44 protein-coding genes are annotated in these 57,671 nt (G+C 62.8%); 33 read left to right on the forward strand and 11 right to left on the reverse strand.

Annotation, left to right across the window (positions count from 1 at the left end; translation table 11 throughout):
• Nucleotides 1–138 precede the first annotated feature (138 nt).
• Nucleotides 139–3,090 carry a bifunctional [glutamate--ammonia ligase]-adenylyl-L-tyrosine phosphorylase/[glutamate--ammonia-ligase] adenylyltransferase gene (gene glnE / locus BLP82_RS23400; RefSeq protein ID WP_092173470.1) on the reverse strand — a complete coding sequence of 984 codons (2,952 nt, stop codon included), beginning with the start codon at nt 3,088–3,090 and terminating at the stop codon, nt 139–141.
• 382 nt (nt 3,091–3,472) lie between these two features.
• On the opposite strand from glnE, the gene aceE reads away from it, so the two are divergent.
• The 5 genes from aceE (at nt 3,473) to msrA (ending at nt 13,181) form a co-directional block, all read left to right on the forward strand.
• Entirely contained in the window at nt 3,473–6,118 is a 2,646-nt protein-coding gene (aceE, locus tag BLP82_RS23405) for a pyruvate dehydrogenase (acetyl-transferring), homodimeric type (protein ID WP_060739476.1), read from the forward strand.
• 11 nt (nt 6,119–6,129) lie between these two features.
• Nucleotides 6,130–7,776, forward strand: a complete 1,647-nt coding sequence (gene aceF / locus BLP82_RS23410) for a dihydrolipoyllysine-residue acetyltransferase (RefSeq protein ID WP_092173475.1) — start codon at nt 6,130–6,132, stop codon at nt 7,774–7,776.
• Nucleotides 7,777–8,157: 381 nt separating this feature from the next.
• Nucleotides 8,158–9,549 carry an alkaline phosphatase D family protein gene (locus tag BLP82_RS23415; protein WP_092173479.1) on the forward strand — a complete coding sequence of 464 codons (1,392 nt, stop codon included), beginning with the start codon at nt 8,158–8,160 and terminating at the stop codon, nt 9,547–9,549.
• A gap of 182 nt (nt 9,550–9,731) precedes the next feature.
• Nucleotides 9,732–12,425 carry a putative bifunctional diguanylate cyclase/phosphodiesterase gene (locus tag BLP82_RS23420; protein WP_092173483.1) on the forward strand — a complete coding sequence of 898 codons (2,694 nt, stop codon included), beginning with the start codon at nt 9,732–9,734 and terminating at the stop codon, nt 12,423–12,425.
• A gap of 108 nt (nt 12,426–12,533) precedes the next feature.
• The gene (gene msrA / locus BLP82_RS23425) at nt 12,534–13,181 is read left to right on the forward strand and encodes a peptide-methionine (S)-S-oxide reductase MsrA (RefSeq protein WP_092173488.1); all 648 of its coding nucleotides are present in this window, start codon (nt 12,534–12,536) and stop codon (nt 13,179–13,181) included.
• Nucleotides 13,182–13,330: 149 nt separating this feature from the next.
• On the opposite strand, the gene BLP82_RS23430 is transcribed toward msrA, so the two are convergent.
• The 4 genes from BLP82_RS23430 to putP all read right to left on the reverse strand — a co-directional run bounded on the left by BLP82_RS23430 (nt 13,331) and on the right by putP (nt 18,938).
• On the reverse strand, nt 13,331–14,170 hold the full coding sequence (locus BLP82_RS23430) for a 23S rRNA (adenine(2030)-N(6))-methyltransferase RlmJ (protein WP_092173492.1): 840 nt from the start codon (nt 14,168–14,170) through the stop codon (nt 13,331–13,333).
• A gap of 81 nt (nt 14,171–14,251) precedes the next feature.
• Complete coding sequence (locus tag BLP82_RS23435; RefSeq protein WP_170842366.1) at nt 14,252–14,983, reverse strand: DUF4123 domain-containing protein; 732 nt, start codon at nt 14,981–14,983, stop codon at nt 14,252–14,254.
• Nucleotides 14,980–17,037 carry a type VI secretion system Vgr family protein gene (locus BLP82_RS23440; RefSeq protein WP_092173497.1) on the reverse strand — a complete coding sequence of 686 codons (2,058 nt, stop codon included), beginning with the start codon at nt 17,035–17,037 and terminating at the stop codon, nt 14,980–14,982. The genes BLP82_RS23435 and BLP82_RS23440 overlap by 4 nt, the downstream gene beginning before the upstream one ends.
• 416 nt (nt 17,038–17,453) lie before the next feature.
• Nucleotides 17,454–18,938, reverse strand: a complete 1,485-nt coding sequence (gene putP, locus BLP82_RS23445; RefSeq protein ID WP_092173502.1) for a sodium/proline symporter PutP — start codon at nt 18,936–18,938, stop codon at nt 17,454–17,456.
• A gap of 462 nt (nt 18,939–19,400) precedes the next feature.
• Here putP and putA point away from each other — a divergent pair, with 462 nt between their 5' ends.
• Complete coding sequence (gene putA, locus BLP82_RS23450; RefSeq protein WP_092173507.1) at nt 19,401–23,354, forward strand: trifunctional transcriptional regulator/proline dehydrogenase/L-glutamate gamma-semialdehyde dehydrogenase; 3,954 nt, start codon at nt 19,401–19,403, stop codon at nt 23,352–23,354.
• A gap of 245 nt (nt 23,355–23,599) precedes the next feature.
• A complete protein-coding gene (locus BLP82_RS23455; protein WP_092173512.1) occupies nt 23,600–25,402 on the forward strand; it encodes an acyl-CoA dehydrogenase in 1,803 nt (600 codons plus the stop codon).
• 219 nt (nt 25,403–25,621) lie between these two features.
• Here the strand turns inward: BLP82_RS23455 and BLP82_RS23460 are convergent, their stop codons facing one another.
• Both BLP82_RS23460 and BLP82_RS23465 read right to left on the reverse strand, forming a co-directional pair.
• Nucleotides 25,622–25,924, reverse strand: coding sequence for a cell division protein ZapA (locus BLP82_RS23460; protein ID WP_092173516.1), 303 nt, complete (start codon nt 25,922–25,924; stop codon nt 25,622–25,624).
• Nucleotides 25,921–26,151 carry a hypothetical protein gene (locus BLP82_RS23465; protein ID WP_053117769.1) on the reverse strand — a complete coding sequence of 77 codons (231 nt, stop codon included), beginning with the start codon at nt 26,149–26,151 and terminating at the stop codon, nt 25,921–25,923. Before BLP82_RS23465 ends, BLP82_RS23460 begins: the two co-directional genes overlap by 4 nt.
• A 262-nt stretch (nt 26,152–26,413) precedes the next feature.
• Here BLP82_RS23465 and BLP82_RS23470 point away from each other — a divergent pair, with 262 nt between their 5' ends.
• From BLP82_RS23470 to selO, 4 genes are all read left to right on the forward strand, one after another.
• The gene (locus tag BLP82_RS23470) at nt 26,414–28,039 is read left to right on the forward strand and encodes a methyl-accepting chemotaxis protein (RefSeq protein ID WP_092173520.1); all 1,626 of its coding nucleotides are present in this window, start codon (nt 26,414–26,416) and stop codon (nt 28,037–28,039) included.
• Between the two features lie 308 nt (nt 28,040–28,347).
• Nucleotides 28,348–30,090: a potassium/proton antiporter gene (locus tag BLP82_RS23475; protein WP_092173525.1), complete on the forward strand. Its 1,743-nt coding sequence runs from the start codon at nt 28,348–28,350 to the stop codon at nt 30,088–30,090.
• Nucleotides 30,091–30,124: 34 nt separating this feature from the next.
• Entirely contained in the window at nt 30,125–33,487 is a 3,363-nt protein-coding gene (gene mscK, locus BLP82_RS23480) for a mechanosensitive channel MscK (RefSeq protein WP_092173530.1), read from the forward strand.
• A 37-nt stretch (nt 33,488–33,524) separates the two neighbouring features.
• Nucleotides 33,525–34,988: a protein adenylyltransferase SelO gene (selO, locus tag BLP82_RS23485; protein ID WP_092173533.1), complete on the forward strand. Its 1,464-nt coding sequence runs from the start codon at nt 33,525–33,527 to the stop codon at nt 34,986–34,988.
• A 238-nt stretch (nt 34,989–35,226) separates the two neighbouring features.
• On the opposite strand, the gene BLP82_RS23490 is transcribed toward selO, so the two are convergent.
• The 3 genes from BLP82_RS23490 to BLP82_RS23500 all read right to left on the reverse strand — a co-directional run bounded on the left by BLP82_RS23490 (nt 35,227) and on the right by BLP82_RS23500 (nt 37,269).
• The gene (locus tag BLP82_RS23490) at nt 35,227–35,628 is read right to left on the reverse strand and encodes a helix-turn-helix domain-containing protein (RefSeq protein ID WP_092173537.1); all 402 of its coding nucleotides are present in this window, start codon (nt 35,626–35,628) and stop codon (nt 35,227–35,229) included.
• A 209-nt stretch (nt 35,629–35,837) separates the two neighbouring features.
• The gene (locus BLP82_RS23495) at nt 35,838–36,116 is read right to left on the reverse strand and encodes a hypothetical protein (RefSeq protein ID WP_092173542.1); all 279 of its coding nucleotides are present in this window, start codon (nt 36,114–36,116) and stop codon (nt 35,838–35,840) included.
• 247 nt (nt 36,117–36,363) lie between these two features.
• Complete coding sequence (locus tag BLP82_RS23500; protein ID WP_218189436.1) at nt 36,364–37,269, reverse strand: LysR family transcriptional regulator; 906 nt, start codon at nt 37,267–37,269, stop codon at nt 36,364–36,366.
• 206 nt (nt 37,270–37,475) lie between these two features.
• On the opposite strand from BLP82_RS23500, the gene ycaC reads away from it, so the two are divergent.
• Both ycaC and trxC read left to right on the forward strand, forming a co-directional pair.
• The gene (gene ycaC / locus BLP82_RS23505; RefSeq protein WP_025211469.1) at nt 37,476–38,102 is read left to right on the forward strand and encodes an isochorismate family cysteine hydrolase YcaC; all 627 of its coding nucleotides are present in this window, start codon (nt 37,476–37,478) and stop codon (nt 38,100–38,102) included.
• A gap of 173 nt (nt 38,103–38,275) precedes the next feature.
• A complete protein-coding gene (trxC, locus tag BLP82_RS23510; protein WP_092173550.1) occupies nt 38,276–38,698 on the forward strand; it encodes a thioredoxin TrxC in 423 nt (140 codons plus the stop codon).
• A 125-nt stretch (nt 38,699–38,823) separates the two neighbouring features.
• Here trxC and BLP82_RS23515 read toward each other — a convergent pair whose 3' ends face one another.
• On the reverse strand, nt 38,824–39,594 hold the full coding sequence (locus BLP82_RS23515; RefSeq protein ID WP_092173555.1) for a ParA family protein: 771 nt from the start codon (nt 39,592–39,594) through the stop codon (nt 38,824–38,826).
• Nucleotides 39,595–39,953: 359 nt separating this feature from the next.
• Between BLP82_RS23515 and BLP82_RS23520 the strand changes: the two genes are divergently transcribed.
• Genes BLP82_RS23520 through BLP82_RS23615 form a run of 20 tightly spaced genes read left to right on the forward strand, consistent with a single transcriptional unit; the run spans nt 39,954 to nt 57,349 of the window.
• Nucleotides 39,954–40,673, forward strand: coding sequence for a beta-ketoacyl synthase chain length factor (locus tag BLP82_RS23520; protein ID WP_092173560.1), 720 nt, complete (start codon nt 39,954–39,956; stop codon nt 40,671–40,673).
• Entirely contained in the window at nt 40,649–41,458 is an 810-nt protein-coding gene (locus tag BLP82_RS23525; RefSeq protein ID WP_060739510.1) for a lysophospholipid acyltransferase family protein, read from the forward strand. Before BLP82_RS23520 ends, BLP82_RS23525 begins: the two co-directional genes overlap by 25 nt.
• Nucleotides 41,439–41,696 (forward strand): phosphopantetheine-binding protein, encoded by a 258-nt coding sequence (locus tag BLP82_RS23530; RefSeq protein ID WP_060739511.1) that lies wholly within the window; start codon nt 41,439–41,441, stop codon nt 41,694–41,696. Before BLP82_RS23525 ends, BLP82_RS23530 begins: the two co-directional genes overlap by 20 nt.
• A gap of 9 nt (nt 41,697–41,705) precedes the next feature.
• Entirely contained in the window at nt 41,706–41,960 is a 255-nt protein-coding gene (locus tag BLP82_RS23535; RefSeq protein ID WP_030140951.1) for an acyl carrier protein, read from the forward strand.
• Entirely contained in the window at nt 41,957–42,502 is a 546-nt protein-coding gene (locus tag BLP82_RS23540; RefSeq protein ID WP_072407257.1) for a COG4648 family protein, read from the forward strand. Before BLP82_RS23535 ends, BLP82_RS23540 begins: the two co-directional genes overlap by 4 nt.
• Nucleotides 42,499–44,178: an ApeI family dehydratase gene (locus BLP82_RS23545; protein ID WP_092173565.1), complete on the forward strand. Its 1,680-nt coding sequence runs from the start codon at nt 42,499–42,501 to the stop codon at nt 44,176–44,178. Before BLP82_RS23540 ends, BLP82_RS23545 begins: the two co-directional genes overlap by 4 nt.
• Before the next feature lie 55 nt (nt 44,179–44,233).
• Complete coding sequence (locus BLP82_RS23550; protein ID WP_092173568.1) at nt 44,234–44,968, forward strand: glycosyltransferase family 2 protein; 735 nt, start codon at nt 44,234–44,236, stop codon at nt 44,966–44,968.
• Complete coding sequence (locus BLP82_RS23555) at nt 44,965–45,909, forward strand: LpxL/LpxP family acyltransferase (RefSeq protein ID WP_092173571.1); 945 nt, start codon at nt 44,965–44,967, stop codon at nt 45,907–45,909. The genes BLP82_RS23550 and BLP82_RS23555 overlap by 4 nt, the downstream gene beginning before the upstream one ends.
• Nucleotides 45,890–47,434 carry an HAL/PAL/TAL family ammonia-lyase gene (hutH, locus tag BLP82_RS23560; protein ID WP_092173575.1) on the forward strand — a complete coding sequence of 515 codons (1,545 nt, stop codon included), beginning with the start codon at nt 45,890–45,892 and terminating at the stop codon, nt 47,432–47,434. The genes BLP82_RS23555 and hutH overlap by 20 nt, the downstream gene beginning before the upstream one ends.
• On the forward strand, nt 47,427–47,852 hold the full coding sequence (locus BLP82_RS23565) for an acyl-CoA thioesterase (RefSeq protein WP_092173580.1): 426 nt from the start codon (nt 47,427–47,429) through the stop codon (nt 47,850–47,852). The genes hutH and BLP82_RS23565 overlap by 8 nt, the downstream gene beginning before the upstream one ends.
• Nucleotides 47,849–48,442 carry an outer membrane lipoprotein carrier protein LolA gene (locus tag BLP82_RS23570; RefSeq protein ID WP_092173584.1) on the forward strand — a complete coding sequence of 198 codons (594 nt, stop codon included), beginning with the start codon at nt 47,849–47,851 and terminating at the stop codon, nt 48,440–48,442. Before BLP82_RS23565 ends, BLP82_RS23570 begins: the two co-directional genes overlap by 4 nt.
• Nucleotides 48,426–50,765 (forward strand): MMPL family transporter, encoded by a 2,340-nt coding sequence (locus BLP82_RS23575; protein ID WP_092173587.1) that lies wholly within the window; start codon nt 48,426–48,428, stop codon nt 50,763–50,765. Before BLP82_RS23570 ends, BLP82_RS23575 begins: the two co-directional genes overlap by 17 nt.
• A gap of 23 nt (nt 50,766–50,788) precedes the next feature.
• Nucleotides 50,789–52,048, forward strand: coding sequence for an NAD(P)/FAD-dependent oxidoreductase (locus tag BLP82_RS23580; RefSeq protein WP_092173592.1), 1,260 nt, complete (start codon nt 50,789–50,791; stop codon nt 52,046–52,048).
• Nucleotides 52,045–52,773 carry a class I SAM-dependent methyltransferase gene (locus BLP82_RS23585; RefSeq protein WP_092173596.1) on the forward strand — a complete coding sequence of 243 codons (729 nt, stop codon included), beginning with the start codon at nt 52,045–52,047 and terminating at the stop codon, nt 52,771–52,773. Before BLP82_RS23580 ends, BLP82_RS23585 begins: the two co-directional genes overlap by 4 nt.
• Nucleotides 52,770–53,252: a DUF3261 domain-containing protein gene (locus BLP82_RS23590; protein WP_092173600.1), complete on the forward strand. Its 483-nt coding sequence runs from the start codon at nt 52,770–52,772 to the stop codon at nt 53,250–53,252. The genes BLP82_RS23585 and BLP82_RS23590 overlap by 4 nt, the downstream gene beginning before the upstream one ends.
• Nucleotides 53,249–54,445 (forward strand): beta-ketoacyl-[acyl-carrier-protein] synthase family protein, encoded by a 1,197-nt coding sequence (locus BLP82_RS23595; protein WP_092173604.1) that lies wholly within the window; start codon nt 53,249–53,251, stop codon nt 54,443–54,445. The genes BLP82_RS23590 and BLP82_RS23595 overlap by 4 nt, the downstream gene beginning before the upstream one ends.
• Nucleotides 54,442–54,909, forward strand: coding sequence for a hotdog family protein (locus BLP82_RS23600; RefSeq protein WP_092173609.1), 468 nt, complete (start codon nt 54,442–54,444; stop codon nt 54,907–54,909). Before BLP82_RS23595 ends, BLP82_RS23600 begins: the two co-directional genes overlap by 4 nt.
• On the forward strand, nt 54,906–55,634 hold the full coding sequence (locus tag BLP82_RS23605) for a 3-ketoacyl-ACP reductase FabG2 (RefSeq protein ID WP_092173613.1): 729 nt from the start codon (nt 54,906–54,908) through the stop codon (nt 55,632–55,634). The genes BLP82_RS23600 and BLP82_RS23605 overlap by 4 nt, the downstream gene beginning before the upstream one ends.
• The gene (locus BLP82_RS23610; protein WP_092173616.1) at nt 55,634–56,860 is read left to right on the forward strand and encodes a beta-ketoacyl-ACP synthase; all 1,227 of its coding nucleotides are present in this window, start codon (nt 55,634–55,636) and stop codon (nt 56,858–56,860) included. The genes BLP82_RS23605 and BLP82_RS23610 overlap by 1 nt, the downstream gene beginning before the upstream one ends.
• A gap of 42 nt (nt 56,861–56,902) precedes the next feature.
• Complete coding sequence (locus BLP82_RS23615; RefSeq protein ID WP_003197008.1) at nt 56,903–57,349, forward strand: hypothetical protein; 447 nt, start codon at nt 56,903–56,905, stop codon at nt 57,347–57,349.
• Nucleotides 57,350–57,671 lie beyond the last annotated feature (322 nt).

Here is a 57,671-nt window from a genome sequence, read left to right on the forward strand (position 1 = left end):
ATAGGTTTCAAGTACCGTGCAGCACCACAAATCCACTGTGGGAGCGAGCTTGCTCGCGATCAGGCCTGCCCATTCAACATCCATGTCGCCTGACACTCCGCTATCGCGAGCAAGCTCGCTCCCACATTACTTGAAGCTTCAGCTCAGCCCCAGTTCCCGCCAGATCCTCAATACCTGCCGACGCTCATCCACGAACTGGTCGCCTGCAATCACCCCGGCATCTTTCTGCAAGGCCTGGCGGTGGGCGGCGGAGCGGTAGGCTTTGTAGGCTTCGCGCAACAGCGTGGCATCTTCGGCCGGCATCAACCCGAGCTCTTGCAACCCGTCCAGGATGCGGATGTTATCGGTGTAGCGCACCAGCGATGGATGCTCTTGGGACCACGCCAGGGCCGCGTATTGCACCATAAATTCAATATCGACGATACCTCCGGCATCCTGCTTGAGGTCGAAGGGCGCCGTGGCCTCGAAGGCATTCGCCGCAGTCCCGGCGGCGGTGGTCTTGCTGCCAAGGTTGTCGCGCATCTTGGCGCGCATCTCACTGACTTCCTGGCGTAGCGTCGGCAAGTCACGCTTGCGTCCCAGTATCTGGACCCGGACCTCCTCGAACGCTTGGCCCACATCCTGGCTGCCCACCAGCACACGGGCTCGCACCAGCGCCTGATGCTCCCAGGTCCAGGCTTCGCTCTCCTGATAACGGGCAAACGCCCCAAGGGAGCTGACCAGCAGCCCCGACGCCCCGGAAGGCCGCAGACGCATGTCCACTTCATATAGCTGCCCGGAGTTGGTCTGGGCCGTCAGCAGGTGAATGATCCGCTGACCGAGCCGGGTAAAGAACTGCGCGCCGTCGATGGGTTTCGGGCCGTCGGTTTCCGCCTGCGGGTCGCCATCGTGGATGAACACCAGGTCCAGGTCGGAACCATGCCCCAATTCCAGGCCACCGACTTTCCCATAACCGACAATAATGAAGCCCGGATTGCACAGGCTGCCGTCGGTGCGCAGTGGCACGCCGTGCTTGGCGGCCGTCTGGCGCCAGGCCAGGGCCAGCACTTGCTCGAGAATCGCCTCGGCCAGCCAGGTCAGGTAATCGCTGACCTTCATCAGCGGCAGGCTGCCGGCGATTTCCGAAGCCGCCACCCGCAGGCGGTGCGCCAGCTTGAAATGCCGCAACGCCTCCATTTGCTGCTCCAGGTCATCCTCGGGAATGCGCGTCAGGCGCTCACGCAACTCCGCGGCCAACTCCGGTGCCAGGGGCGGCTTGAACAGCCGACCTTCGTTGAGCAGCTCATCGAGCAGCAACGGAAAACGGGTGATTTGCTCAGCAATCCACGGGCTCGCCGCGCACAGCGTCAGCAAGCGCCGCAGGGCACCGGGGTTTTCCGTCAACAACACCAGGTAGGCCGAACGGCGAGCCACGGCCTCCACCAAGGGCAGTACCCGCTCCAGCACCAGGTCCGGATCGGCATGCTCCACAGCCTGGGCCAACAGGCGTGGAATGAACGCATCCAGGCGCTCGCGCCCCAAGCGTTGCATGGCGCGCAACTGCGGGCTGGCGCGCAGGGCGGCCAGGGCCTTGAGGGCTTTGGGCGCATCGGCGAAGCCGCCCTCTTCCAACTGACGGCACGCCGCCCCTTCATCCTGGCTGTCTTCCCACAATGGCAACCATTCGCCGCCCACCACCACTTCGCTTTCGCCGCCCTCTTCTTCATCCGGGTCGGCGATGACCTGGCCGAAATGCCAGGCCACGCGCCCGCGCCAGTACATCAACTGCTCGTGAAAGGCCGACCAGTCGGCGAACCCCAGCATGAATGCAATGCGTGCCTGATCCTGCGGGCTGTCCGGGAGCATCTGGGTCTGGCGGTCGGCGATGGCCTGGATCGCATGCTCGGTATAACGCAGGAACTCATAGCCCTGGCGCAGCTCGTCGATCACCTTGGCCGGCAGGTAGCCCTGGCCCTCCAGGGTGCTCAACACTTTGAGCAACGGGCGCTGCTGCAAGCTCAAGTCCCGACCGCCATGGATCAGTTGGAACGCCTGGGCAATGAACTCCACCTCGCGAATACCGCCCGAGCCCAGCTTGATGTTGTCGGCCATGCCCTTGCGCCGCACCTCCTGCTGGATCAGTTGCTTCATGGTGCGCAGCGCTTCGATGGCGGAAAAATCCAGGTAACGCCGATAGACGAACGGGCGCAGCATGTCGAGCAATTGCGCGCCGGCCACCTGGTCGCCCGCCACCACCCGCGCCTTGATCATGGCGTAGCGCTCCCAGTCGCGGCCCTGGTCCTGGTAATACTGCTCCAGGGCATTGAAGCTCAACACCAGCGCACCCGCCGAACCGTAGGGGCGCAGGCGCATGTCGACGCGGAACACGAAGCCGTCGACGGTCATCGGGTCCAGGGCCTTGATCAGGCGCTGGCCAACGCGGATGAAAAATTCCTGGTTATCCAGCGGCCGCTTGACGCCCACGGTTTCGCCGCCCTCGGGGTAGGCGAAGATCAGGTCGATGTCCGACGACAGGTTCAGCTCCACGGCACCCAGCTTGCCCATGCCCAGGATGACCATCTGCTGCGGCTCGCCGCTGCGCCGTCCGGTGGGCGTACCGAATTGCTGGCTGAGGCGCTGGTACAACCAGTGGTAAGCCTGGTCGATGCAGGTGTCGGCCATGTCTGAAAGATCGCGACAGGTCTGGACCAGATCGGCCTGACGGTTCAGGTCGCGCCAGATGATCCGTACCTGCTGGCGGGTACGCTGGCGGCGCAGGACGCGCCCCAGTTCGTCTTCGGTTTCGGCGGCCAGCACGGCGGCGGCAATCTGCGCGCGCATTTCACCGGGCGCCAGGCTGCGGTCCAGTTCGCCGCTGCGTACCAGCTCCAGCAGCATCGCCGGGTCACGGACACTCTGCTCGATGACAAAGTCGCTGGCGGCGGCAATACGGCTGAACGCTTCCCAGCGTTGCGGGGTCCAGGCCGAAAGCCCGCGATCGTCGTCGAGGGAGGCGACCGCCGCACGGAACGACTGCTCGGCACGGCTGACCAATGACTGGAGAATGGCCGGTACCATTTCCGGTATTGGGGCAAGCGAAGGCAGGCTCATGGTCTATCCTTGATCGGCGCGGGAGAGGCTGGATGTAGTGTTTTTTCAGAAGACACTACCTGATCGACTGTCGAACAAAGATGATAAATAGCTGAAAATCTGATTTTATTGGCAGCCGGCATCAAGTTTTTACCTGTTCGTGTTGGCTAAAGACCAACGGTAACGATTATTCTCACAACGAAATGAGGGGCCATACGCCGCTCATGTGTAGTTTTACTACTCGTCTATACATTCGAAAGGCTGAAACGGCCGACGATTTGTAGTAAAACTACACGCCGCCGAAACAACCTTCGGCAATCCAAGAATTTATATCGTCTGCCCACAAGGCCAGTCGCAAACTCAGGCAACCGATTCTGGTAGCCTTTCCGCCCTGGAGCAAGCCATGCAAGACCTCGATCCCGTCGAAACCCAGGAATGGCTGGACGCCCTGGAATCGGTTCTCGACAAAGAAGGCGAAGACCGTGCTCATTATCTGATGACCCGTATGGGCGAACTCGCGACCCGCAGCGGCTCGCAACTGCCCTACGCCATCACCACGCCGTACCGCAACACGATCCCCGTTACCCACGAAGCACGCATGCCTGGCGACCTGTTCATGGAACGCCGCATTCGCTCGCTGGTACGCTGGAACGCGTTGGCCATGGTCATGCGTACCAACCTGAAAGATTCTGACCTGGGCGGTCACATCTCCAGCTTCGCCTCCAGCGCGACGCTGTATGACATCGGCTTCAACTACTTCTTCCAGGCCCCGACCGACGAACACGGCGGCGACCTGATCTACTTCCAGGGTCACGCATCGCCAGGCGTCTACGCCCGTGCGTTCATGGAAGGCCGCATCACCGAAGACCAGATGAACAACTTCCGCCAGGAAGTGGACGGCAACGGCCTGTCCTCGTACCCGCACCCTTGGCTGATGCCGGACTTCTGGCAGTTCCCGACCGTGTCCATGGGCCTGGGCCCGATCCAGGCGATCTACCAGGCGCGCTTCATGAAGTACCTGGAAGCCCGCGGTTTCATCCAGCCAGGCAAGCAGAAAGTCTGGTGCTTCATGGGCGACGGCGAGTGCGACGAGCCGGAATCCCTGGGCGCGATCTCCCTGGCCGGCCGCGAGAAGCTGGACAACCTGATCTTCGTCATCAACTGCAACCTGCAGCGCCTCGACGGCCCGGTTCGCGGCAACGCCAAGATCATCCAGGAACTCGAAGGCGTGTTCCGTGGTGCCCAGTGGAACGTCAACAAAGTCATCTGGGGCCGTTTCTGGGACCCACTGCTGGCCAAGGACGTCGACGGCATCCTGCAACGCCGCATGGACGAAGTCATCGACGGCGAGTACCAGAACTACAAGGCCAAGGACGGCGCGTTCGTCCGCGAGCACTTCTTCAACTCGCCTGAACTCAAGGCGATGGTTGCCGATCTGTCCGACGACGAGATCTGGAAACTCAACCGTGGCGGCCACGACCCGTACAAGGTCTACGCGGCATACCACCAGGCGGTCAATCACAAAGAACAGCCGACCGTCATCCTGGCCAAGACCATCAAGGGTTATGGCACCGGTGCCGGCGAAGCGAAGAACACTGCGCACAACACCAAGAAAGTCGATGTCGACAGCCTGAAGCTGTTCCGCGACCGCTTCGACATTCCGGTCAAGGACAGCGAGCTGGAAAACCTGCCGTTCTTCAAGCCCGAAGAAGGCAGCGCCGAAGCCCGTTACCTGGCCGAGCGCCGTGCCGCACTGGGCGGTTTCGTGCCCCAGCGCCGCGCCAAGAGCTTCAGCGTCCCGACCCCGCCACTGGAGACCCTCAAGGCGATCCTGGACGGTTCGGGCGACCGTGAAATCTCCACCACCATGGCCTTCGTGCGGATCCTCGCGCAATTGGTCAAGGACAAGGAAATCGGCCAGCGCATCGTCCCGATCATCCCGGACGAAGCCCGTACCTTCGGTATGGAAGGCATGTTCCGTCAGTTGGGCATCTACTCGTCCGTCGGCCAGCTCTACGAGCCAGTCGATAAAGACCAGGTGATGTTCTACCGCGAAGACAAGAAGGGCCAGATCCTCGAAGAAGGCATCAACGAAGCGGGCGCCATGAGCTCCTTCATTGCCGCCGGTACTTCGTACTCCAGCCACAACCAGCCGATGCTGCCGTTCTACATCTTCTACTCGATGTTCGGCTTCCAGCGTATCGGCGACCTGGCCTGGGCCGCTGGCGACAGCCGTACCCGTGGCTTCCTGATCGGCGGCACCGCCGGCCGCACCACCCTCAACGGTGAAGGCCTGCAGCACGAAGACGGCCACAGCCACATGCTGGCCGGGACCATCCCGAACTGCCGCACCTATGATCCGACCTACGGCTACGAGCTGGCGGTGATCATCCAGGACGGCATGAAGAAGATGACCGAAGAGCAACAGGACGTCTTCTACTACATCACCGTGATGAACGAGTCCTACCAGCAGCCAGCCATGCCGGCCGGTGTCGAGGCAGGCATCGTCAAGGGCATGTACCTGCTGGAAGAAGACACCCGCGAAGCGGCGCACCACGTCCAGTTGATGGGCTCGGGCACCATCCTGCGCGAAGTGCGTGAAGCCGCGAAGATCCTGCGTGAAGAGTTCAACGTCGGTGCCGACGTCTGGAGCGTCACCAGCTTCAACGAACTGCGTCGCGACGGCCTGGCCGTAGAGCGCAGCAACCGCCTGCACCCTGGCCAGAAGCCAAAGCTGAGCTACGTCGAAGAGTGCCTGAACGGCCGCAAAGGTCCGGTCATCGCCTCTACCGACTACATGAAGCTGTTCGCCGAGCAGATCCGCCAGTGGGTTCCTTCCAAGGAATTCAAGGTGCTGGGCACCGACGGTTTCGGCCGTAGCGACAGCCGCAAGAAGCTGCGTCACTTCTTCGAAGTCGACCGTAAGTTCGTTGTGTTGGCAGCCCTGGAAGCCCTGGCTGACCGTGGCGATATCGAACCTAAAGTGGTGGCCGAAGCCATCGCCAAGTTCGGCATCGATCCGGAAAAACGCAACCCACTGGACTGCTGAGGAGAATTTTCGTGAGCGAACTCATTCGCGTACCTGACATCGGCAGCGGTGAAGGTGAAGTAATTGAACTGTTTGTGAAGGTCGGCGACCGTATCGAAGCCGACCAGAGCATCCTGACGCTTGAATCGGACAAGGCCAGCATGGAAGTGCCTGCGCCGAAGGCCGGTGTCATCAAGAGCCTGAAAGTGAAGCTGGGCGATCGCCTGAAAGAAGGCGACGAACTGCTGGAGCTGGAAGTCGAGGGCGCCGCTGCGGCGCCTGAAGCGGCCGCTCCCGCCGCTGCCCCGGCGGCGGCTGAAAAGCCTGCCGCCGCACCGGCCGCCGAAGCAGCTCCCGCTCCGGCCGCTGCGCCTGCCGCGGCCACGGTCCAGGACATTCATGTCCCGGACATCGGTTCGTCGGGCAAGGCCAAGATCATCGAAGTGCTGGTCAAGGTCGGCGACACCGTCGAAGCCGATCAGTCGCTGATCACCCTGGAATCCGACAAGGCCAGCATGGAAATCCCATCGCCGGCCGCCGGTGTGGTGGAAAGCGTCGAGATCAAGCTGGAAGACGAAGTCGGCACCGGCGATCTGATCCTGAAGCTCAAAGTGGCGGGTGCCTCGGCACCTGCTGCGCCAGCCCCGGCCGCTGCACCTGCCGCCAAGGCTGAAGCAGCGCCAGCGCCTGCCGCAGCGCCTGCCACCAAGGCCGAAGCTGCGCCTGCGCCTGCCCCTGTCGCCGCCGCGCCTGCGCCAAGCGGTGCCAAGGTGCACGCAGGCCCGGCGGTGCGTCAGTTGGCCCGTGAATTCGGTGTCGAGCTGTCGGCCGTTGGCCCAAGCGGCCCGCACGGTCGTGTGCTCAAGGAAGACGTGCAAGCCTACGTCAAGGCCATGATGCAGAAGGCCAAGAACGCACCGGCCGAAGGCGCCACCGGCGGCGCGGGCATCCCGCCGATCCCGGCGGTGGACTTCAGCCGCTTCGGTGAAACCGAAGAAGTGGCCATGACTCGCCTGATGCAGATCGGCGCGTCGAGCCTGCACCGCAGCTGGTTGAACATTCCACACGTGACTCAGTTCGACCAGGCCGACATCACCGAGCTGGAAGCTTTCCGCGTCGCGCAGAAAGCCGTGGCGGAAAAGGCCGGCGTGAAGCTGACCGTGCTGCCACTGCTGCTCAAGGCCTGTGCGCACCTGCTCAAGGAACTGCCGGACTTCAACAGCTCCCTGGCCCCAAGCGGCAAGGCTGTGATCCGCAAGAAATACGTGCACATCGGCTTTGCCGTCGACACCCCGGAAGGCCTGCTGGTACCGGTCATCCGCAACGTCGACCAGAAGAGCTTGCTGCAACTGGCTGGCGAAGCCGCTGCCCTGGCCGAAAAAGCCCGGAACAAGAAGCTCACCGCCGACGACATGCAGGGCGCCTGCTTCACCATCTCCAGCCTCGGTCACATTGGCGGCACCGGCTTCACGCCGATCGTCAACGCGCCGGAAGTGGCGATCCTGGGTGTTTCCAAGGCCACCATCCAGCCAGTCTGGGACGGTAAGGCCTTCCAGCCGAAGCTGATGCTGCCACTGTCGCTGTCCTACGATCACCGTGTGATCAACGGCGCCGCCGCTGCACGCTTCACCAAGCGCTTGAGCGACCTGCTGGGCGACATCCGCACCATCCTGCTGTAACACCGGGCGGCCCTCCCTTGGGGAGGGCCATTCGGAGCACCGTTTTCCGAGCGCCACGCTCGTACCTCAACCCCGTCCGTTTGGCGGGGCTTTTTTTGCCTGGCATTCGAGCCAGGTGCATGGGTGTTGTATGTGGCGGCCGCATCGCGAGCAAGTCGCTCCCACAGTGGATTTGCGGTGCTCCTGTGGGAGCGAGCTTGCTCGCGATAGCGGCATTTCCTACCCCGCAAGTTTTAAATGACTACAGCCCCTATTAGTCATTGCCCACAACTTGCGCCCCCTTCCCCGTCGATATTTATGGCGCGCCGGGCTTTAGCATCAAAACCGCCAAGGCCACTTGATGCTTGCACCCACCGACTAAAACTTCGAATGGATTCGAATATGTTCAAACCTACCGTCGGCCCCATTGTCGGGCACACGACCACTGACCATGCCCGGATATTCCTGCGGGGCGATCACGGCAACAACCGGGTATTTGCCGGTATACGACACCGGCGTCGAGGAGACACACGCTGGTCAAAAGGGCACTTTGTCCAATTGAAGGCCTACCGCGACATGTCCGATGTGATCGTGTTGAAAGACCTTCAACCCGACACCGCCTATGAATACCAGGCCGGCTGGCTCAGCCCCTTGAGCCCGACCCATACCGTGGAAACCATCCAGGAACTGCCACTGCAATGGCCTCGGAACACCTATTGCTTGCACACGCCGGCCGACAAACCCGATACGCCACGGGCTTACATCGTCGGCTCATGTCGCTACTTGCGGATCGCCGCCAGCACCCCGTTGTTCCCCAGCCTTGGGGATCGCACCTTTGCCGGCATCAATCGCATCGTCGAACAGGCCGACCCACCGATCAGCGCGGTGTTAATGACCGGAGACCAGGTTTATCTCGATGACTTGAATATCATCGGCCCGGACCGAAGCTATAAACACATCCTCTTCAGATACCGAGCGGTATTTACCCAGCCGCACATCAGCAAGCTGATGTCTGGCACGCCGACCTACATGATCCTCGACGACCATGAAATCGAAGACAACTGGCCCGCCAGGAAAACCGGCCACGACGACGTCCTGTATGCCAATGCCATGAGCGCCTATGGGCTTTACCAGGCCAGCCATGGGCCCGCCCATGAACTGTCGAGCGACGGAACATTGAACAGGTCGTTGACCCGCTACTGGTACACCTTTGCCCATGGCGATATCCACTGGTTCGTCACCGACAGCCGGACGCAACGCAACCTGTCGGCGGACGATCGGCGCATCCTCGACGCGGACCAGGAGCAATCCCTGCTCGAATGGCTCCTCAGCAGCCCCGCCCGGGTCAAGCTCGTCGTCACCAGCGTGATGTTTTTCCCTGACCGCCAGCGCAATGACGGCGATGCCTGGCAGGCCTTCCCGGAACAACGCTTGCGCCTGTTGGAAACCATCCGCCGCCACCGGATCAAAAACGTGGTGTTCATCTCGGGTGACGTTCACGGCTCGATGACCAGCCGCCTGCGTCACACTCAGGATCCTGATTTCGAGGTCAACACCGTCGTTTCCTCGCCGTTCTACAACAGCAAATTGCTGCCTTTTGCAAAAGCCGCGGATTTTATTTTCCACAGGCCCATGGCCCGTACGGACAGCGGGGAGTACCGCTATGAACTGACCAGCGCAGTGGTGAGCCAGGACAACTTCGCCCGCCTGCAGGTCACGGCGCAGAGCCTTCATGTCACCTTCCACGACCGTGACGGCGAGCCCTTGCAGACGATCGATATTGCGCTGCGATGAACTTCCATGCCCTCTGATCGGCTGGCGACTGGAGAAATCCCTTTGTCGGCCGATAAAAGGTTTATAGCACTTGGCCTTCATCTCTCTTGTCAGCCAGTGCCGCAATGATGCAACCTTGCGCCAATCCGTAATAACGAGGGCGTCAGCCCGGCGCGATCAGCATTTTCGAAGCGAGTTTCCCCATGAAAAGCCAACCCGATGCCGCCAGCCGTATGGCGGCCGAGGTAGTGACGCAGTTACCGGTGCCCGCGCGGCTCGGTATGCTGCGTTTCGAACGGCTGAATGAAGCTAGCTGGGCGCTGTTGTTTCTCGATCCCAATTGCGAGCGACACTTCGGCCTGCCGGCGGTGGAACTGTGCTCGCTGGTCAGCTCGCCGTACGCCAGCCTGATGGAGCCCGAAGCGCGCTATCAATTGCACGACGCCATCCAGCAGCAACTGGCCCAGGCCGCGCATTACCAGATTCGCTACACGCTCCACACCGCCAAGGGCCCGATGAATGTGCTGGAGACGGGCGAAACCTACAGACAGCACAATCGTCATCTGCTGCGCGGTTACTTGCTGGTGGTGGACAATTTGCTGCAAAGTGAACCCTCCCTGCCGGCCCTGGACCTGGAAACCCAGAACTCGCGCCTGCAGATCGCCCTGGAACTGAACCAGCGCGCCCAGCAAGAGCAGCTCCAGCACCTGGACCGGGTACGTGCCCAACAAGACCTCATCCTGCTATTGACCCGCCAACGCTACAGCGCCAACAACTCCCTGCTCGAAGCGGCCGAACTCATTACCCGCAGCGCCTGCGACATCTACCAGATCGACTGCGCCAGTATCTGGAACCTGGATGACGGCAAACTGGTGCCGATTTCCGCCTACAACCGCGCCTCCCAGGAGTACTTCCTGCCGGCAGTCATCGACGCCAGCGAGTTTCCCGACTACATGGAGGCGCTGCAGACCTGTCGTGCCATCGACGCCCACAATGCGATGCGCGACCCACGCACCCGGGAGATGGCCGAGAGCCTGCGCGCCCGCGACGTCAACGCCATCCTCGACGCCAGCGTGCGCATCGACGGCCAAGTGGTGGGCGTGCTGTGCCTGGAACAAGTGGGGGCCACCCGCGCCTGGCAGTCGGATGAGATCGCCTTCGCCGGCGAACTGGCGGACCAGTTCGCCCAGGTCATCAACAACCACAACCGCCGCACCGCCACCAGCGCCCTGCACCTGTTCCAGCGCGCCGTGGAGCAAAGCGCCAACGCGTTCCTGCTGGTCAATTGCGACGGAGTGGTGGAGTACGTCAACCCAAGCTTCACTGCGATCACCCAGTACACCACCGAGGAAGTCCACGGCCAACGCCTCTCGGAACTGCCGGCCCTGGAGAACCTCAGCGAGCTGCTGTTCGACGCGCCCTCGGCGCTGGCCCAGAGCAACAGTTGGCAGGGCGAGTTCAAGAGCCGGCGCAAGAACCTGGAACCCTACTGGGGCCAGTTGTCGATTTCCAAGGTCTACGGCGACAACCGCGAGCTGACCCACTACATCGGCATCTACGAAGACATCACCCAGACCAAACTGGCCCAGCAGCGCATCGAGCGCCTGGCCTACACCGACAACCTGACCAACCTGGGCAACCGCCCGGCGTTCATTCGCAACCTCGATGAGCGCTTTGCCCGGGACAGCGACTCGCCCATCAGCCTGCTGCTGGTGGACATCGACAACTTCAAGCGCATCAACGACAGCCTCGGTCACCAGACCGGCGACAAGCTGCTGATCAGCCTGGCCCGGCGCCTGCGCAACAGCCTGAGCCCCAGCGGCAGCCTGGCGCGATTCGCCAGTAACGAGTTCGCCGTGCTGCTGGACGACACGAGCCTGGAGGCCGGGCAGCAGATCGCCAGCCAATTGCTGATGACCCTCGACAAACCGATGTTCGTCGACAACCAGTTGATCAGTGTGACCGGCTCCGTAGGCCTGGCCTGCGCGCCGCTGCACGGCCGTGATCCGCAGACCCTGATGCGCAACGCCGGCCTCGCCCTGCACAAGGCCAAGGCCAACGGCAAGCATCAGGTCCAGGTGTTCACCGAGGCGCTGAATGCCGAGGCCAGCTACAAGCTGTTCGTCGAAAACAACCTGCGTCGCGCCTTGACCCAGAACGAACTGGACGTGTTCTACCAGCCCAAGTTGTGCCTGCGCAGCGGCCGTCTGCTGGGCATGGAGGCACTGCTGCGCTGGAACCATCCGGAAAAGGGCATGATCCGCCCGGACCAGTTCATCAGTGTGGCCGAAGAAACCGGCCTGATCATTCCCATCGGCAAATGGATCGCCCGCCAGGCCTGCCGGATGAGCAAACAGCTGACCGCGGCCGGCCTGGGTAACCTGCAAGTGGCGATCAACCTGTCGCCCAAGCAGTTCTCCGACCCGGATCTGGTCGCCTCCATCGCCAGCATCCTCAAGGAGGAACAACTGCCGGCCCGGCTGCTGGAACTGGAGTTGACCGAAGGCCTGCTGCTGGAGGCCACCGAAGATACCCACTTACAGCTCGACCAGCTCAAGCGCCTGGGGCTGACCCTGGCCATGGACGACTTTGGCACCGGGTACTCATCCCTGAGCTACCTGAAAAAATTCCCGATCGACATCATCAAGATCGATCGCAGCTTCATCCATGAGATCCCGGACAACCAGGACGACATGGAAATCACCTCGGCGGTGATCGCCATGGCCCACAACCTGAAACTCAAGGTCGTGGCCGAAGGCATCGAAACCGCCCAGCAATTGGCGTTCCTACGGCGTCACCGCTGCGACGTCGGCCAGGGCTACCTGTTCGACCGTCCCATCCCCGGCGCGGAGCTGGTCGAAAAGCTCAAGCGCTACCCGCGTGGGCCGCTCGTATAACTCAAGCTTCAAGCTTCAAGCTTCAAGCTTCAAGCAAACGATGGCACACTCTCACCACTTGTAGCTTGCAGCTTGCGACTTGCAGCTGCCTCCCTAAGAGGACTGATAATGGTCTTGCGCTCGGAAATCCTGGTGAATAAAAACGTGCTTCCTACTCAAGAACAAGCCCTGCCTGGCCGTGAAACCCCGATGACTGTGCCGGACAAACACTTCGTCCTCGACGCGCCCCTGCTGGGCCCATTTGCCATGGACGTGGATTTCGCGATCTTCGGCCTCGGCTGCTTCTGGGGCGCGGAACGCAAGTTCTGGCAGCGCGAAGGCGTGGTCAGTACCGCGGTGGGTTACGCCGGTGGTTTCACCCCGAACCCGACGTACGAAGAAGTCTGCTCGGGCCTTACCGGCCACAGCGAAGTGGTGCTGGTGGTCTACGAACCAGCGAAAGTCAGCTACGAACAACTTCTAAAGATGTTCTGGGAACTGCACAACCCGACCCAGGGCATGCGCCAGGGGAACGACATCGGCACCCAGTACCGTTCGGTGATCTATGCCACCACCCCGGACCAACTGGCGGCGGCCAAACACAGCGAGCAAGTCTTCCAGGCCGAGTTGACCAAGGCCGGCAAAGGCACCATCACCACCGAAATCGAAGAAGCACCGACGTTCTACTTCGCCGAGGCCTATCACCAGCAGTACCTGGCGAAGAACCCGGAAGGCTATTGCGGGATTGGCGGGACCGGCGTGACCTGCCCGATCTGACTGTCGGGCCCTGAAAAGCTTCGCGAGCAAGCCCGCTCCCACAGGTCTGGCGGCGTACACGACTCTTGCGTACGCCTCAGATCCAGTGTGGGAGCGGGCTTGCTCGCGAAGGCGTCCTTCCAGACAACCTGAATACATTGGCTCAATGATCAGCTCTCAGCGATCAGCCAATCCATCTGCCACCCGCCCTGGGTCTGCCCCAGCTTTTTCGACAGCCACGGCAGCAGCTCACGCAACTCTTCTTCCAGCCCCCATGGCGGATTGGCAATCGCCAGGCCGGAGCCGTTCAGGCTGTTGGGCGTCGCCAGTGGGTGCACGAGCAGCTCCACGCGCAACAGCTTCGGCGCTCCCGTGCCGGCCAGGTCCTGGTAGAAGCGACGCAACATCCGCTGGTCCTTCACCGGGTACCAGATGGCCGCCACCGTCTGGCGCATCCGGCCAATGGCCTCCTTGAGCGAGGCGGCGCAGCGCTGCATCTCGTCAAGCTGCTCGAAGGGCGGATCGATCAGCATCAAGGCACGCTTTTCGGCCACCGGCAGCAACGCCCGCGACACATGCCAGCCTTCACCCAGGTGCACCGCCACGCGACGGTCGCCTTTCATGTTGTCCTTGAGCAACACGCCGTCTTCAGGGTGCTTTTCGTTGAGCAGCACACGGTCCTGGGGACGAGTCAGGCGCCGCGCCAGTTCCGGCGAGCCCGGGTAGTAGCGCAGTTGCCCGTCCGGGTTCATCTCGCGCAGCACCTTCATGTAATCGGCAGTCAATGGCGGCAGGTCGCCCTCGCCCCACAACCGCGCAATGCCTTCCAGGTACTCACCGGTACGGTTGGCCTGGTCACCCTGCAAGTCGTACAGCCCGATGCCCGCGTGGGTGTCTAGGTAGGCGAAGGGCTGTTCCTTGCGCGACATCAGCGCGATGAGGCGGGTCAAGGTCAGGTGTTTGAACACGTCGGCGTGATTGCCGGCGTGGAAAGCGTGGCGATAATTCATGGCGGCTCCTGCGAAGGGCAACGAGTTTACCTTGAAGCGCGTCGAACGTCAGGGGTTGGCAGCCCGGCGGACACGCCACGATCAGCCCAGCTCCCGCAGCAAGTACGCCTGCAAGGGCGCCTTTGGCGCGACAACTGGCTTCGATCGCTCAAGAAAGTGAGCAATCTTGCGTCGCAGGATGCGCTGGTCGACCCGCTCCCACAGAGACGGATGCTCCTGGCCAAGCCACGTGAGCAAGTTATCCACCAGACAATTCGTCGGGATCTCGGTCATGGCGTCCAGCAGCGCCACCGGCACTTCCCACCAAGGAAAAGTCTGGACCGGCCGCTGGGCATTTCCCATGAGCTCAAGGGATTGAGCGTTGATCAGGCAACGATTGATGACAGGCAGGAGCTCCCCGCCATCCACCGCCGTCGATTGGAGGATCGGTCCCATGAAGCGCCCATCCCAAAAACGCAGGAAAACCGGCTTGCCACCCGGCAACAGCACCTGCGTCACCCCACGCAAATGCTCGGCAAGGGTTTCCTGGCTGGCACACGACACCGCCAGCCAACCCCAATCGAGCGAGTCGGCGGTCGCTATCCAATCAAGAAACCCACAGTCCGCGCGAACAAGCCCTACATAGGGCATGACCGCTTCCCACTCGGCGTACGGCGTGTCGGCCCAGATCGCCGTGGGTGTCGCGGCCATCGAACGGCGCCAGGCCGCCAACGCCCCAGCGCTGCTGGCATTGCTGAAAATGGCGAAAAGTTGCTCGGACGCCTGCAACGGATGGCGTTCAAGCCAGGCGCGGGGCGTTTGGCCGCTGTTCATGGGCGCTCCTGTGTGTCGACAGTTTTGTGAAAGACCGATGGCCCTGCGCAAACGCCGTTTCTGCACCGCTCGCACTCCTCGCAGAACGGCGCCGAGCCTTGGAAGCTGAGGATTTGCGCCAGGGAAAGCCGAGGGGCCGGCGCAGCGACCTGCTGCCCGGAGCTGACCGGCCAACCCGCCTCCGCCCCCATGACCGCCATCGGCGCCCCACCGACCTCGATCGGCACGCTGCTGAAAATCCCGTCGGCACCAATGTTGATCCAATGACCGCCAGCCTGGAGGGTCACACTGGCGCCAGCTTCCAGGACCACTTGCTGGCCGGCGCTGACATGAAACTGCCGGCTGGCGTTCAGGACCTGGCCGGTCACGCGAACATGCCGCTCGCCGCCCACCAGCAGATGATCGTCCTGGCGGACTTCAGCCTGGCGCCGGCCATGGGTAACGCGCTGCTCATCGGCCTTGAGTTCGTGCCGTGCCGTACCGGTGACGACGATGCTGCGCTCGTGATCGACCTGCACCCGCTGGTCGTGCAGCACGTGCTGGGTCCAGTTGCGCTGGGCCCGCAGGTAGATTTCCTCGGCCCCCTTGCGGTCCTCGATACGCAACTCGTTATAGCCTCCCCCACCGGGACTGCTCTGGCTGCGCCAAATACTGCGGGTCTTGTCCGCCGGCAGGTCCAACGGCACCGGGTTGGCGCCGTTGGGCAGGCAACCCACCACCAATGGCTTGTCCACGTCGCCATCGATGAACCCCACCAAAACTTCCATGCCGACCCGGGGAATCAGCACTGCACCATAGTGATCATGGGCCCAACCCGAGGCCACTCGCAGCCAGCAACTGGAATGTTCGTCGCGCTGGCCGTCGCGATCCCAGGCCAGTTGCACCTTGACCCGCCCGAATTCATCACAATGGATCTCGCTGTCCACCGGCCCGGTCACCACCGCTGACTGATAACCGTGGGCACGGGGCTTTTCAGGGTGCAGGGGCGGCCGAAAAAACACGTCCCACGGTGTGGCGAGAAAAGTGTTTCTGTAGCCCTGGAATTCGTCCGGGCCGGCGGCGGCTGTTTCTTCCAGCACCTGGGGTTGACGGCCATGATGGTCGATATGCGTCAGGAGCCAGAGATCGTTCCACTGCTCCCTGGGATGGCCCTTGATGCGCACGAAATGTCCGCTGACGAAAGCACTGTCATCGCTGCTGCCCTGGGCCACGCGATGATCGGCGCCGTGACGCTCAAGGGCACGCCGGGTCAGGTGCTTGCCATCGTCCCGGTCGCAGAACCCACCGGGGTAGCGATAGTCTTCGAGCGCTGGCAACTGCCGATTGTCGAGGTGGGTTTGCAACAACAGGCCGGGCTTGCGGAAGTCGTAGTCGCGCAACGTTACGGCCGTGGCGCGGGTCTGGAGCCGCACCGCCAGACGCTTGATGGCCGGCGCGTCGGCAGCCATCCCGCTGTCCGCCAGGTACAGCGTCGAGTCGGGCAGGCGGGGAAACCCGGTCTGATCGTCGCCGAACACCAGCAGATGGCCGTCAGGGCGGTGCCGAAAGTGATAGTGGATACCGACTTCGGCACAGATCCGCTCGATGAACGCCAGGTCGCTTTCGGCGTACTGCACACAGTATTCACGCTCGGGATAGTGCCCTGCGAGGATGAACTGGAAGGCCCCCTCCAGGACCCCATGTTCCTTCAACACCCGGGCGACGATATCGGGCACGCTCAAGTGCTGGAAAATCCGCTGGTTGATACGGTGGCGCAAGTAGGCCAGGCGCGGCACCAGACTGACCTGGTAACGGGTCAGGCGTCTGCCTGAATCGCCTTGGGCTACGCTATAGACCTGACCGTGCACGCCCCCTCCCCGGCCATCGAACCGCAGGAATGCCTGGCGATGCAGAAGTTCTTCCAGTACCAGGTCGCAGCGCTCGCTGACCAGTTCCACGTCAAAGCGATAGGGCTGGCTGATGGTTTCCGTGCCCTTGAACTCCAGTACCTTGAGTTCATTCGGCCCGCTGTCGAGCGTCAGCGTGAAACGCGGTGGATTGGCAGGCGGGAACATCCGATGTGCCTCTGCTGAATGGAGGCGGGGGATTCTGCACGAGCAGTAGGGGACGTGTATGGGAGGTCAGGAAAAACAGATTTGCCCTACATCCACGAAGGTAAAAGCTGCAAAGCGTGATGCATTTTCCGATAGACATTCGAAGCATCGCCGCCGTCCTACACATGAATCAGCAGTTTCTTGCAACGATCTGACGGCGGATGGTTCCTGATGCGGCAATCGGAGCTCTGGAACGGCCAGGACGCTGTGTCCGGGCTCTATCTCTATATAGCTCGCGAGCCCAGCGGTAGGAGCTGTCGAGCGGAGCGAGGCTGCGATCTTTCTCCAGACACTTGAGCCTCAAGTGAAAGATCAAAAGATCGCAGGCTTCGCCAGCTCCTACAGAACTCAGCGGGCTCAAAGCCCCACTGAAGACCTTACTGGTTCAGACGAAAATCTTTTTCCGCCGCGTCGAAGCGCTGCAGCATACCTGCGGTAGGCGAGCCCATCTTGCTGACCAGGTAGATGGCCAGGCTGGCGAAGATGAAGCCCGGGATGATTTCGTACAGGCCCAGCAGCGCGAAATGCTTCCAGACGATCACGGTGATTGCACCCACCAGAATGCCGGCGAGCGCGCCATTGCGGGTCATGTTCTTCCAGATGACGGAGATCAGGACAACCGGGCCGAAGGCAGCACCGAAACCAGCCCAGGCGTAGCTCACCAGACCCAGGACGCGGTTTTCCGGGTTAGCGGCCAGGGCAATGGCGACCAAGGCCACCAGCAACACCATGGCACGACCGACCCAGACCAGTTCCAGCTGGGAAGCACTCTTGCGCAGGAAGGTCTTGTAGAAGTCTTCGGTCAGGGCGCTGGAGCACACCAGCAACTGGCAGCTCAGGGTACTCATCACCGCCGCCAGGATGGCCGACAGCAGTACACCGGCAATCCATGGGTTGAACAGCAGTTTTGCCAGCTCGATGAACACGCGCTCTGGGTTCTCGGTCACGGGGCCGGCCACATCGGGGTGCGCCGAGAAGTAAGCGATACCGAAGAAGCCCACGGCCACGGTGCCGCCCAGGCACAGGATCATCCAGGTCATGGAGATGCGACGGGCATTGGCGATCGACTTGACCGAATCCGCCGCCATGAAGCGCGCCAGGATGTGCGGTTGGCCGAAATAACCCAGGCCCCAGCCCATCAGCGAGATGATGCCGATGAAGGTGGTGTTCTTGAGCATATCGAACGAAGTAGGGTCTTTCGCTTCGATGGCCAGGAAGGTGGTGTCCACGCCGCCAGTGGCCAGCAGAACGATGATTGGCGTGAGGATCAGCGCGAAGATCATCAGGGTCGCTTGCACGGTGTCGGTCCAGCTCACGGCCAGGAAACCGCCAACGAAGGTGTAGGCGATGGTCGCGGCAGCACCGGCCCACAATGCGGTCTCGTAGGACATGCCGAAGGTGCTTTCGAACAGACGGGCACCGGCCACGATGCCGGAAGCGCAGTAGATGGTGAAGAACACCAGGATCACTACCGCAGAGATGATCCGCAGCAAGCCGCTCTTGTCTTCGAAGCGGCTGGAGAAGTAATCCGGCAGGGTCAGGGCGTCACCGTTGTGCTCGGTCTGCACCCTCAGGCGGCCGGCCACGAACAGCCAGTTCAGGTAGGCACCGACGATCAGGCCGATGGCGATCCAGCTTTCCGACAGGCCAGACATATAGATGGCACCCGGCAAACCCATCAACAACCAACCGCTCATGTCGGAAGCACCGGCGGACAATGCCGTGACCACGCTGCCCAGGCTGCGACCGCCCAGGATGTAGTCGGAAAGGTTATTGGTGGAGCGGTAAGCCATCAGGCCGATCAGGACCATGGCTGCGATGTAGATCACGAAAGTGATCAAGGTGGGATTACTAACACTCATGAGTTACGCCCTGGCTTTGTTTTTATGGTGCGGTGGCAGTTGGAAGCGCCGACAACGCAGACGTTGTAGCGACGATTTGCAGTCCCGCGAATTTATGACTGATGTTTCCCCAGGAAAGCCATCAGCCGATGCCCCTCGGCTTGGAGCCGGTTGCACCTTGGCCGCGAATGCTATTCAACAAATCAAATAAGGTGCAACCAGTTTCGCTCGAATAAGTTGCACCTGATCGGTTTTATCGCAAAATCGTCGTTTTTTGCTCCCTTTTAGTGCAGTCCGCAGGGCATCACTAGAAGCCAAAGCACTAAGCCGGTGCAGGATTGGCGGGCACGCCCTGGCTTCCGGATGAGCTGCCTGTCATTTCAAGAAAAAAAGGGTTGCACCCGGTTGCACCTCAATCATCGCGCAGCTAATCTTGCCGCCAGCTGATGCCACGCCATACGTGGTAAACATGAGGATAAAAATATGGCTACCACCACCCTTGGGGTCAAACTCGATGACCCGACCCGCGAACGCCTCAAGGCGGCCGCAACCTCGATCGATCGCACGCCGCACTGGCTGATCAAGCAGGCAATTTTCAATTACCTGGAAAAACTCGAGGGTGGTGCAACCCTGACCGAGCTGAACGGTTCACCCCGTGCCGACAGCGATGATGCCGGCGACGTACAGGTCGACCATGCTCACCAATGCTTCCTCGAATTTGCCGAGAGCATCCTGCCGCAATCGGTCCTGCGCGCCTCCATTACCGCCGCTTACCGTCGCCCTGAGCCGGAAGTGGTGCCGATGCTGATCGAGCAGGCCCGCCTGCCAGTGGAAATGGCCGAAGCCACCAACAAGCTGGCGGCTTCGATTGCGGAAAAACTGCGTAACCAGAAAAGTGCCGGCGGCCGTGCCGGTATCGTTCAGGGCTTACTGCAGGAATTTTCCCTGTCGTCCCAGGAAGGCGTAGCCCTGATGTGCCTAGCCGAGGCGCTGCTGCGCATCCCGGACAAAGGCACTCGTGATGCGTTGATCCGCGACAAGATCAGCACCGGCAACTGGCAGCCGCACCTGGGCAACAGCCCGTCGCTGTTCGTCAATGCCGCCACTTGGGGCCTGTTGCTGACCGGCAAGCTGGTCGCCACCCATAACGAAACGGGCCTGACCTCCTCCCTGAGCCGCATCATCGGCAAGAGCGGCGAACCGATGATCCGCAAGGGCGTCGACATGGCCATGCGCCTGATGGGCGAGCAGTTCGTCACCGGCGAAACCATCGCCGAAGCCCTGGCCAACGCCAGCAAGTTCGAAGCCAAGGGTTTCCGCTATTCCTACGACATGCTGGGTGAAGCGGCGCTCACCGAACATGACGCCCAGAAGTACCTGGCCTCGTATGAACAAGCCATTCATTCGATCGGCAAAGCGTCCCATGGCCGTGGGATTTATGAAGGCCCGGGCATTTCCATCAAGCTCTCGGCCCTGCATCCGCGCTACAGCCGCGCCCAGTACGAGCGCGTCATGGACGAACTGTACCCGCGCCTGCTGTCGTTGACCCTGCTGGCCAAGCAATACGACATCGGCCTGAACATCGACGCCGAGGAAGCCGACCGCCTCGAACTGTCCCTGGACCTGCTGGAGCGCCTGTGCTTCGAGCCGCAGCTGACCGGCTGGAACGGCATCGGCTTCGTGATCCAGGCCTACCAGAAGCGTTGCCCGTACGTGATCGATTACGTCATCGACCTGGCCCGGCGCAGCCGCCACCGCCTGATGATTCGCCTGGTAAAAGGCGCGTACTGGGACAGCGAGATCAAGCGCGCCCAGGTCGAAGGCCTGGAAGGCTATCCGGTCTACACCCGCAAGGTGTACACCGACGTGTCCTACATCGCCTGCGCGCGCAAACTGCTGTCGGTGCCGGAAGTCATCTACCCACAGTTCGCCACGCACAACGCCCATACCCTGTCGGCCATTTACCACATCGCCGGTCAGAACTATTACCCGGGCCAGTACGAATTCCAGTGCCTGCACGGCATGGGTGAACCGCTGTACGAACAAGTTGTAGGCAAGGTTTCCGAAGGCAAGCTGAACCGTCCGTGCCGTGTGTACGCCCCGGTCGGCACCCACGAAACACTGCTGGCCTACCTCGTACGCCGCTTGCTGGAAAACGGCGCGAACACCTCGTTCGTCAACCGCATCGCCGACCAGTCGATTTCCATTCAGGAACTGGTGGCCGATCCAGTGGCCAGCATCGAGCAGATGGCAACCCTGGAAGGCGGCTTCGGCCTGCCGCACCCGCGCATTCCGCTGCCGCGCGACTTGTACGGCAGCGACCGCGCCAACTCCAGCGGCATCGACCTGGCCAACGAGCATCGCCTGGCGTCGCTGTCCTGCGCCCTGCTGGCCACTGCCCATAACGACTGGAAAGCCGCGCCGATGCTCGGTTGCGCTGCCAGCGAAGAAACCCCGGCAGCGGTGCTGAACCCGTCTGATCACCGCGATGTGGTCGGCCACGTGCAGGAAGCCACGGTTGCCGACGTCGACAACGCCATCCAGTGCGCCCTCAACGCCGCACCGATCTGGCAGGCCACGCCACCGGCCGAGCGCGCCGCGATCCTCGAGCGTGCCGCCGACCTGATGGAAGGCGAGATCCAGCCACTGATGGGCCTGCTGGCCCGTGAAGCCGGCAAGACCTTCGCCAACGCTATCGCGGAAGTGCGTGAAGCCGTGGACTTCCTGCGGTATTACGCGGTGCAGGCACGCAACGATTTCACCAACGACGCCCACCGCCCTCTCGGCCCGGTGGTCTGCATCAGCCCGTGGAACTTCCCGCTGGCGATTTTCAGCGGCCAGGTCGCCGCCGCACTGGCCGCCGGCAACCCGGTTCTGGCCAAGCCCGCCGAGCAGACGCCGCTGGTGGCGGCCCAGGCGGTGCGCCTGATGCTCGAAGCCGGCATTCCGGAAGGCGTCCTGCAACTGCTGCCGGGCCGTGGCGAAACCGTTGGCGCCCGCCTGGTCGGCGACGATCGGGTCAAAGGCGTGATGTTCACCGGCTCCACCGAAGTCGCCCGCCTGCTGCAACGCAACATCGCCGGTCGCCTGGACAACCAGGGCCGGCCGATCCCGCTGATCGCCGAGACCGGCGGCCAGAACGCGATGATCGTCGACTCCTCGGCCCTGACCGAACAAGTGGTCATCGACGTCGTGTCCTCGGCCTTCGACAGTGCCGGCCAGCGTTGCTCGGCCCTGCGGGTCCTGTGCCTGCAGGAAGATTCCGCCGACCGCGTCATCGAAATGCTCAAGGGCGCCATGGCCGAATCGCGCCTCGGCAACCCGGAGCGCCTGTCGGTGGACATCGGCCCGGTGATCGACGCCGAAGCCAAGGCTGGCATCGAGAAACACATCCAGGCCATGCGCGACAAAGGTCGCACCGTGTACCAGATGGCGATCGCCGACAGCGACGAGTGCAAGCGCGGCACCTTCGTGATGCCGACCCTGATCGAGCTGGAAAGCTTCGACGAGCTGCAGCGGGAGATCTTCGGCCCGGTGCTGCACGTGGTGCGCTACAAGCGCAAGGAACTGGGTCAGTTGATCGACCAGATCAACGCCTCCGGCTACGGCCTGACCCTGGGCGTGCACACGCGCATCGACGAAACCATCGCCAAGGTCATCGACAACGTCCATGCCGGTAACGTCTACGTCAACCGCAACATTGTCGGCGCCGTGGTCGGTGTACAGCCGTTTGGTGGCGAAGGCCTGTCGGGCACCGGTCCCAAGGCCGGTGGCCCGCTGTACCTGTACCGCCTGCTGTCGACTCGTCCTACCGACGCGATCCAGCAGTCCTTCGTCCGTGGCGACGCCTTGGTTGCGCCGGACCTGCGCTTGCGCGATGCCATGAGCAAACCGCTGACCGCCCTGCAAGCCTGGGCCGACAGCCAGAAGCTCGCTGAACTGAGCGCCCTGTGCGTGCAGTTCGCGGCCCAATCGCAAAGCGGCATCACCCGCCAGTTGACCGGCCCGACCGGCGAACGCAACAGCTACGCCATCCTGCCGCGCGAGCACGTGCTGTGCCTGGCCGACGTGGAAGGCGACCTGCTGACGCAACTGGCGGCCGTACTGGCCGTGGGCGGCTCGGCCGTGTGGCCGGAAACCGACACCAGCAAGGCCTTGTTCACCCGCTTGCCGAAAGAGATTCAGGCACGCATCCAACGGGTTGCCGACTGGACCAAGGACGATGTGCTGTTCGACGCGGTCCTGCACCACGGCGACTCGGACCAACTGCGGGGCGTTTGCCAGCAAGTGGCCAAGCGTGCCGGCGCCATCATCGGGGTGCATGGTTTGTCCCAGGGCGAGACCAACATTGCGTTGGAGCGTTTGGTGATCGAGCGGGCCTTGAGCGTCAATACCGCGGCCGCAGGTGGTAACGCCAGCCTGATGACCATCGGCTAAACCCGCTGTAGACCAGGCACCTGCAATGGGTGCCTGGCAATCCAATCCCTGTGGGAGCGAGCTTGCTCGCGATAGCGGTGGTTCAGTCAGGAATGTTGTCGACTGGGACACTGCTATCGCGAGCAAGCTCGCTCCCACATTTTGATTAGTGTCACCCTCACCTCTGCATCACTGTCATCAATCATCCTGTTCAGCCTTTATCAGCACGCCTAGACTCGGCCCATTCCAAAAAAAGGTAGGCCGCCATGTCCGAGACGCTGCTCAGTTCCCGCAATCTGGCTTTCGAGCTGTATGAAGTCCTCGATGCCGAGGGCCTGACCCAGCGCGAGCGGTTTGCTGAACACAATCGCGAAACCTTCGACGCAGCCCTCGGCACGGCCCGCAGCATCGCCGAAAAATTCTTCGCGCCCCACAACCGCAAGAACGATGAAAACGAACCACGCTACGAGAACGGCCAGGCGATCCTGATTCCCGAGGTAAAGCCGGCCGTGGATGCCTTTCTGGAGGCCGGCTTTCTCAATGCCGCGCGCAGCTTCGACGCCGGAGGCATGCAGTTGCCGACGCTGCTGTCCCAGGCTTGCTTCGCCCACTTCCAGTCGGCCAATGCCGCATCGACCTCTTACCCGTTCCTGACCATGGGCGCGGCGAACCTGATCGAAAGCTTCGGCAGCGATGAGCAGAAGCAACGTTTCCTGCAGCCGATGATCGACGGCCGTTTCTTCGGCACCATGGCCCTGACCGAACCCCATGCAGGTTCTTCGCTGTCGGATATTCGTACACGGGCAGAGCCTGCGTCCGATGGCACCTATCGACTCAAGGGCAACAAGATCTTCATCTCCGGCGGCGATCATCCCCTGTCGGAAAACATCGTGCACATGGTCCTGGCGAAATTGCCGGACGCGCCGCCGGGCGTGAAGGGCATTTCGCTGTTTATCGTGCCCAAGTTCCTGGTCAACGACGATGGCAGCCTCGGCCCGCGTAACGACGTGCTGCTGGCCGGGCTGTTCCACAAGATGGGCTGGCGCGGCACCACGTCGACCGCGTTGAACTTCGGCGACAACGGCGAATGCGTCGGTTACCTCGTAGGCAAGCCGCACCACGGCCTGAGTTACATGTTCCAGATGATGAACGAGGCGCGCATCGGCGTCGGCATGGGTGCGGTGATGCTGGGTTACGCCGGCTACCTGTATTCCCTTGAATACGCCCGCGAACGTCCGCAGGGCAGGGTGCCCGACAGCAAGGATCCGACCACCGCCCCGGTGGCGATCATCCAGCACGCCGACGTGCGCCGCATGCTCTTGACCCAAAAAGCCTACGTCGAGGGTTCGTTTGACCTGGGCTTGTACGCAGCACGGCTGTTCGACGACACCACCACCCTGGACAGCGAAGCCGAGCGTCGGCGCGCCCATGAACTGCTGGACCTGCTGACCCCCATCGTCAAATCCTGGCCCTCGGAGTTCTGCCTGAAAGCCAACGAACTGGCGATCCAGATCCTGGGCGGTCACGGCTACACCCGCGAATACCCGGTAGAGCAGTATTATCGCGACAACCGCCTGAACCCGATCCATGAAGGCACCCACGGCATCCAGTCCCTGGACCTGCTGGGGCGTAAGCTGGCGCAGAATGGCGGCGCCGGGCTCAAGCAGTTGATCCGCCTGGTGGCCGACACCACCGAACGGGCCCAGGCGCACCCATCATTGACGCCATTACGTCAGCCGCTGGAAGCGTTGGTGGCGCGCCTGCAAACCGTCACCCTGGGCCTGCTGACGGATCTGGCCCAGGGCAAGGTCAACAGCAGCCTCGCCAACTCGGCGCTGTACCTGAAAGTGTTTGGGCACATGGTGATCGGCTGGCGCTGGCTGGAACAGGCGATTCGTGCCGAGGAAGGACTGGCCAGGGGCAATGCCGCGGACAGCGGCTTCTATAAAGGCAAGCTGCAAGCGGCGCGCTACTTCCTGACCTGGGAAGTGCCGGGTTGTCACCATGAGCTGGCGATTCTCGAGGCGCGGGATGATACGTGCCTGGGGATGCGGGATGAGTGGTTCTGAGGCAAGACTCGTGGCGCGGCTGAGATCCAATCGCGAGCAGGCTCGCTCCCACAGTGGATCGGCGGTGGACACAACTCTGTGTCCACAGAAATATCCTGTGGGAGCGGGCTTGCTCGCGAAAGCGGCGGATCAGACCAATCAATTGTGACTGACATACCGCCTTCGCGAGCAAGCCCGCTCCCACATTAGATCACCACCAACCCTGGGTCCTAAAAGACTTCAGGCCTGCTGGATCGTCTTGGCAATCACCTCGACCGTGGCGCTGACTTGCTCTTGGTAACGGTCGAGTTCCGCCTGATGGCTCTTCTGCATTTCGATCTGTTGCGAACACAGGTTCATGGCCGCCAGTACCAGCAGGCGGTCACCGATCAGCGTCGGGTATTTCCTTTTCGTGTCGGCCAGGGCGGCCTTGAGCATCGAAGCGGCGTCCAACAGGGCCTGTTCCTGCCCGGCCGGCGCTTTGATTGAATAGTCTTCTCCCAGGATCGAGATGACCGTCACCCCATCGGTGCCGTGCTTCATGCGCTGACAGGACCGGCGCTGGCGCGCTCGATCAGGGCCTGGATGCGGGCGGCGGTGGCGCCGTGCAGCTCTTCCTGTTCCATCAGGCTCAGTTGCAGGCTTTCGTTTTCATCCTTGGCCCGGGCAAGTTCGGCGCTCAGGGTTTCGTTCAGGCCGGTGAGGTGCAGGTTCTGTTGCACCAGGTCGTTGACCAGTTGCTCCAGTTGGCTGAGGGATGTTTCCAACATATTGATTTCCAGGCTTTTCCAAGGGGCGCGTACGATAAAGAAAAGTCACCGCCGATGCCACGCTTTACACGGTGGCGGTGCTTGGCTCGCGAGCTGTAGAGACTGCGATTCAAGCATCGGGTTCCTACCCTTCGTCGCGTGGCAGGCCTTGTCCTGCGACAAAAGCCCACAACGCCTCAAGACTTCAGGCCCATGACCGATAAGCCAGCTAACAGCAGTCTCAGCCCCGCACGGACGCCTCTATTTTCTTTCGGTATTTTCCATGTCCCTACGTAATATGAACATCGCGCCGCGAGCGTTCCTGGGGTTTGCCTTGATTGGCGCCCTGATGCTGGCCCTTGGGGTATTCGCCCTGACCCAGATGAGCAAAATCCGCGGGTCTGGCGAAATCATCGCCCAGAACAGCGTGCCCAGTATCAAGGCCCTGGATGAGTTCACCCAACTCACCCTGCGCCTGCGCGTCTTGTCCTATCGCTTGCTGGTCAACCGCGAGCCGGACATCCAGCAGAAAACCTACGATCTGCTGGAACAACGCGGCCAACAGATCCGCGTGGCCCAGGCCGCCTACGAAAAACTCATCAGCGCTCCGGAAGAACGGGCCGCCTACGATCAGTATGGGCAACTGCTCGGGCAGTACCGCCAGCTCGAAGAGCGCATGAAAACCCTGTCACGCAACAATCAGGTCGATGAACTGCGCACGTTGCTCAACACTGAACTGCTGAGCAACTCCGATGCCATCAATGTCGCAATCGGCCGCTTGCTGGAGATCAACAACCTGCAAGCCGAGGCGCTCAATAAGGGCGCGGCGCAACAATATTCAAGCGCTTTCATCTGGGTGGTCACCCTGCTGGTCATCGCCACCGGCCTGACCCTGCTGTTCGCCTGGCTGCTGACCAACAGCATCACCAAGCCGATCGCCAACGCGTTGGATGCCGCCGAAGAAATCGCCAAGGGCAACCTGGCCCGGCCGATCACCGTGGACGGCAGCGACGAAGCCGGTCGCCTGCTGCGGGCGATGTCGACCATGCAGGAAAAACTGCGCGATACCTTGCAACGGATCTCCGGTTCGGCCACACAGCTGGCGTCGGCGGCCGAAGAGCTCAACGCCGTCACTGACGAAAGCGCCCGGGGCCTGACCCAGCAGAACAACGAAATCGAGCAGGCCGCGACAGCGGTCAACGAGATGACCAGCGCCGTGGAAGAGGTCGCACGCAACGCGGTCAGCACGTCGGAAGCGTCGAAGCACGCCACCACATCCGCTGGCGACGGCCGCGACCTGGTGCAGGAAACCGTCGGCGCCATCGAACGCATGAGCGCCGACGTACAAAGCACCGCCACGCTGATCGGTAACCTGGCCAATGAGTCCCGCGATATCGGCAAAGTGCTGGACGTGATCCGCGGCCTGGCCGACCAGACCAACCTGCTGGCTCTGAACGCCGCCATCGAAGCCGCCCGTGCCGGTGAGGCCGGTCGTGGTTTTGCCGTGGTGGCCGACGAAGTCCGCGCCCTGGCCCACCGTACCCAGCAGTCGACCAGCGAAATCGAACGCATGATCGGCAGCATCCAGAGCGGCACCGAACACGCCGTGGACTCGATGCGCAACAGCACCGAGCGCGCCGAGTCGACCCTGAACATCGCCCGCGGTGCCGGCCTGTCCCTGGACACCATCAACACGGCCATCGTCGAGATCAACGAACGCAACCTGGTGATCGCCAGCGCCGCCGAGGAACAGGCCCAGGTGGCCCGTGAAGTGGATCGCAACCTGGTGAACATCCGCGACCTGTCGGTGCAATCGGCCACCGGCGCCAACCAGACCAGTGCCGCCAGCGCCGAACTGTCGCGCCTGGCCGTGGACCTGAACAGCATGGTCGGGCGGTTCAGCCTTTAAGGCTTCACCTGCCTTTGAGGCGAGAGCGTCCTGTGGCGAGGGGATTTATCCCCGCTGGGCTGCGAAGCAGCCCCCAACCGTGCTGCCATGCAACCAGAAGGCGAGCGCTTCGCACTCGAACGGGGATAAATCCCCTCGCCACAAGGGCTATGTCCAATCCATTGCTGTTAATCAATAGTGAGGGGCTTGTTCAGCCCCCAATCCCAAACCTTTTTTGACAGCATCACATTTCAACAGGTTAGAATCGCTGGCACGCAGACTGCATGGTCAGTCTGTGCCCGCCCCTCAGTTTTCCCGGAGTAACGCCTTTGACTGCAACGACCATCAACAGCCTGTTCTTGATCGGCGCGTTGCTGGTAGGTGCGAGCATCCTGGTCAGTTCCCTTTCGTCCCGCCTGGGCATCCCGATCCTGGTGATCATCCTGGCCGTGGGCATGGTGGCCGGTGTCGACGGCGCCGGTATTCTTTTCGATAACTACGCAACGGCTTATCTGGTCGGCAACCTCGCCTTGGCCGTCATCCTGCTGGACGGCGGCTTGCGCACGCGGGTCTCGAGCTTCCGCGTGGCGCTGTGGCCGGCGTTGTCCCTGGCCACGGTCGGTGTGTTGATCACCACCGGGCTGACCGGGTTGGCGGCGGCCTGGCTGTTCAATCTGAACCTGATCCAGGGCCTGCTGATCGGTGCCATCGTCGGCTCGACCGATGCCGCGGCGGTGTTCTCGCTGCTGGGCGGCAAGGGCCTGAACGAGCGGGTCAGCGCCACCCTCGAGATCGAGTCCGGCAGCAACGACCCCATGGCAGTGTTCCTCACCGTCACCCTGATCGGCATGCTTGCCAGTGGCGAAACCGGCCTGCACTGGAGCCTGCTCGGGCACCTGCTGCGTGAGTTCGGCATCGGTTCGGTACTCGGCCTGGGTGGTGGCTGGCTGATGCTGCAGCTGGTCAATCGCATCAATCTGGCCAACGGCCTCTACCCGATCCTCGTCATCAGTGGCGGCCTGGCCGTGTTCGCCCTGACCAACGCCCTGCACGGCAGCGGTTTCCTGGCGGTGTACCTGTGCGGCCTGGTGATCGGCAACCGCCCGGTGCGCAGCCGCCACGGCATCCTGCACATGCTCGATGGCATGGCCTGGCTGGCCCAGATCGGCATGTTCCTGGTGCTGGGGCTGCTGGTCACGCCCCACGACCTGCTGCCAATCGCCCTGCCGGCCCTGGGCCTGGCGCTGTGGATGATCCTGTTTGCCCGTCCGTTGTCGGTCATAGTGGGCCTGCTGCCGTTCAAGGCGTTCCATGGTCGCGAGAAAGCCTTCATTTCCTGGGTCGGCCTGCGCGGCGCGGTGCCGATCATCCTGGCCGTGTTCCCGCTGATGGCCGGCCTGCCCCACGCCCAGCTCTATTTCAACCTGGCGTTCTTTATCGTGCTGGTCTCGCTGCTGGTACAGGGCACGAGCCTGCCATGGGTCGCCAAGTTGCTGCACGTGACCGTCCCGCCCGAACCGTCGCCGATTTCCCGGGCGGCGCTGGAAGTGCACGTCACCAGCGAGTGGGAGCTGTTCATCTATCGCCTGGGCGCGGAAAAGTGGTGCATCGGCTCGCCCCTGCGCGACCTGAAAATGCCCGAAGGCACCCGCATCGCCGCCCTGTTTCGTGGCCAGCAACTGCTCCATCCGTCGGGTAGTACAGTATTGGAAGTCGATGATTTGCTGTGTGTTATCGGCCATGAACACGATTTGCCGGCCCTTGGAAAACTGTTCAGCCAAGCGCCGCAACGGGGCCTGGATCTGCGCTTCTTCGGCGACTTCGTACTCGAAGGAGACGCCCAACTGGCCGCGGTTGCCGCGCTGTACGGGTTGAAGCTGGACGGCATTGATCCGGACATGTCCCTGGGCCGCTTCATCGCCCAGAAAGTGGGCGGCGCACCCGTGGTCGGTGACCAGGTGGAATGGAACAATACCCTGTGGACCGTCGCGGCCATGGACGGGAACAAGATCGGCAAAGTGGGCGTCAGATTCCCCGAAGGAAGTCGCCCGGGTCCCGGCTTGTTCCTCTAAACTGCTCCCACTCTCATTTGCTTGACCGGTCTCTATGCCTATCCTGCGCTCCTTTTTCGCCACCGCCCTGCTGGGCCTGAGTCTCTCCGTCTGCACGCTGCAAGCCGCTGATCTTCCCACCAGCGCTTCGGTGCAGGCCAGTCTGGACAAGATCGCCGACCGCAAACTGCCGGAAGCCGACCAGAAAGCCCTGCAGGCCGTCTTGCAGAGCACGCTGACCCAACTCAACAACAAGGCCGACTACGAACAGAAGCTGCAGGCGCTCAAGCAGCAACTGGCCACTGCGCCCAAGCAGAACATCGAGAACCAGCGCGAACTGGCGCGGCTCAAGGGCACCACGGTGGTGCCGGTGGCGCAACGCTATGCCAACCTGCCGATCCCCCAACTCGAGCAGATGCTCACGGATCGCTCCACCCAGCAGAGTGATCTGCAAAAAGCCCTGGCCGATGCCAACAGCCTGATCATCACCGCCCAAACCCGTCCCGAGCGGGCCCAGGCGGAAATTTCCAACAGCCAGACCCGCATCCAGCAGATCAATGCCACCCTCAAGGCCGGCAGGGACGCCGGCAAGACCCTGAGCGGCGAGCAGCGCGACCAGCTCAACGCCGAGTCGGCGGCGCTCAATGCGCTGATCCCACTGCGCCGCCAGGAACTGGCCGGCAATAGCCAACTGCAGGACCTGGGCAACGGCCAGCACGATCTGCTGATGGAAAAAATCGCCCGCATGGAGCAGGAAATCCAGGACCTGCAGAACCTGATCAACCAGAAGCGCCTGGCCCAATCCCAGGAGACGGTGACCCAGCAATCCATCGAAGCCCAGAAAGCTGGCGGCAGCAGCTTGCTGGCGACCGAAAGCGCGGCCAACCTGAAGCTCTCCGACTACCTGCTCAAAAGCACCGACCGCCTCAACGAGGTCACCCAGCAGAACCTGCAGACCAAGCAACTGCTGGACAGCGTGACCCAGACCGACGCGGCCCTGGACGAGCAGATCAGCGTGCTCAAGGGCAGCCTGCTGCTCTCCAAGATTCTCTACAAGCAGCGCCAGACCTTGCCGCGCCTGAAGCTCGACCAGAATCTGGCCGACCAGATCGCCGACATCCGCCTGTACCAGTTCGAAGTCAGCCAGCAGCGTGAACTGCTGAACAACCCCAGCGCCTACGTCGACAGCCTGCTGGCCTCCCAGCCCTCGGAACAAGTCACCCCGCAACTGCGCAAGACCTTGCTGGAACTGGCCCTGACCCGTGTTGACCTGCTGGAACGGCTGAACCGTGAGTTGAGCGCAGTGCTCAACGAATCCATTACCTTGCAGCTCAACCAGAAACAACTGCTCAGCACCGCCCAGAACCTGCGAGCGACCCTCGAAGAGCAGATGTTCTGGATCCCCAGCAATAAACCGCTGGATTTCGAATGGATGCGTGCCGTGCCGACACGCCTGGAAAAACAGATCGACTCGTTGCCCTGGGCCTCCAGCCTCAGCGAGCTGGCCGATGGCCTGACCCAGCGGCCACTGCTGTTCCTGCCCCTGGCGCTGCTGATCGGTGCGCTGCTGTGGCGGCGCAAGCATCTCTATGCCCGCCTGAACAAGGTTCACCAAGACGTGGGCCACTTCAAGCGCGACAGCCAGTGGCACACCCCTCAGGCGATCCTGATCAATATCCTGCTGGCCATGCCCGTGGCCCTGGGGCTGACTCTCTGCGGCTATGCCTTGCAGATCGACGCCCGCGGCCAGAACGCCAACCTCGGCGCGGCGCTGCTGCAGATCGGCCAGGCCTGGCTGGTGTTCTACACCGCCTATCGAGTGCTGGCGCCGGGTGGCGTGGCCGAATTGCATTTCCGCTGGGAGAAACCCCAGGTCGAATTCCTCCAGGGCTGGATCCGCCGGCTCGGGCTGGTGGTTCTGGCGTTGGTGGCTGTGGTGGCCGTGGCCGAGTTGCAACCCTCGACCCTGGCCGATGACGTGCTCGGCATGCCGGTGGTGCTGACCTGCTACGCGCTGATGGCGTGGTTACTCAGCCGTCTGTTGCTCAGCAGCCCGACCCACAAGAACACTTCGTTGTTCCGCAAGGCGGTCGGGGTGCTGTTCACCGCGCTGCCGATCGCGCTGTTCGTGGCGGTGTGCTTCGGCTACTACTACACCGCGCTGAAACTCAGCGATCGATTGATCAACACCCTGTACCTGCTGATGTTCTGGCTGGTGATCGAGGCGACCTTCGTCCGCGGCCTGTCGGTGGCGGCGCGGCGCCTGGCCTACCAGCGCGCCCTGGCCAAGCGCCAGGCGGCCAAGGAAGCCGGCGATGGCGAAGCGGTGGTCGAGGAGCCGACCCTGGACATCGAGAAGGTCAACGAACAGTCCCTGCGTCTGATCCGCCTGGCCCTGCTGGGTGGTTTCATCGCCGCGCTGTATTGGGTCTGGTCGGACTTGATCAGCGTGTTCTCGTACCTGGACAACATCACCCTCTACGAATACACCAGCGGCACTGGCGCCAACATGAGCATGGTGCCCATCAGCATCGGCGACATGCTCGGGGCGCTGATCATCATCGGCATCACCTTCGCCCTGGCGCGCAACCTGCCGGGCCTGCTGGAAGTGTTCGTGCTGTCGAAGCTGAACCTGGCCCAGGGCAGTGCCTATGCCACCACCACGCTGCTGTCCTATGTGATCGCCGGCGTCGGTTTCGTCACCACCCTGTCCACCCTGGGCGTGAGCTGGGACAAACTGCAATGGCTGGTGGCCGCGCTGTCGGTGGGCCTGGGCTTCGGCATGCAGGAGATCTTCGCCAACTTCATCTCCGGGATCATGATCCTGTTCGAGCGCCCGGTGCGCATCGGCGACACAATCACCATCGGCAACCTGTCGGGCACGGTGAGCAAGATCCGCATTCGTGCGACCACCATCACCGACTTCGACCGCAAGGACATCATCGTCCCGAACAAAACGTTCATCACCGGGCAACTGATCAACTGGTCGCTGACCGACACCGTCACCCGGGTAACCCTGAAACTGGGCGTGGACTATGGCTCGGACCTGGACCTGGTGCGTGAGTTGCTGCTCAAGGCCGCCCGCGAGAACCCACGGGTGCTCAAGGAGCCGGAGCCGATCGTGTACTTCCTGAACTTCGGTGAAAGCACCCTCGACCACGAGTTGCGCATGCACGTACGCGACCTCGGTGACCGCAACCCGGTGCTGGACGAAATCAATCGTTTCATCAATCGGGAATTCAAGAAGGAGCACATCAACATCTCCTTCCGACAGATGGAAATCTATCTGAAGAACATGCAAGGCCAGGAATACAAACTGGTGCCTGCCGAGCCCGACAAAAAGACCATCACGCCCGCGCCGTCGGCTGTCGCCAGCATCAAGCCGGTGCCTGAGCCACCGCAAGGCAAACTCGACTGATTGCGGGTTGCCTGCGGGCGTCCCGCCGGAGACGGCCATGAAAACCCTGGAAACCCTGACCTTCGATAACCGCTTCGCCCGCCTGGGCGACGGTTTCTCGACCCACGTGCTGCCCGAGCCCATCGACAACCCACGGCTGGTGGTCGCCAGCCCGGCGGCCATGGCGTTGCTGGACCTGGATCCGGCAGAGGCCGAGGCATCGCTGTTCGCCGAGATCTTTGGCGGCCACAAGCTCTGGGCCGAAACCGAGCCACGGGCGATGGTGTATTCCGGGCATCAGTTCGGTCACTACAACCCACAACTGGGCGACGGTCGAGGATTGCTGCTGGGCGAGGTGTACAACGAGGCCGGCGAGCACTGGGACCTGCACCTCAAGGGTGCCGGCCAGACGCCGTTTTCACGGATGGGCGACGGGCGCGCGGTGCTGCGTTCCTCGATCCGCGAATTCCTCGCCTCCGAAGCCCTGCACGCCCTCGGCATTCCTACCACCCGGGCCTTGTGCGTGATCGGCTCTGACACCCCCGTGTGGCGGGAAAAACAGGAGCGCGCCGCCATGGTGCTGCGCCTGGCCCCCAGCCATGTGCGCTTCGGGCATTTCGAATACTTCTACTACACCAAGAAACCCGAACTGCAGGCGGCCCTGGCCGAGCACGTGTTGAACCTGCATTTTGCCGAGTGCCGCGAGCAACCGGAACCGTACCTGGCGATGTTCCGCGAAATCGTCGAGCGCAACGCCGAGCTGATTGCCAAATGGCAAGCCTACGGTTTCTGCCATGGCGTGATGAACACCGACAACATGTCGATCCTGGGCATCACCTTTGACTTCGGACCGTTCGCCTTCCTCGACGACTTCGATGCCAACTTCATCTGCAACCACTCCGATGACCAGGGTCGCTACTCCTTCAGCAACCAGGTACCCATCGGCCAGTGGAACCTCAGCGCCCTGGCCCAGGCTCTGACACCCTTCATCAGTGTCGAAGCCCTGCGCGAAACCCTGGGGTTGTACTTGCCGCTGTACCAGGCCCATTACCTGGACCTGATGCGCCGCCGCCTCGGCCTGACCTGCGCCGAGGAAGATGACCAGAAGTTGCTGGAACGCCTGCTGCAATTGATGCAGAACAGCGGCGTCGACTACAGCCTGTTCTTTCGCCGACTGGGCGATCAATCCCCCGAGCAAGCCGTCGCGACCCTGCGCGATGACTTCGTCGACCTCAAGGGCTTCGATGCCTGGGGCGAGCTTTACGTCGCTCGGGTCAACCGCGAAGGCCCCGTCGATCAAGACCAGCGTCGCACCCGCATGCACGCCGTCAACCCGCTGTACGTGCTGCGCAACTACCTGGCGCAAAAAGCCATCGACGCCGCCGAGTCAGGCGACTACGACGAAGTCCGCCGCCTGCACACCGTGCTGAGCAAGCCGTTCGAGGAACAACCGGGCATGGACAGCTACGCGCAACGTCCGCCGGAGTGGGGCAAGCACCTGGAGATCAGTTGCTCGTCGTAACCCGGCGCCACGGCTGAAAATAAACCGCCCGCCCACCCCATCACTGTTCGGACCGCAGACATGACTACCCTGTGGCGAGGGGATTTATCCCCGCTGGGCTGCGCAGCAGACCCAAGACAAGCAACGCGGTGCAACAGATAAACCGCGCCAGCCGGGTTACGACTGCTTCGCAGCCGAGCGGGGATAAATCCCCTCGCCACAAAAGCAGGTCGGTATTTCACAGCGCTACACCGAACCATCAAATAAAGGTTTCCACCGATACACCGAAGCGCTCGGCCAACCAGCGGATCTGCCTCAAATTGAGCTGACGCTTACCGCTCAATACCTCCGATACCACCGACTGGGTACCAACGCCCGGCAAGTCGCTCTGGCTCATGCCATGTTCACGCATCAGGTAACGCAGCGCCTCGACACCGCTCGCCTTGGGCATTGGCCGGTGCTGCTGGTCCCATGCCTCGATCCATTCACCGATGATATCCACCAGACTCATCAGCGGATGGGCTTCTTCTTCGCCAACCAACTCCAACAATTCATCGAGTGCTGCGACCAACCGGTCGTAATCCTCTTCGCTCCTGGGCTTACGCAGCAGGGGCGACACAAACTCCCAATGGGCGGCGACTTGTTCGATCAGTGCACTCATCCCTCCTTGGCCTCCCAAATACGTTTCTCAGTGATCACATGCATGCAACGTCCTTATCGCATTTTGCTATGGGGAAGTTAAACACAAATCTGACGCATCGCAAATTGCGATAGCGCCAGTTAGACAAATGGTTAGCTCTTGCTGGTTTCCAGCCTAGTCGCCGAAAGATTTAGGTCTCGGTAAGAAATGTGAGCAGATATGAGTCCTGCTCACCCAACCTTATCGTTCCCCTGCTCAGGCGTCTCGATCCCCGGCTCCGCCTCTTCAACCCTCTTCTCCTTGGGTTTGGCCGCTGGTTTTTCCTCGGGATAGCCGGGCATGCCGCGGGCGTCTTCGGGAGTCAGTTCGTCCCGGTCGTGGCGACGGTCGGTGGCGTAGGATGGGGCGGCGTTGGGGTCTTCGTCGCGGCCAGCGGTGCCGAGGACGAAGCCGTCGTCGTTGGGGTTGTCCACCGCCTGTGGAGTGTCTGGGTCTTGAGGATGGCTCATGGGACCTCCTGAGTCTGCAAACAGATACGTGGTGTCTTTTTGAGGCCCTGACAGCTTTTCAGTGCAGTGCACCTGATGAATGGCAGCCTTGATAAACGTCCTTGGAAAAGCCTGGAGTATGAGTCCCTGTGGGAGCGGGCTTGCTCGCGAATGCGGCGTATCAGACACATAGATGTTGACTGGCACACCGTCTTCGCGAGCAAGCCCGCTCCCACAAGGAGAATCCGCTGGCATGGCTGCCTCCACGCTACGCCATATCACTCTGGCTGAATTCCTCAGCCAGAAAATCAATCAGCGTACGCACCGACGGCAGCAACCCGCGTCGTGAGGCAAAGATCGCATGAACGATCCCGCACTTGGGCGTCCAGCCCGGCACCAGTTCCACCAGTCGACCGGCCGCTATGTCTTCGCGTACCACTACGGTGGGCAGGTGAGCGATGCCGATGCCTGCCAGCACGGCGTGACGCAGGGCCAGCAGGTCGTCGGTGACCATGCGCGGTTCATGGCGGATCAACGCACGGCTGCCGTCCGGGCCGAACAATTCCCACTGGTATTCGCGCTGCGCCCCACCCCAATGCACGCTCGGCAGACCGTTGAGGTCCGCCGGCGAAGCGGGTGAAGACAAGCGCTCAAGGTAAGCCGGGCTGCCCACCAGGCACTGGGTGCTGTTGCTCAGCACCTTCATGACCATGTCGGTGTTTTCCAGGGGCGGAAAGCGCACCCGCAAGGCTATATCGAACCCTTCATGAATCAAGTCGACCCGGCGGTTGGTGCTTTCGATGAACAACTCCACCCGCGGGTACTTGAGCATGTAGCGGGTCAGCATCGGTCCGACCCAGCTATTGAGCAATGCCGTCGGGCAACTGAGGCGCACCAGCCCCTGGGGCTCGGAACGGTTGCGCTCGATCACTTCCGCCGCGCTCTCGGCTTCCACCCGCATCGCCAGGCAGCGCTGGTAATAGGCCTGGCCGATCTCCGTCAACGTGCAATGGCGGCTGGTGCGATGGAGCAAGCGTACCCCGAGCCGATCTTCCAGTTGGGCGATACGCCGGCTGAGCTTCGACTTGGGCATGTCCAACGCCCGTCCCGCGGCGGCGAAGCCACGGTGCTCCACGACCTGGGTGAAGTAGTACAGCGTGTTGAGGTCTTCGATGATCGTTCTCCAGATAGAACGCTAAGGCGGATTTTTGCAGTCTAGCGCATCAAAGGTGCCAGTTTTAATCTACACCCATCGAAACGCAACACGGATTGAAGCCGGAGCGCTTCGACCGGATGAGTCACTGATCAATCGCTACACCGACATTAAAAACCTTAACCACGCCGAAACCTTCGGCAAACAAAATTAATGAGGGCTACGCCATGACCACTTCCTACAACCGTCTCGACAAAGATAACGCCGCCGTTCTGCTGGTTGACCACCAGGCCGGCCTGCTGTCCTTGGTCCGCGACATCGACCCGGACCGCTTCAAGAACAACGTGCTGGCCCTGGCCGACCTGGCGAAGTACTTCCAACTGCCGACCATCCTCACCACCAGCTTCGAAACCGGCCCCAACGGCCCGTTGATGCCGGAGCTCAAGACCCTGTTCCCGGACGCGCCATACATCGCTCGTCCTGGCCAGATCAACGCCTGGGACAACGAAGACTTCGTCAAGGCGATCAAGGCCACCGGCAAGAAGCAACTGATCATCGCCGGCGTGGTCACCGAAGTCTGCGTAGCCTTCCCGGCACTGTCGGCCCTGGCCGAAGGTTTCGACGTGTTCGTGGTCACCGATGCATCCGGCACGTTCAACGAACTGACCCGTCAATCGGCCTGGGACCGCATGTCGTCCTCCGGTGCACAACTGATGACCTGGTTCGGCCTGGCCTGTGAACTGCACCGCGACTGGCGCAACGACGTGGAAGGTCTGGCGACCTTGTTCTCCAACCACATCCCGGACTATCGCAACCTGATGACCAGCTACAACACGCTGACCAACGCTAAGTAACAGCGATGTAGTACAAAATGTGGGAGCGGGCTTGCTCGCGAAGGCGGTGTATCAGTCGACATCTATGTGTCTGATACATCGCCTTCGCGAGCAAGCCCGCTCCCACAGGGTTTTGTGGTGGTTTATGTATAGTGCTCAATCTGTGCCAATGATTTTTCCGGGAGACTGACCTGATGCTGATCCCCTGCCCCCATTGCAACGGGCTCAACCGCATACCCGCCGAACGCCTGGGCGACCAGCCCAAGTGCGGGCGCTGCAAGGCCCAGGTGTTATTGAGCAAACCGTTCGAACTCAAGCAAGGCGACTACGCCAGCCAGATCAAGGGCGACCTGCCGTTGCTGGTGGATGTGTGGGCCGATTGGTGTGGGCCGTGCAAGTCCTTCGCCCCGGTGTTCGAACAGGCCGCCGCGCAGTTGACGGGCAAATGCCGGGTGGCCAAGCTCGACAGCGAGGCCAACCAGCAACTGTCGGCGCAGTTGGGGATCCGTTCGATTCCCAGCCTGATTCTGTTCAAGGACGGCCGGGAGGTGGCGCGCCAGAGTGGGGCGCTGCCGTTGCCGCAGTTGATGAGCTGGTTGCGCAGCCAGGGAATTTGAAACAAAACACTCATGTGGGAGCGAGCTTGCTCGCGATGGCGGTGTATCAGTCAATATTGCATCGACTGGCAGGCCGCTATCGCGAGCAAGCTCGCTCCCACATTGGATTTGTACAGGCCTGCCAGTCAGGCACTTTCCAGCAATCCATGCAGTTCCACGAACTGCTGGGTCAGCTTGTGCCGCGGGTCAAGGTGGATCAGCGGCAGGCTGGCCTGGTGGGATTCGCGCATGCGCACCGAACTGCTCAAGTACACCGGCAATACCGGCAGGCCTTCGGCGATCAGTTCGTCGAGAATCTGCTGCGGCAGGCTGGCGCGGGCCTGGAACTGGTTGACCACGATGCCTTCGACTTCCAGGCCTTCGTTATGGTCCTCCTTGAGTTCTTCAATTTCCGCCAGCAGGCCGTACAAGGCCTGACGGGAGAAGCTGTCGCAGTCAAAGGGAATCAGCACCCGATCAGCGGCGATCAACGCTGAAACCGCATAGAAATTCAGCGCTGGCGGGGTGTCCAGGTAAATCCGGTCGTAATCCTCCTCCAGCTCTTCGAGCAATTTGCGCAGCTTGTTGATCTTGTGCTTCGCCTCGAGCTTGGGCTGCAGGTCCGTCAGCTCCGCCGTGGCGGTGATCACGTGCAGGTTGTCGAACGGCGTTTCGTAGATATCCACCTTGTTCTTTTTCGAGAAAGGCCCGGACGACAGGGTCTGCTTGAAGAAGTCGGCAATGCCCATGGGGATATCGTCGCCGGTCAGGCCAGTCAGGTATTGAGTGGAATTGGCCTGGGCATCCAGGTCCACCAACAGCGTGCGATAGCCCTCGCTGGCGCTGACAGCCGCCAGATTGCAGGCGATGCTGGACTTGCCTACGCCACCTTTCTGATTGAACACCACACGCCGCATGTCAAAACCTCCGTGTATCAAAGATTCCCGAGTGTAGTAGCCCGCGACACTGCTTAGCTACCTTCTGCGTAGAAGGACTACTGCAACAGTGGCTTTTCCCACGACTCAAACGTCAATTGTGCCCGGATAAAGACTGAAACTACCGACAGACAAGCCCGTGACGATCGCGACAATGGTCCAAGCCAGGCATCGAGTGGACCGACTCGTACAGATTGCTGGGCAAAATGTAACCAGTATTTGCTACAAGCCAACCGCACCGGGATAATGCGCGCCACTTGGGTCGCAAGGCCATGCAGGGTAGGACGCGGGTCAAACCACTGAACCGTGACAATAAAAGCCCCGCAGGGGTGGGATGAGTTTTGATCAATTTCAATATCGCCCAATGGCGCGCGTGGGCCCCTGGGCTCGAAAGCGTGGACGACTGGCAGGCCTGGAGCCGACAGCCGGTTGTATTGCCGGCCAGCGATGCCGCCCCTGACGTATCGTTCCTGCCCGCCATGCAGCGTCGTCGCCTAAGCCGCCTGGCGCGGATGGCCTTCAGTGTCGGCTGGCCACTGGCCGAGGGCCAACGGGACCTACCGTTGGTCTTTATTTCCCGCCACGGCGAAACCCCGCGCACGTTTGAGATTCTCAAGGACCTGGCGGCCAACCAACCCTTGTCGCCAACCCAGTTCAGCCTGTCGGTGCACAACGCCGTAATCGGCCTGTGGTCGATCATGCGCGGCGAAACCAGCGAAATGACCGCCCTGGCCGCCACCGGCGACGGCTTGGAACACGGCATGCTGGAGGCCGCCGCCTTGTTGAATGAAGGCGTGCCGGCGGTGTTGCTGGTGATCACCGAAGAACAACCGCCGCAAGTCTACGCACCGTGGGTCGATGACGTGCCTTTCCCCTATGCCGTGGGCCTGCTGCTGACGCCGGGCGACGACTGGCAACTGGAGCTGTCCGCGCAGGCCGGCCAACGATCCGGCGGCGACTGGCCCCATGCCCTGGACCTGTTGCGTACCCTGCTGAACAACGAAACCACCTGCCAACATGCCTGGAAGAATCGTGTATGGACCTGGCAACGCAACCGGTGACCGGTAAACATCGCGACGCCTATTACTGGCGCCTGGTCGCGACCGCCGCAAGCTTCGCCCTGTTCGGGCTGGGCGGGCTGTGCCTGCGCTTGCTGGTATTTCCGTTGCTGGCCTGGCTGCCCGGTGATGCCCAGGCCCACCGACAAAGGGCTCGTCGCACCGTCGGGCGGTTGTTCTGGTTCTTTATCCGGTTCATGGCCCGTACCGGCGTGCTCACCTACCAGATCGATGGCGCCGAACGGCTCGGGCGCCCCGGGCAGATGATCATTGCCAATCACCCCTCGCTGATCGACGTGGTGTTCCTGATCGGGCTGGTGCCCAACGCCAACTGCGTGGTCAAGCAAAGCCTGTGGGACAATCCCTTTACCCGTGGGCCATTGCGTTCAACCCAGTACATCAGCAACGACGGCAGCATGGACATGCTCGATGCCGCCAGCGATACCCTGCAAGATGGCCAGACACTGATCGTGTTTCCCGAAGGGACGCGCACCCAGCCAGGCCAGGTGCCGGCCTTTCATCGGGGGGCCGCGGCCATCGCCCTGCGGGGTGCGAAAATCCTCACGCCCGTCACGATCAAGGTCAACCCCACGACCCTGACCAAGGCCGAACCCTGGTATCGCATCCCCCGGCGCCGCGTGCACTTCAGTTTTCACGTCGGGGCCGATATAGATCCACAGGCGTTCGCCGCGCTCGGCCCGCCGCCCCAGGCTTCGCGCAGGCTCAACGATTTCTTGCATCACTATTTCATCAAGGAGCTCGCCGAAGATGAGCGATCTGCACCGTGACATCAAACAGCTGATCATCGACGCCCTCGGCCTGGAGGATATTGGAGTCGACGACATCGGCGACCACCAGACCCTGTTCGGCGAAGGCCTGGGCCTGGACTCGGTGGATGCCCTGGAGCTAGGCCTGGCGATCCAGAAGGAGTACGGCATCAAGATCGACGCCGACGCCAAGGACACCCGTAACCATTTCAGCAACGTGGCAAGCCTTGCGGCCTTCGTCACTGCAAAACGCCCCTGAGACCGGACCATGCAAACTCGTGACGATATTTTCAACACCCTGCGCGATGCTCTGGTCGAGCTTTTCGAGCTGGACCCTGAGCGCGTGACGCTGGAATCGAACCTGTACCAGGACCTGGAAATCGACAGCATCGATGCGGTTGACCTGATCGACCACATCAAGCGCCAGACCGGCAAGAAAATCGCCGCCGAGGAATTCAAGTCGGTGCGCACCGTCAATGACGTGGTCGAGGCGGTCTATCGACTGGTTCAACCGGCCGCATGACCCGGCTGATTGGCCTCGGCCTGCTGCTGGCAGGCCTGCTGTATCCCTTTGCGGTGTATTTCGGCATGGAGCATTTCGCCCCGTGGCAGTTCGGGCTGCTGCTGGGTAGCCTGTGGCTGGCCCGGGCGTTGCTAGGCAAGGGCGGTGACGGCAGCCGCTGGATGGCGACCACGGCGATCGTGTTTTGCGTGTTGCTCGCGCTGTTCGACAGCCCGCTCCTGCTGCGCTGGTACCCGGTACTGATCAGCGGGTTCATGCTCGGGCTGTTTGCCCTGAGCCTGAAATACGGCCCGCCAATGATCGAACGCCTGGCCCGCTTGCGCGAACCGCAACTGCCGGCCAAGGCGGTGGTCTATACGCGTCAGGTCACGGTGGCCTGGAGTGTGTTTTTCCTGTGTAACGGTTTGCTCGCCGCCGCCCTGACCCTCTGGGCGCCGCTGAGCTGGTGGATGTTGTACACCGGCCTGATTTCCTACGGATTGATGGGGCTGCTGTTTGCCATTGAATGGCTCATACGACAACGAGTAAGAGGCCGCCCATGAATTGGATAACACTTGAGCGGATGTTGCTCAGGGCTCAGCCGGAACGCGCCGTCACGGTCGCTCCGGCGCTGGATCATTCGCAACTGCGGGACGCGGCGTTGCGCCTGGCGGGCGGCCTGCAAGCCCGGGGTGTGCGCCATGTGGCGGTGCACCTGGAAGATGCCGCCGACCTGGCCATCGCCCTGCTCGGTGCCTGGCACGCCGGGGTGCGCGTCCTGCTTCCCGCCGACCTGCAAGCGCAGACACGCCAGCGCTGGGCGGCGGCGGTGGACCTGTGGCTGACCGACCAGCCCGGCGACACCCATCCCGACGACTTGCGATGCGCGCCGATGGACGCCGCCGAGCTGGACCTCGATCACTGCTGGCTGAGCCTGTGCACCTCCGGCTCCAGCGGCGAACCCAAGCGCATCGAGAAAACCCTGCGGCAGTTGAGTAACGAAGTCCAGGCCCTGGAACAGTTGTGGGGCACCGACCTGGGCCCGGCCTGCATGATCGGCAGCGTTGCCACCCAGCACATCTACGGGCTGCTGTTCCGAGTGCTGTGGCCGCTGTGTGCCGGGCGTCCGTTCATGCGCAGGCAATTGGCGTTCCCCGAAGACCTGCAACGCGCCAGCCGCGAGCAACCGGTGTTCGCCTGGGTCGCCAGCCCGGCGTTGCTCAAGCGCATGGGCGATAACCTCGATTGGCCGGCCCTGAGCAGCGTGCGCCGGGTGTTCTCCTCCGGCGGCGCCTTGCCAGTCGAGGCCGCGCAAAGCTTGCAGCGACGCCTGGGACAATGGCCGACGGAAATTTTCGGCAGCTCGGAAACCGGCGGTATCGCCTGGCGCCAGGGTGACCCATGGTGGCAGCCCTTTGCCGACGTCGAGCTGAACCAGGACAGCGACGGCGCCTTGCTGATCGCTTCGCCTTATCTGCCCGCCGGGCATGTGGAACACACCGCCGACGCGGCGCGAATCGCCGAAGATGGCCGCTTCGAGCTGCTCGGGCGACTGGACCGTATCGTCAAGCTCGAAGAGAAACGCATCTCCCTGCCCATGCTCGAACAGGCGCTGGTGGCCCACGACTGGGTCAGCGAAGCGCGGCTGGGGGTGGTGCAGGAGAATCGCGCCTCCCTCGGCGCGCTGCTGGTGTTGAGCGAAGCTGGCCTGCGAGCCTTGCGCAACCAGGGTCGACGGGCCGTGACCGGGGGCCTGCGCCGGCACCTGAGCGAACATTGCGAAACCCTGGCCCTGCCACGGCGCTGGCGCTGGCTGCGGCAGTTGCCGCTCAACGCCCAGGGCAAGCTGCCCCAGGCCGAGGTCGAGGCGCTGCTGATGGCGCCACGCCCCAAAACCCCCGACGTGTTGGAGCAGGTCGAAACCGACGGTGAGTGGAGCCTGCAACTGGTCGTGCCGCCTGACCTTGCGTACTTCAGCGGCCACTTCCCCACCGCCCCGGTATTGCCCGGCGTGGTGCAGGTCGACTGGGCCTTGAGCCTGGGCCGCCAACTGCTGGACCTGCCGCCCCGGTTCGTCGGCATGGAGGTGCTGAAATTCCAGCAACTGGTGCGCCCCGGTGACGACATCCAACTGCACCTACGCTTCGACCGCGAGCGCGGCAAGCTGTACTTTGCCTACCGCAATGCCACGGCGGCCTGTTCCAGCGGGCGGATTGTGTTGGGGATGGCTGATGATTAATGCTCACACTGCCCTCCTGTGGCGGTGCACAGTGGCTCGTTGGAAGGCGGAAAATATGCATAACCCCTGCGCCGTCATCCCGGTCTACAACCACGAAACCGCCATCTCGGCGGTGGTCCAGGCGTTGCTCGCCAACGGCCTGCCCTGCGTGCTGGTGGATGACGCCAGCAACCCGGCATGTGCCGCCGTACTGGAACGGCTGGCCGAGGGCGAGCAGGTGCATCTGGTCAGGCTGGCCGTCAACCAGGGCAAGGGCGGCGCGGTCATGACCGGCTTGCGGGAAGCGTCGCGCCTGGGTTTCAGCCACGCCTTGCAAGTGGACGCCGACGGGCAGCACGACCTGGGCGACGTGAAGACCTTCATCGAGCAATCCCGTGCCCACCCGGACGCAGTGATCTGCGGCTATCCGCACTACGACGCCAGTGTGCCGAAAGGTCGCCTGTACGCGCGCTACCTGACCCACGTCATGGTCTGGATCAACAGCCTGTCCCTGCAAATCCGCGACTCGATGTGCGGCTTTCGGGTCTACCCCTTGGCACCGACCCTGGCGCTGATCGACTCGGCCAATATCGGCAAGCGCATGGATTTCGACTCGGACATCCTGGTGCGCCTGGCCTGGCGCAATCAGCCGATGCACTGGCTGCACACCCGGGTCCATTACCCTCAGGACGGGGTTTCGCATTTTCGCCTGTTCCACGACAACGTGCTGATTTCCAGCATGCACACCCGGCTGTTCTTCGGCATGCTGGTGCGCGCGCCCCTGATCCTCTGGCGACGGTGGCGGACATGAGCCTTCAGGCAGACAAGCAACATTGGGCCGACCGCCAGGAGCGCGGCAGTTTCTGGCTGATGAAACTCACCGCGCTCGCCGCCAAGGTGCTCGGCCGGCGCTTGCTGACCCCGGTGCTGTACGGCATCGTCCTGTACTTTTTCATTTTCGGCCGCAGCGCGCGCCAGGCGGCCTGGCAATACCAGCAACGCCTGGCCGACTGGAGCGCACGCCCCGAACTGCGCCCGACCCGCTGGCGGGTGTTCGGGCAATTCATGGCGTTCGCCGATTCCTTGCTCGACAAGCTCGACGTCTGGAACGGCAAGCTGAGCATCGACCAGATCGAAATCGTCGACCCGGCGCTGCTGCGCAATCACCTGCGCGATGCTCGCGGGCAAATGCTGGTGGGCGCGCACCTGGGCAACCTGGAGATGTGCCGGGCCCTGGCCGAACTGGGCGAGAAAGTGACCATGAACGTGCTGGTGCACACCAAGCACGCCGAGCAGTTCAACCGTTTGCTGGGCGAGGCCGGCGCCACGCACTTGCGGCTGATCCAGGTCAGTGAGCTGAACCCGGTGATCATGTTGCAACTGAGCGAGCGCCTGGAGCGCGGCGAGTGGCTGGCGATTGCCGGCGACCGCGTACCGCTGCACGGCGGGCGCAGCGTGATCGTGGACTTCATGGGCCACCCGGCGGCATTCCCCCAAGGACCCTGGCTGCTGGCTGGCCTGCTGAAATGCCCGGTCAACCTGCTGATGTGCCTCAAGCATGAGGGGCGCTATCGCGTCACCCTCGAGCCCTTCGCCGAGGCCGTGGTGTGGAAACGCAACGACCGCGAGCAAGCGATCGCCCATTGGGCCGGCCACTATGCCGAGCGCCTGGCGCAGTACTGCCTCCAAGGCCCCCAACAGTGGTTCAACTTTTACCCTTTCTGGAAGACCGATGACGATGCCCACTCTTGAGCCGGTAACTTTCGGCGAACGCCCCCTGCGCATCGAAGATGTGCTGGCCCTGGCCAACCGTCAGGCCCCGACGCAGTTGCAGGATGACCCGGCGTTCCGCCAGCGCATCGCCAAGGGTGCGCAATTCCTCGACTCCTTGCTGGACAAGGAAGGCGTGATCTACGGCGTGACCACCGGCTACGGTGACTCTTGCGTGGTGGCGGTACCACTGCACCACGTCGAGGCCCTGCCGCGTCACCTGTACACGTTCCACGGCTGTGGCCTGGGCAAGCTGCTGGACGCCCAGGCCACCCGCGCAGTGCTGGCGGCGCGCTTGCAGTCGCTGTGCCACGGCGTGTCGGGGGTGCGGGTGGAACTGCTGGAACGGCTCCAGGCCTTCCTCGAACACGACATCTTGCCGTTGATCCCGGAAGAAGGCTCGGTGGGCGCCAGCGGTGACCTGACGCCGCTGTCCTATGTGGCGGCCACGTTGTCCGGCGAACGGGAAGTGATGTTCCGCGGCGAGCGGCGCCTGGCCGCCGACGTGCACCGTGAGTTGGGCTGGACCCCACTGGTGCTGCGGCCCAAGGAAGCCCTGGCGCTGATGAACGGCACCGCTGTGATGACCGGCCTGGCCTGCCTGGCCTTCGCCCGCGCCGACTACCTGCTGCAACTGGCGACCCGCATCACCGCGCTGAACGTCGTCGCCCTGCAAGGCAACCCGGAACATTTCGACGAGCGCCTGTTCGCCGCCAAGCCACACCCAGGGCAAATGCAGGTCGCCGCGTGGCTGCGCAAGGACCTGGCGATCGATGCGCCGACCGCGCCGCTGCATCGCCTGCAGGATCGCTATTCCCTGCGCTGCGCCCCCCACGTGCTCGGCGTATTGGCCGACAGCCTGAACTGGCTGCGCTCGTTCATCGAGACCGAACTCAACAGCGCCAACGACAATCCGATCATCGACGCCGAAGCCGAGCGCGTGCTGCACGGCGGGCATTTCTACGGCGGGCATATCGCCTTCGCCATGGACAGCCTGAAGAACCTGGTGGCCAACGTCGCCGACCTGCTCGACCGGCAACTTGCCTTGCTGGTGGACGAGCGCTACAACCACGGCCTGCCGAGCAACCTGTCCGGCGCGAGCGCCGAGCGGGCGATGCTCAACCACGGGTTCAAGGCCGTGCAGATCGGCACCAGCGCCTGGACCGCCGAGGCCCTGAAAAACACCATGCCGGCCAGCGTGTTCTCACGTTCCACCGAATGTCACAACCAAGACAAGGTGAGCATGGGCACCATCGCCGCCCGGGACGCGATCCGCGTGCTGGAACTGACCGAACAGGTCGCCGCCGCCACGTTGCTGGCGGCCAACCAGGGCGTATGGTTGCGCAGTCGCGGCGAAGACGCGCGGCCGTTGCCGCCGGCCCTGGCCGCCATGCACCAGCAACTGGCGGAGGATTTCGCCCCGGTCATCGAAGACCGCGCCCTGGAAGGCGAACTGCGCCTGTGCCTGCAACGCATCGCCGAACAACGTTGGAGGCTGCATGCGTAGCCAAGGCGTTCTGCACGTCGACACCCCCATTGTGGTGCCGTTTTTCGACGTCGATTCGATGAACGTGGTCTGGCACGGCCACTACGTCAAATACCTGGAAGTGGCCCGCTGTGCGCTGCTCGACCTGATCGGCCACAACTACAACGACATGCTCGAATCCGGCCATGCGTGGCCGGTCATCGACCTGCAACTGCGCTACGTGCGCAGCGCCGTGTTCGGCCAGGCCCTGACCGTGCGTGCCAGCCTGGTGGAGTGGGAAAACCGGCTGAAGATCAATTACCTGATCAGCGACGCAGCCACCGGCGAGCGCCTGACCCGCGCCAGTTCGGTACAAGTGGCTGTGGACATCGCCAGCCGCGAAATGCTGCTGGCCTCGCCCCGGGTCTTTGTCGAAGCCGTCGAAAGGAAACTGCCATGAAACGTTTGTCGATCTGGTTGCTGCTGTGTTGCCTGGCGCCGTTGGCCCAGGCCTTCGACCTGCAGCAGTTGAGCGACCAACTGGCCCGCCCAGAGGTGATCCACGGCCAGTTCATCCAGGAAAAACACCTGCGTGCCCTGCCCCAGCCGCTCACCAGCAAGGGCCGCTTCGTACTGGCGAAAAACCACGGCCTGCTGTGGCTGCTGCAAACCCCGCTGCAACAGGACTACCGCATTACCGCCCAGGGCATCGCCCGGCGGGATGGCAATGCCTGGCAGATGCTGCCGAACAAGAGCGCCGGCGCCGAGCAGAACCGCCTGTTCCTGGCGGTATTGCAGGGCGACAGCAGTGGCTTGCAACGGGATTTCGAACTGAGCCTGTCGGGCGAACCGCAGCAGTGGAAACTCACCCTGACCCCGCGCTCGGTGCTGCTCAAGCAGGTCTTCAACCAGATCAACATTGACGGCGGCGAACTGGTCCAGCGCATCGAACTGCTGGAAACCCAGGGCGACAGCACCGTGCTGCGTATGCAGGACGCCACCAGCGCGCAACCTTTGAGCGAAGCGGAGCAACATGATTTTGCCGAGTGAACGGATGCTGCCCCGGCTGTTCCTGATCCTGCTGCTGGCCGTGCTCGCGCTCGCCGGCTGGCAGTGGCGCAACGGCGCGCCGCTGTCGGCCAATCTCATGGAGCTGGTGCCGGGCACGTCGCCCGATGCCCTGGAACTGATCGCCGAACAGCGCATGCAGGAACCGCTCAACCGCGAGGTGCTGGTGCTGGTCGGGCATGCCGATCGCCAGCAAGCCATCGCCCTGGCGCAAACCCTCGGCGAGCGATGGCAAGCCAGCGGCCTGTTCGACAAGGTGCAGTGGACAATGCAGGCCGACTTGCCGGCGCTGCGTACGCAACTGCTCAACGGGCGCTTGGCAATGCTCTCGGCAGCGGACCGGCAGCAACTGATCGAACAGCCCCAGGCGTTCATCCAGCAACGGGTGCAGGCCCTGTTCGACCCGTTCAGCGGCTTCAGCCTGGTGCCGAACCAGGACGATTGGCTGGGCCTGACCGGGCGTATCCAGAACAGCCAGCCCCAACGCGGCGCGATCAAATTCGACATCGGCAGCGGGGCTCTGGTCGCCGATGCCGACGGTAAAAGTTGGGTGATGCTGCGGGCCCGTGCCCAGGGTACCGCCTTCGACATGAACCTGCCGCTGCAAGTGGCCGAGCTGCTGCAACGCAGCCGCGACCAGGCGAGCCAGGCCCAAGGGCAACTGCTGGCGGCCAGCGGCCTGCTGTACGCCGCCAGCGGCCAGCAACAGGCGTCGCGGGAAATCACCTGGGTCGGCGGTGGCGCGACGGTCGGCATTCTACTGCTGCTGTTGCTGGCCTTCCGACGCTTGCGGGTGTGGCTGGCGTTCGTGCCGGTGCTGGTGGGCATGCTGTTCGGCGCGGTGGCGTGCGTGGCCTTGTTCGGACGCATGCATGTGATGACCCTGGTATTGGGGTCCAGCCTGATCGGCGTCGCGGTGGATTACCCCCTGCACTACCTGTCCAAGAGCTGGAGCCTCAAGCCATGGCGCAGTTGGCCGGCCTTGCGCCTGACCCTGCCGGGGCTGAGCCTGAGCCTGGCGACCACCTGCATTGGCTACCTGGCCCTGGCCTGGACGCCGTTCCCGGCCCTGACCCAGATCGCGATATTTTCCGCCGCCGGGCTGGTGGGTGCCTACTTGACCGCCGTGTGCCTGTTGCCAGCGCTGCTCAACGGTGCGGATTTGCGTCCGGCCCAGTGGCCGCTGCGGCTGTGCGAAGGCCTGCTCCAGATCCGCCAGGCGTTGTTGGCACGGGTGCCGACGCCAGTGCTGCTGGTGTTGCTGCTGAGCTTCTGCGCGGGCGGCCTCTGGCACCTGACCACGAAAAACGACATCCGCCAGTGGATCGGCACGCCCCAGCACCTCACCGACGAAGCCCGCGACATCGCGCGCATCACCGGCTTCCAGCCCACCAGCCAGTTCTTCCTGATCCGCGCCGACGATCAGTCTCAACTGCTGGAGCGCCAGACCGCCCTCAACGAGCGGCTGGATCAGTTGATCGCCCTGGAAAAACTCCAGGGCTACCTGTCGCTGAACCAACTGGTGAGCCCACCCGCCGAACAGCAGAAGGTGCGTGAGGCCCTGGCCCGCTTGCCAGCTGTCTGGCAGCCGTTGCTGGACCTGGGCGTGCCGGTCGCCGCGCTGCAAGCGGAACTGGCGCAATTGCAGGCCTTGCCGGTGACCGACATCGATGCCGCGCTGGCCGGGCCCCTGGCCGAGCCGTACCGCACCCTCTGGCTCGGCCCCACCGCCCAAGGCGTGGCCGCCATGATCAGCCTGCAAGGCTTGAACGATGCCGCGCTGCTGCGGGTGCAAGCCGTGGACCTGCCGGGGGTACAACTGGTGGATCGCTTGGGCGACCTGAACCGAGTCTTCGCCGCCACGCAGGTCAGCGCCGCCGAGTTGAAACTGGCCTCCTGCGTGCTGATCGTGCTGGTGCTGATCTGGCCGTTCGGGGTCGGTGCGGCCTTGCGCATCGTCGCCCTGCCATTGCTGGCCGCGCTGTGCAGCCTGGCGAGCCTTGGCTGGCTGGGGCAGCCACTGACGCTGTTCAGCCTGTTCGGCCTGCTGCTGGTGACGGCCATCGGCGTCGATTACGCGATCCTGATGCGCGAGCAGATTGGTGGCGCAGCGGTGAGCCTGCTAGGCACTTTCCTGGCAGCGATCACCACCTGGCTGTCGTTCGGCTTGCTGGCGCTGTCCAGCACACCGGCAGTGAGTAATTTTGGCCTGGCGGTGAGCCTGGGGCTGGCTTTCAGCTTCATGCTGGCGCCGTGGGCCGGGCGTCACGAACACCCCGCATCCGCTCAAGAAGACCAACGATGATTACGGATATTCAAGGAATCCCAATGCCTGTCACTGAAACGGAATATCGCCAGGTCGTCATCATCGGTGCCGGTCCCTCCGGGGCCATCGCCGCCGCGCTGCTCAAGCGCAAGGGCCACGATGTGCTGGTCATCGAACGCCAGCATTTCCCACGGTTCTCCATCGGTGAAAGCCTGCTGTCCCATTGCCTGGATTTCGTTGAAGAAGCCGGCATGCTCGACGCGGTGAATGCCGCCGGGTTCCAGCGCAAGAACGGCGCCGCGTTCGCCTGGGGCGAGCGCTACAGCGCCTTCGACTTCGGCGATACCTTCAGCAACGGCAAGCCCACCACTTTCCAGGTGCAACGGGCCGACTTCGACAAATTGCTGGCCGACCAGGCCGCCCTGCAAGGCGTGGAAATCCGCTACGGCCAAGCGATTGCCAGTGCCGATTTCACCCTCGCCAAACCACGACTGGGCGTGCAGCGTGAAGACGGCAGCGAGTACTGCGTCGAGGCTGACTTCGTGCTCGATGCCAGCGGCTACGGTCGCGTCCTGCCGCGCCTGCTGGACCTTGAGGCGCCGTCGAACTTCCCGCTGCGCCAGGCGGTGTTCACGCACATCGAGGATCGCATCGACGCTCCGGCGTTCGACCGGGAAAAGATCCTCATCACCACCCACCCGAGCAAACGTGACGTGTGGTTCTGGACCATTCCGTTCAGCGGCGGGCGCTGCTCGGTGGGCGTGGTCGCGGCGGCGGAACATTTCGCCGGCCGCACCGACGACCTCGATGCCTGCCTGCGTGGTTTCATCGACGAAACCCCAAGCCTGGCCGGCGTACTGCAAAATGCGGAGTGGGACACCCCGGCCCGGACCATCGGCGGCTACTCGGCCAACGTCAAGACCCTGCACGGCCCGGGCTTTGCCCTGTTGGGCAACGCCGCGGAATTCCTCGACCCGGTGTTCTCCTCCGGCGTGACCATTGCCATGCGTTCGGCGAGCATGGCCGCCGATGTACTCCACCGCCAGCTCCAAGGTGAAAGCGTCGATTGGCAAAGCGAGTTTGCCGAGCCGCTCAAGCGCGGCGTCGACACCTTCCGCTGCTATGTCGAAGGCTGGTACGCCGGTACCTTCCAGGACGTGATTTTCTACACCGAAGGCTCGGACGACATCCGGCGCATGATCAGTTCGATCCTGGCTGGCTACGCCTGGGATCAACGCAACCCGTTTGTCAGTGAACCCAAGCGGCGCCTGCGCATGCTCTCGGAAATCTGCGCAAGCCCGGCGCCGAGTCAGCAACCATGAGCTACCTGAGCGACAACTACGTTGAAGAAACCCGCTTCGGCTTCTGGTTCCTGCGCAGCCACACCTGGCAGCACCACGTGTTGCGCGTGGCGATCAACGACCTGCGCAGCCTGTTCAGCACCGCGCTGCCGGCCAACCCGGTGCTGCTGGACGCCGGCTGCGGCCAGAGCAAATCATTCCAGTACCTGCGCCAGGTGTTCGCGCCACAACGCCTGATCGGCGTGGATGCCGACCCTCACAGCCTGGACCTGAGCCGGGAGGAAGCCGCGCGCCAAGGCATGAGCGTGGAACTGATCGGCAGCGACTGCGCGACCTTGGCGGTGCCCGACGCCAGCGTCGACCTGCTGTTCTGCCACCAGACGTTCCATCACCTGGTGGAGCAGGAAAAAGCCCTCGCCGAGTTCTACCGCGTACTCAAGCCCGGCGGCTATTTGATGTTCGCCGAATCCACCGAAGCCTACATCGATACCTGGGTGATCCGCTGGCTGTTCCGTCACCCCATGCACGTGCAGAAAAGTGCCGCGCAGTACCTGCAGATGATCCGCGATCAAGGGTTCCGGTTCGAAGACCGCAACGTCTCCTACCCGTACCTGTGGTGGAGCCGTGCCAGGGATTTCGGCCTGCTGGAGCGCTTTGGCCTGCGCCGGCCCAAGCCATTTGGCGAGCGTGAGGAAACCCTGGTCAATGTGGTGGCGCGCAAGCCTGGCGAAGGGGCTGCCGGATGATCCGTGGCCTGCTGATCGCCTGTGTGTTGCTGCTCAGCGCCTGCGCCAGCCAGGCGCCGCTGCCCGCCCGCACACCGACCCTGACGTTGCCGATGCAACTGCACATCGAGCGGACCCTGGCCGGCCAACGCCAGGACTGGCTACTGGTGATCCAGCGCGAAGACACCGGCATCCGTTGGTCGATGATGGACCCGCTGGGCATTCCCGTGGCCCGCCAGCGCCTGGTCGACGGCCAGTGGCAGGCCGACGGTCTGCTGCCACCCAATGCCGAGGCCCGGGAGTTGTTCGCCGCGCTGTTGTTTGCCCTGACCCCCGACGCCGAACTGTCCGGCAACTATCCGGCGGCCCGGCGACAGGCGTCGCAACGGACCCTCGATAATCGCTGGCAGGTGCGCTACACGCAGCCGCTGGATTTCGAAATGAGCCTGCCCCAAGGCCCCCGCTACCGCATCACACCGTTGACCGAGAACGCCCCATGACCGCCTACCTGAATGCCCTCGGGGTGATCTGCGCCCTGGGCCGCGACAAGCACACTGTCGCGCGCAACCTGTTTGCCGGCGACTGCTCGGGCGTGCGCTGCGAGGATGGCTGGGTGGCCGAACGGGCCTTGCCGGTCGCCGCGGTACCAGGCGAACTCGCGCCCATCCCCCCTGCCCTGGCGGCACAACGCAGCCGCAATAATCAACTGCTGTTGGAAGCGGGGCTGCAGATTCGCGCGGAGATCGACCAGGCCATCCAGGCCTACGGGCGCGCTCGCATCGGCATCGTCCTGGGCACCAGCACGTCGGGCATCGATGAGGCCAGCCAGGGCATTGCCCACTACCTGCGCGAGCAGCGCTTCCCCGACGGCTACGACTACCAGCAACAGGAACTCAGCGCGCCGGCCAACTTTCTTTCCGACTGGCTCGGCCTGAGCGGCCCGTCCTACGTGATTTCCACGGCCTGTACCTCCAGCGCCCGCGCCTTGATGAGCGCCCGGCGCCTGTTGGACCTGGGCCTGTGCGATGCAGTGCTGTGCGGTGGCGTGGACAGCCTGTGCAAACTGACCCTCAACGGTTTTTCCGCGTTGGAAGCGGTGTCGAACGAACGCTGCAATCCGTTCTCGGTGAACCGCAGCGGCATCAACATTGGCGAAGCGGCGGTGCTGTTTCTCATGAGCAAGACGCCAGGCGAGGGAACACCGATAGCCTTGCTCGGCGACGGCGCCAGTTCCGATGCCCACCATATCTCCGCGCCCGAACCCAGCGGTCGCGGCGCGCGCCAGGCCATGGAAAAAGCCCTGCGCTGCGCCGGCCTCGACGCCCGCCAGATCGACTACCTGAACCTGCATGGCACCGCCACGCAACACAACGACGCCATGGAAAGCCAGGCCGTGGCCGCGCTGTTCCCGGCGGGCGTGCCCTGCTCGTCCACCAAACCCATGACCGGCCATACCCTCGGCGCGGCCGGGGCACTGGAAGCGGCGTTCTGCTGGCTGGCCCTGAGCACACAAAACACTGCCCAGGCCCTGCCGCCGCACATCTGGGACGGCCAGGCCGATCCGGCCCTGCCAGCGCTGAACTGGGTCACCACCAGCACCCGCCTGAACCCGTTCACCCCGCGCCGCCTGATGAGCAATTCATTTGCCTTCGGCGGCAACAACGTCAGCCTGATTATCGGAGACGCCCCATGATTGACTGGCCGCTCGCCGAACTGCTGCCCCATGCCGGCGACATGATCCTCATCGACCGGATCCTGTCGTTCGATGACGAACAGATCCACACCCACGCCACCGTCAAGCCCGGCGGTTTGTTCAACCGCGACGACGGCGCTCTGCCGGCCTGGGTCGGCATCGAGCTGATGGCCCAGAGTGTCGCGGCCTTTGCCGGTTGCCATGCACGCCAACGGGGTGATGCCGTGGCCCTGGGCTTTTTGCTCGGCACCCGCAAGTTCGAATGCAACGTCGAGTGTTTTCCCGTCGGCGTCGAGCTGACCATCCACGGCGTGCGCTCCCTGGAAGACGACAACGGCATGGGCGTGTTCGAATGCCACATCCACGCCCCCGGCATCCATGCCACGGCCCGGCTCAATGTATTCCGTCCGCCCCAGGCTGCCCATTACCTTCATGAACCGTCCGCAACAGGAACCCCGCCATGACTGAATCCGTACTGGTCACCGGCTCCAGCCGTGGCATCGGCCGCGCCATCGCCCTGCGTCTGGCCCAGGCCGGGCACGACATCGTGCTGCACTGCCGCAGCGGCCGCGCCGAGGCCGAGGCGGTCCAGGCACAAATCCAGGCCCTGGGCCGCAACGTCCGGGTGCTGCAATTCGACGTGGCCGACCGCGCCGCCTGCAAGGCGATTCTCGAAGCCGACGTCGAAACCCACGGCGCCTATTACGGCGTGGTGCTCAATGCCGGCCTGACCCGCGATGGCGCCTTCCCGGCCCTGAGCGAAGACGACTGGGATGTGGTGATGCGCACCAACCTCGACGGTTTCTACAACGTACTGCACCCGGTGATGATGCCGATGATCCGTCGTCGCGCCGCCGGAAGGATCGTCTGCATCACTTCGGTTTCCGGGCTGATCGGCAATCGCGGCCAGGTCAACTACAGCGCTTCGAAGGCCGGTTTGATCGGCGCGGCCAAGGCGTTGGCAATCGAGCTGGGCAAGCGCAAGATCACCGTCAATTGCGTCGCGCCGGGGTTGATCGACACCGCCATGCTCGATGAAAACGTACCCGTGGAAGAACTGATGAAAATGATCCCCGCCCAGCGCATGGGCACCCCGGAAGAAGTGGCCGGCGCGGTGAACTTCCTGATGTCCGCCGAAGCCGGCTACATCACCCGGCAGGTCCTGGCCGTCAACGGAGGCTTGTGCTGATGAAGCGCGTCGTCGTCACCGGCATGGCCGGCATCACCTCGGTGGGCAGCGACTGGCCAACCATCGCCGCCAATTTCGCCGCCAACCGCAGCGGCATCCGGCGCATGGATGAGTGGGACCGTTTCAGTGAACTGAACACGCGCCTGGCCGGCCCCATCGACGACTTCCAGGTCCCGGCCCACTGGACCCGCAAGCAATTGCGCAGCATGGGGCGGGTCTCGCGCCTGGCGGTCGCGGCGGCGGAACAGGCCCTGGCCGACGCTGGCCTGCTGGGCGACGAATCGATCAAGGACGGGCGTATGGGCGTGTCCTGCGGTTCATCCACTGGCAGCACCGACGAGATCAAGGCGTTCGGCAACATGCTGCTCAACAGCGTGGCCGAAGGCCTGAATGCCAACTCCTATGTGCGCATGATGCCCCACACCACGGCGGCCAACATCAGCATCTTCTTCGGGCTGACCGGACGCCTGATCCCCACTTCCAGCGCCTGCACCAGCGGCAGCCACGGCATCGGCTATGCCTACGAAGCCATCAAGTTCGGGCGCCTGCCGTTGATGCTGGCCGGCGGTGCGGAAGAACTGTGCCCGACCGAAGCGATGGTCTTCGATGCGCTCTACGCCACCAGCCTGAAAAACGATGCGCCGCAAACCAGCCCGCGTCCCTACGACAAAGGCCGCGATGGCCTGGTGATCGGCGAAGGCGCCGGCATGCTCGTGCTTGAGGAACTGGAACACGCCCTGGCCCGTGGCGCACGGATTCATGCCGAGATCGTTGGCTTCGGCAGCAACGCCGACGGCCAGCACGCCACCCGCCCCGAACTGGTCACCATGCGCCGGGCCATGGAACTGGCCCTGGAAGATGCCGGCCTCGAACCCTCGGCCATCGGCTACGTCAATGGCCATGGCACCGCCACCGAACAGGGCGACATTGCCGAAACCCTGGCCACCAGCAGCCTGTTTGGCGAGCACATGCCCATCAGCTCGCAGAAGAGCTTCCTCGGCCACACCCTGGGTGCCTGCGGAGCGCTGGAATCCTGGTTCAGCATCGAAATGCTGAACAGCGATCTGTACGTGCACACCTTCAACCTCGATGAGGTCGACCCTCAATGCGGCCAGCTCGACTACCTGCGCAGCGAGTTCAGGTCGATGAGCAACGAATACGTGATGAACAACAACTTCGCCTTTGGTGGGGTCAACACCTCGCTGATCTTCCGCCGCTGGCGCTGAATCGGATTCAAAACCCGTTACCCCTACGTCAAGGAGACCATGATGTCGTTGAAGAAAATCGCCGTGACCGCCGCCCTGCTGCTCAGCACCCTGCCAAGCCTCAGCCAGGCCCGTGATACCGCGCTGTTCCTGCCGTTCGACAAGGTCGTCGCCGAAGCCATCCGCACCGGCAAGATCGACGGCAGCGTGAAGTTCTACCTGGCCGGCAACAAACCGGCTGGCAACGTCACCGTGGTCAGCCCCGGCGCCGTGACCAACAAGAAAACCAACGCCTTCAACAAGTCCGATGAAGTGGCCTGCGAATGGGTGCTGCAATCAGCCCTGATCAGCCTGCACCAGGCCGCCAAGAACGCCGGCGCCAACGCCGTCACCAACATCGTCAGCTTCTACAAGAGCAACGAACGCAAAGACCCCACCACCTACGAATGCCACGCCGGCGCGATCATGGCCGGTGTTGCGTTGAAAGGGGATTTGGCGAAGGTGCAATAAAAAGCGCCTTTGGGGCCATTCGGGAAGCCTGGCAATTGATGCCAGGCCATCCAACAACCCTCATGTGGGAGCGAGCTTGCTCGCGATAGCGCTGGGTCAGTACCGACGATGTTGGCTGTGCTGCCGTCATCGCGAGCAAGCCCACTCCCACAGGGTTGGGTGACGTACCCGGATATTGCGAACACCACAGTTCCACTGTGGGAGCGAGCTTGCTCGCGATAGCGTTGGGTCAGTACCTGAGATGCTGGCTGTGCTGCCGTCATCGCGAGCAAGCTCGCTCCCACTGGGTTGGGTGCCGTACCCGGATATTGCGAACACCACA

Source organism: Pseudomonas sp. NFACC37-1, from assembly GCF_900101575.1.
Classification (GTDB): domain Bacteria; phylum Pseudomonadota; class Gammaproteobacteria; order Pseudomonadales; family Pseudomonadaceae; genus Aquipseudomonas; species Aquipseudomonas fluorescens_AA.

Bases quoted from the DNA above. Each gene is read 5' to 3' on its own strand.
- BLP82_RS23465 (WP_053117769.1), bottom strand. From the start codon at position 26,151: ATGTTGGAAACATCCCTCAGCCAACTGGAGCAACTGGTCAACGACCTG.
- putA (WP_092173507.1), top strand. From the start codon at position 19,401: ATGGCTACCACCACCCTTGGGGTCAAACTCGATGACCCGACCCGCGAA.
- BLP82_RS23535 (WP_030140951.1), top strand. From the start codon at position 41,706: ATGCAAACTCGTGACGATATTTTCAACACCCTGCGCGATGCTCTGGTC.
- BLP82_RS23435 (WP_170842366.1), bottom strand. From the start codon at position 14,983: ATGAACAGCGGCCAAACGCCCCGCGCCTGGCTTGAACGCCATCCGTTG.
- msrA (WP_092173488.1), top strand. From the start codon at position 12,534: ATGGTCTTGCGCTCGGAAATCCTGGTGAATAAAAACGTGCTTCCTACT.
- BLP82_RS23555 (WP_092173571.1), top strand. From the start codon at position 44,965: ATGAGCCTTCAGGCAGACAAGCAACATTGGGCCGACCGCCAGGAGCGC.
- hutH (WP_092173575.1), top strand. From the start codon at position 45,890: ATGACGATGCCCACTCTTGAGCCGGTAACTTTCGGCGAACGCCCCCTG.
- BLP82_RS23580 (WP_092173592.1), top strand. From the start codon at position 50,789: ATGCCTGTCACTGAAACGGAATATCGCCAGGTCGTCATCATCGGTGCC.
- selO (WP_092173533.1), top strand. From the start codon at position 33,525: ATGAAAACCCTGGAAACCCTGACCTTCGATAACCGCTTCGCCCGCCTG.
- BLP82_RS23590 (WP_092173600.1), top strand. From the start codon at position 52,770: ATGATCCGTGGCCTGCTGATCGCCTGTGTGTTGCTGCTCAGCGCCTGC.
- BLP82_RS23515 (WP_092173555.1), bottom strand. From the start codon at position 39,594: ATGCGGCGTGTGGTGTTCAATCAGAAAGGTGGCGTAGGCAAGTCCAGC.
- BLP82_RS23460 (WP_092173516.1), bottom strand. From the start codon at position 25,924: ATGAAGCACGGCACCGATGGGGTGACGGTCATCTCGATCCTGGGAGAA.
- BLP82_RS23615 (WP_003197008.1), top strand. From the start codon at position 56,903: ATGTCGTTGAAGAAAATCGCCGTGACCGCCGCCCTGCTGCTCAGCACC.
- BLP82_RS23490 (WP_092173537.1), bottom strand. From the start codon at position 35,628: ATGAGTGCACTGATCGAACAAGTCGCCGCCCATTGGGAGTTTGTGTCG.
- ycaC (WP_025211469.1), top strand. From the start codon at position 37,476: ATGACCACTTCCTACAACCGTCTCGACAAAGATAACGCCGCCGTTCTG.
- BLP82_RS23530 (WP_060739511.1), top strand. From the start codon at position 41,439: ATGAGCGATCTGCACCGTGACATCAAACAGCTGATCATCGACGCCCTC.
- BLP82_RS23430 (WP_092173492.1), bottom strand. From the start codon at position 14,170: ATGAATTATCGCCACGCTTTCCACGCCGGCAATCACGCCGACGTGTTC.
- glnE (WP_092173470.1), bottom strand. From the start codon at position 3,090: ATGAGCCTGCCTTCGCTTGCCCCAATACCGGAAATGGTACCGGCCATT.
- BLP82_RS23440 (WP_092173497.1), bottom strand. From the start codon at position 17,037: ATGTTCCCGCCTGCCAATCCACCGCGTTTCACGCTGACGCTCGACAGC.
- BLP82_RS23575 (WP_092173587.1), top strand. From the start codon at position 48,426: ATGATTTTGCCGAGTGAACGGATGCTGCCCCGGCTGTTCCTGATCCTG.
- BLP82_RS23545 (WP_092173565.1), top strand. From the start codon at position 42,499: ATGAATTGGATAACACTTGAGCGGATGTTGCTCAGGGCTCAGCCGGAA.
- BLP82_RS23495 (WP_092173542.1), bottom strand. From the start codon at position 36,116: ATGAGCCATCCTCAAGACCCAGACACTCCACAGGCGGTGGACAACCCC.
- BLP82_RS23455 (WP_092173512.1), top strand. From the start codon at position 23,600: ATGTCCGAGACGCTGCTCAGTTCCCGCAATCTGGCTTTCGAGCTGTAT.
- mscK (WP_092173530.1), top strand. From the start codon at position 30,125: ATGCCTATCCTGCGCTCCTTTTTCGCCACCGCCCTGCTGGGCCTGAGT.
- BLP82_RS23415 (WP_092173479.1), top strand. From the start codon at position 8,158: ATGTTCAAACCTACCGTCGGCCCCATTGTCGGGCACACGACCACTGAC.
- BLP82_RS23540 (WP_072407257.1), top strand. From the start codon at position 41,957: ATGACCCGGCTGATTGGCCTCGGCCTGCTGCTGGCAGGCCTGCTGTAT.
- BLP82_RS23610 (WP_092173616.1), top strand. From the start codon at position 55,634: ATGAAGCGCGTCGTCGTCACCGGCATGGCCGGCATCACCTCGGTGGGC.
- trxC (WP_092173550.1), top strand. From the start codon at position 38,276: ATGCTGATCCCCTGCCCCCATTGCAACGGGCTCAACCGCATACCCGCC.
- BLP82_RS23595 (WP_092173604.1), top strand. From the start codon at position 53,249: ATGACCGCCTACCTGAATGCCCTCGGGGTGATCTGCGCCCTGGGCCGC.
- aceE (WP_060739476.1), top strand. From the start codon at position 3,473: ATGCAAGACCTCGATCCCGTCGAAACCCAGGAATGGCTGGACGCCCTG.
- BLP82_RS23565 (WP_092173580.1), top strand. From the start codon at position 47,427: ATGCGTAGCCAAGGCGTTCTGCACGTCGACACCCCCATTGTGGTGCCG.
- putP (WP_092173502.1), bottom strand. From the start codon at position 18,938: ATGAGTGTTAGTAATCCCACCTTGATCACTTTCGTGATCTACATCGCA.
- BLP82_RS23585 (WP_092173596.1), top strand. From the start codon at position 52,045: ATGAGCTACCTGAGCGACAACTACGTTGAAGAAACCCGCTTCGGCTTC.
- BLP82_RS23420 (WP_092173483.1), top strand. From the start codon at position 9,732: ATGAAAAGCCAACCCGATGCCGCCAGCCGTATGGCGGCCGAGGTAGTG.
- BLP82_RS23600 (WP_092173609.1), top strand. From the start codon at position 54,442: ATGATTGACTGGCCGCTCGCCGAACTGCTGCCCCATGCCGGCGACATG.
- BLP82_RS23470 (WP_092173520.1), top strand. From the start codon at position 26,414: ATGTCCCTACGTAATATGAACATCGCGCCGCGAGCGTTCCTGGGGTTT.
- BLP82_RS23570 (WP_092173584.1), top strand. From the start codon at position 47,849: ATGAAACGTTTGTCGATCTGGTTGCTGCTGTGTTGCCTGGCGCCGTTG.
- BLP82_RS23550 (WP_092173568.1), top strand. From the start codon at position 44,234: ATGCATAACCCCTGCGCCGTCATCCCGGTCTACAACCACGAAACCGCC.
- BLP82_RS23525 (WP_060739510.1), top strand. From the start codon at position 40,649: ATGGACCTGGCAACGCAACCGGTGACCGGTAAACATCGCGACGCCTAT.
- BLP82_RS23605 (WP_092173613.1), top strand. From the start codon at position 54,906: ATGACTGAATCCGTACTGGTCACCGGCTCCAGCCGTGGCATCGGCCGC.